Origin of the sequence: Epibacterium sp. MM17-32, assembly GCF_022348205.1 — a bacterium.
Taxonomy (GTDB): Bacteria; Pseudomonadota; Alphaproteobacteria; order Rhodobacterales; family Rhodobacteraceae; genus Epibacterium.
Genome location: NZ_JAKRFC010000005.1, coordinates 112054 through 168001 on the forward strand (window position 1 = coordinate 112054; position 55948 = coordinate 168001).

At 61.9% G+C, this 55948-nt stretch carries 56 protein-coding genes, 1 tRNA gene, 1 pseudogene and 1 riboswitch (2 of these 59 running past the window's edge); of the genes and pseudogenes, 21 read left to right on the plus strand and 37 right to left on the minus strand.

The window, feature by feature from the left end; genetic code table 11:
* Window positions 1–485: the 3' portion of a flagellar basal body-associated protein FliL gene (locus tag MHM88_RS10185; protein ID WP_239363991.1), read on the plus strand. Its footprint begins 40 nt before the window's first position; the window shows 485 of its 525 coding nt (coding positions 41–525); its start codon lies off the left edge, out of view; it ends in the stop codon at window positions 483–485.
* Window positions 486–555: 70 nt separating this feature from the next.
* On the opposite strand, the gene MHM88_RS10190 is transcribed toward MHM88_RS10185, so the two are convergent.
* The 9 genes from MHM88_RS10190 to fliL all read right to left on the minus strand — a co-directional run bounded on the left by MHM88_RS10190 (window position 556) and on the right by fliL (window position 10227).
* Complete coding sequence (locus MHM88_RS10190; RefSeq protein ID WP_239322170.1) at window positions 556–960, minus strand: hypothetical protein; 405 nt, start codon at window positions 958–960, stop codon at window positions 556–558.
* On the minus strand, window positions 957–2048 hold the full coding sequence (flhB, locus tag MHM88_RS10195; RefSeq protein WP_239322171.1) for a flagellar type III secretion system protein FlhB: 1092 nt from the start codon (window positions 2046–2048) through the stop codon (window positions 957–959). Before flhB ends, MHM88_RS10190 begins: the two co-directional genes overlap by 4 nt.
* Window positions 2045–2824, minus strand: coding sequence for a flagellar biosynthetic protein FliR (locus MHM88_RS10200; RefSeq protein ID WP_239322172.1), 780 nt, complete (start codon window positions 2822–2824; stop codon window positions 2045–2047). Before MHM88_RS10200 ends, flhB begins: the two co-directional genes overlap by 4 nt.
* Entirely contained in the window at window positions 2821–4860 is a 2040-nt protein-coding gene (gene flhA / locus MHM88_RS10205) for a flagellar biosynthesis protein FlhA (RefSeq protein ID WP_370687480.1), read from the minus strand. The genes MHM88_RS10200 and flhA overlap by 4 nt, the downstream gene beginning before the upstream one ends.
* 369 nt (window positions 4861–5229) lie before the next feature.
* Window positions 5230–7674: a hypothetical protein gene (locus MHM88_RS10210; protein ID WP_239363996.1), complete on the minus strand. Its 2445-nt coding sequence runs from the start codon at window positions 7672–7674 to the stop codon at window positions 5230–5232.
* Complete coding sequence (gene motA / locus MHM88_RS10215; RefSeq protein WP_239322175.1) at window positions 7671–8540, minus strand: flagellar motor stator protein MotA; 870 nt, start codon at window positions 8538–8540, stop codon at window positions 7671–7673. Before motA ends, MHM88_RS10210 begins: the two co-directional genes overlap by 4 nt.
* A 74-nt stretch (window positions 8541–8614) precedes the next feature.
* Window positions 8615–9226 carry a MotE family protein gene (locus MHM88_RS10220; RefSeq protein WP_239364000.1) on the minus strand — a complete coding sequence of 204 codons (612 nt, stop codon included), beginning with the start codon at window positions 9224–9226 and terminating at the stop codon, window positions 8615–8617.
* Entirely contained in the window at window positions 9226–9693 is a 468-nt protein-coding gene (locus MHM88_RS10225) for a hypothetical protein (protein WP_239364003.1), read from the minus strand. Before MHM88_RS10225 ends, MHM88_RS10220 begins: the two co-directional genes overlap by 1 nt.
* Before the next feature lie 9 nt (window positions 9694–9702).
* Window positions 9703–10227 carry a flagellar basal body-associated protein FliL gene (gene fliL / locus MHM88_RS10230; protein ID WP_239322178.1) on the minus strand — a complete coding sequence of 175 codons (525 nt, stop codon included), beginning with the start codon at window positions 10225–10227 and terminating at the stop codon, window positions 9703–9705.
* Window positions 10228–10346: 119 nt separating this feature from the next.
* Here fliL and fliF point away from each other — a divergent pair, with 119 nt between their 5' ends.
* Genes fliF through fliP form a run of 4 tightly spaced genes read left to right on the plus strand, consistent with a single transcriptional unit; the run spans window position 10347 to window position 13660 of the window.
* A complete protein-coding gene (gene fliF, locus MHM88_RS10235) occupies window positions 10347–12032 on the plus strand; it encodes a flagellar basal-body MS-ring/collar protein FliF (protein WP_239322179.1) in 1686 nt (561 codons plus the stop codon).
* Window positions 12032–12628, plus strand: a complete 597-nt coding sequence (locus MHM88_RS10240) for an ABC transporter ATP-binding protein (protein WP_239322180.1) — start codon at window positions 12032–12034, stop codon at window positions 12626–12628. The genes fliF and MHM88_RS10240 overlap by 1 nt, the downstream gene beginning before the upstream one ends.
* Window positions 12621–12917: a FliM/FliN family flagellar motor C-terminal domain-containing protein gene (locus MHM88_RS10245; protein ID WP_239322181.1), complete on the plus strand. Its 297-nt coding sequence runs from the start codon at window positions 12621–12623 to the stop codon at window positions 12915–12917. Before MHM88_RS10240 ends, MHM88_RS10245 begins: the two co-directional genes overlap by 8 nt.
* The gene (gene fliP, locus MHM88_RS10250; RefSeq protein WP_239364011.1) at window positions 12914–13660 is read left to right on the plus strand and encodes a flagellar type III secretion system pore protein FliP; all 747 of its coding nucleotides are present in this window, start codon (window positions 12914–12916) and stop codon (window positions 13658–13660) included. Before MHM88_RS10245 ends, fliP begins: the two co-directional genes overlap by 4 nt.
* A gap of 490 nt (window positions 13661–14150) precedes the next feature.
* Here fliP and MHM88_RS10255 read toward each other — a convergent pair whose 3' ends face one another.
* The 14 genes and pseudogenes from MHM88_RS10255 to MHM88_RS10320 form a co-directional block, all read right to left on the minus strand.
* Window positions 14151–15254: a flagellar basal body P-ring protein FlgI gene (locus MHM88_RS10255; protein ID WP_239322183.1), complete on the minus strand. Its 1104-nt coding sequence runs from the start codon at window positions 15252–15254 to the stop codon at window positions 14151–14153.
* Window positions 15254–16261 carry a flagellin gene (locus MHM88_RS10260; protein WP_239322184.1) on the minus strand — a complete coding sequence of 336 codons (1008 nt, stop codon included), beginning with the start codon at window positions 16259–16261 and terminating at the stop codon, window positions 15254–15256. Before MHM88_RS10260 ends, MHM88_RS10255 begins: the two co-directional genes overlap by 1 nt.
* Before the next feature lie 3 nt (window positions 16262–16264).
* Window positions 16265–17713 carry a flagellar hook-associated protein FlgK gene (gene flgK, locus MHM88_RS10265; protein WP_239364014.1) on the minus strand — a complete coding sequence of 483 codons (1449 nt, stop codon included), beginning with the start codon at window positions 17711–17713 and terminating at the stop codon, window positions 16265–16267.
* Between the two features lie 51 nt (window positions 17714–17764).
* On the minus strand, window positions 17765–19033 hold the full coding sequence (locus MHM88_RS10270; RefSeq protein WP_239322186.1) for a flagellar hook protein FlgE: 1269 nt from the start codon (window positions 19031–19033) through the stop codon (window positions 17765–17767).
* Between the two features lie 130 nt (window positions 19034–19163).
* A complete protein-coding gene (locus MHM88_RS10275; RefSeq protein WP_239322187.1) occupies window positions 19164–20003 on the minus strand; it encodes a flagellar motor protein MotB in 840 nt (279 codons plus the stop codon).
* A gap of 230 nt (window positions 20004–20233) precedes the next feature.
* Window positions 20234–21847, minus strand: coding sequence for a long-chain-fatty-acid--CoA ligase (locus tag MHM88_RS10280; RefSeq protein ID WP_239364017.1), 1614 nt, complete (start codon window positions 21845–21847; stop codon window positions 20234–20236).
* Window positions 21848–21862: 15 nt separating this feature from the next.
* Window positions 21863–23503 (minus strand): GMC family oxidoreductase, encoded by a 1641-nt coding sequence (locus MHM88_RS10285; RefSeq protein WP_239364026.1) that lies wholly within the window; start codon window positions 23501–23503, stop codon window positions 21863–21865.
* 147 nt (window positions 23504–23650) lie between these two features.
* The gene (locus tag MHM88_RS10290; protein WP_239364033.1) at window positions 23651–24403 is read right to left on the minus strand and encodes an ABC transporter ATP-binding protein; all 753 of its coding nucleotides are present in this window, start codon (window positions 24401–24403) and stop codon (window positions 23651–23653) included.
* Entirely contained in the window at window positions 24400–25344 is a 945-nt protein-coding gene (locus MHM88_RS10295) for an iron chelate uptake ABC transporter family permease subunit (protein ID WP_239364037.1), read from the minus strand. The genes MHM88_RS10290 and MHM88_RS10295 overlap by 4 nt, the downstream gene beginning before the upstream one ends.
* Complete coding sequence (locus MHM88_RS10300; protein WP_239364045.1) at window positions 25334–26284, minus strand: ABC transporter permease; 951 nt, start codon at window positions 26282–26284, stop codon at window positions 25334–25336. Before MHM88_RS10300 ends, MHM88_RS10295 begins: the two co-directional genes overlap by 11 nt.
* 6 nt (window positions 26285–26290) lie before the next feature.
* Window positions 26291–27187, minus strand: a complete 897-nt coding sequence (locus MHM88_RS10305) for a siderophore ABC transporter substrate-binding protein (RefSeq protein WP_239364048.1) — start codon at window positions 27185–27187, stop codon at window positions 26291–26293.
* Between the two features lie 125 nt (window positions 27188–27312).
* Window positions 27313–27594 (minus strand): DUF2218 domain-containing protein, encoded by a 282-nt coding sequence (locus MHM88_RS10310; RefSeq protein ID WP_239364536.1) that lies wholly within the window; start codon window positions 27592–27594, stop codon window positions 27313–27315.
* 57 nt (window positions 27595–27651) lie between these two features.
* Window positions 27652–27789: pseudogene (locus MHM88_RS10315) on the minus strand (IS3 family transposase); the annotation flags it as partial.
* Between the two features lie 338 nt (window positions 27790–28127).
* Window positions 28128–28203: transfer RNA gene (locus tag MHM88_RS10320), tRNA-Lys, on the minus strand.
* A gap of 248 nt (window positions 28204–28451) precedes the next feature.
* Here MHM88_RS10320 and dapF point away from each other — a divergent pair.
* From dapF to MHM88_RS10335, 3 genes are read left to right on the plus strand one after another with little or no spacing between them, the layout of a single operon-like run.
* Entirely contained in the window at window positions 28452–29282 is an 831-nt protein-coding gene (gene dapF, locus MHM88_RS10325) for a diaminopimelate epimerase (RefSeq protein WP_239364055.1), read from the plus strand.
* Window positions 29279–30544, plus strand: a complete 1266-nt coding sequence (mtaB, locus tag MHM88_RS10330) for a tRNA (N(6)-L-threonylcarbamoyladenosine(37)-C(2))-methylthiotransferase MtaB (protein WP_239364063.1) — start codon at window positions 29279–29281, stop codon at window positions 30542–30544. The genes dapF and mtaB overlap by 4 nt, the downstream gene beginning before the upstream one ends.
* Window positions 30545–30563: 19 nt before the next feature.
* Window positions 30564–31085 (plus strand): chloramphenicol phosphotransferase CPT family protein, encoded by a 522-nt coding sequence (locus MHM88_RS10335; protein WP_239364066.1) that lies wholly within the window; start codon window positions 30564–30566, stop codon window positions 31083–31085.
* 124 nt (window positions 31086–31209) lie between these two features.
* On the opposite strand, the gene MHM88_RS10340 is transcribed toward MHM88_RS10335, so the two are convergent.
* From MHM88_RS10340 to thiB, 7 genes are all read right to left on the minus strand, one after another.
* Entirely contained in the window at window positions 31210–32001 is a 792-nt protein-coding gene (locus tag MHM88_RS10340) for a cytochrome c1 (protein ID WP_239364069.1), read from the minus strand.
* Window positions 32002–32019: 18 nt separating this feature from the next.
* On the minus strand, window positions 32020–33348 hold the full coding sequence (petB, locus tag MHM88_RS10345; RefSeq protein WP_239322198.1) for a cytochrome b: 1329 nt from the start codon (window positions 33346–33348) through the stop codon (window positions 32020–32022).
* A gap of 12 nt (window positions 33349–33360) precedes the next feature.
* The gene (petA, locus tag MHM88_RS10350) at window positions 33361–33921 is read right to left on the minus strand and encodes a ubiquinol-cytochrome c reductase iron-sulfur subunit (RefSeq protein ID WP_239322199.1); all 561 of its coding nucleotides are present in this window, start codon (window positions 33919–33921) and stop codon (window positions 33361–33363) included.
* A gap of 237 nt (window positions 33922–34158) precedes the next feature.
* The gene (locus MHM88_RS10355; protein WP_239364071.1) at window positions 34159–34761 is read right to left on the minus strand and encodes a glutathione S-transferase; all 603 of its coding nucleotides are present in this window, start codon (window positions 34759–34761) and stop codon (window positions 34159–34161) included.
* Between the two features lie 87 nt (window positions 34762–34848).
* Window positions 34849–35547: an ATP-binding cassette domain-containing protein gene (locus tag MHM88_RS10360; protein WP_239364080.1), complete on the minus strand. Its 699-nt coding sequence runs from the start codon at window positions 35545–35547 to the stop codon at window positions 34849–34851.
* Window positions 35534–37105: a thiamine/thiamine pyrophosphate ABC transporter permease ThiP gene (locus MHM88_RS10365; RefSeq protein WP_239364081.1), complete on the minus strand. Its 1572-nt coding sequence runs from the start codon at window positions 37103–37105 to the stop codon at window positions 35534–35536. Before MHM88_RS10365 ends, MHM88_RS10360 begins: the two co-directional genes overlap by 14 nt.
* Complete coding sequence (gene thiB / locus MHM88_RS10370; protein ID WP_239364083.1) at window positions 37081–38058, minus strand: thiamine ABC transporter substrate binding subunit; 978 nt, start codon at window positions 38056–38058, stop codon at window positions 37081–37083. The genes MHM88_RS10365 and thiB overlap by 25 nt, the downstream gene beginning before the upstream one ends.
* A gap of 52 nt (window positions 38059–38110) precedes the next feature.
* A riboswitch (TPP riboswitch) is annotated at window positions 38111–38215 on the minus strand.
* A 226-nt stretch (window positions 38216–38441) separates the two neighbouring features.
* Here thiB and aroC point away from each other — a divergent pair.
* Window positions 38442–39545: a chorismate synthase gene (gene aroC / locus MHM88_RS10375; protein ID WP_239364096.1), complete on the plus strand. Its 1104-nt coding sequence runs from the start codon at window positions 38442–38444 to the stop codon at window positions 39543–39545.
* A gap of 9 nt (window positions 39546–39554) precedes the next feature.
* Window positions 39555–40499 carry an AEC family transporter gene (locus tag MHM88_RS10380; RefSeq protein WP_239322205.1) on the plus strand — a complete coding sequence of 315 codons (945 nt, stop codon included), beginning with the start codon at window positions 39555–39557 and terminating at the stop codon, window positions 40497–40499.
* A gap of 57 nt (window positions 40500–40556) precedes the next feature.
* Here the strand turns inward: MHM88_RS10380 and MHM88_RS10385 are convergent, their stop codons facing one another.
* Window positions 40557–40973: a helix-turn-helix domain-containing protein gene (locus MHM88_RS10385; protein WP_239364098.1), complete on the minus strand. Its 417-nt coding sequence runs from the start codon at window positions 40971–40973 to the stop codon at window positions 40557–40559.
* Between the two features lie 86 nt (window positions 40974–41059).
* Between MHM88_RS10385 and MHM88_RS10390 the strand changes: the two genes are divergently transcribed.
* Window positions 41060–41740: a cation transporter gene (locus MHM88_RS10390; RefSeq protein WP_239364102.1), complete on the plus strand. Its 681-nt coding sequence runs from the start codon at window positions 41060–41062 to the stop codon at window positions 41738–41740.
* Between the two features lie 87 nt (window positions 41741–41827).
* Entirely contained in the window at window positions 41828–42769 is a 942-nt protein-coding gene (locus tag MHM88_RS10395) for a DMT family transporter (protein ID WP_239364103.1), read from the plus strand.
* A 6-nt stretch (window positions 42770–42775) separates the two neighbouring features.
* Here MHM88_RS10395 and MHM88_RS10400 read toward each other — a convergent pair whose 3' ends face one another.
* Window positions 42776–43207, minus strand: coding sequence for a MarR family winged helix-turn-helix transcriptional regulator (locus tag MHM88_RS10400; protein WP_239364104.1), 432 nt, complete (start codon window positions 43205–43207; stop codon window positions 42776–42778).
* A 110-nt stretch (window positions 43208–43317) separates the two neighbouring features.
* On the opposite strand from MHM88_RS10400, the gene MHM88_RS10405 reads away from it, so the two are divergent.
* The gene (locus MHM88_RS10405; RefSeq protein ID WP_239364106.1) at window positions 43318–43746 is read left to right on the plus strand and encodes an organic hydroperoxide resistance protein; all 429 of its coding nucleotides are present in this window, start codon (window positions 43318–43320) and stop codon (window positions 43744–43746) included.
* Between the two features lie 179 nt (window positions 43747–43925).
* Here the strand turns inward: MHM88_RS10405 and MHM88_RS10410 are convergent, their stop codons facing one another.
* Entirely contained in the window at window positions 43926–44792 is an 867-nt protein-coding gene (locus MHM88_RS10410) for a branched-chain amino acid aminotransferase (RefSeq protein ID WP_239364107.1), read from the minus strand.
* A gap of 160 nt (window positions 44793–44952) precedes the next feature.
* Between MHM88_RS10410 and MHM88_RS10415 the strand changes: the two genes are divergently transcribed.
* The 7 genes from MHM88_RS10415 to dxs all read left to right on the plus strand — a co-directional run bounded on the left by MHM88_RS10415 (window position 44953) and on the right by dxs (window position 51187).
* Window positions 44953–45465, plus strand: coding sequence for a MarR family winged helix-turn-helix transcriptional regulator (locus MHM88_RS10415; RefSeq protein WP_239322212.1), 513 nt, complete (start codon window positions 44953–44955; stop codon window positions 45463–45465).
* Complete coding sequence (locus tag MHM88_RS10420) at window positions 45462–46163, plus strand: response regulator (protein WP_239322213.1); 702 nt, start codon at window positions 45462–45464, stop codon at window positions 46161–46163. Before MHM88_RS10415 ends, MHM88_RS10420 begins: the two co-directional genes overlap by 4 nt.
* A gap of 9 nt (window positions 46164–46172) precedes the next feature.
* Window positions 46173–47114 (plus strand): histone deacetylase family protein, encoded by a 942-nt coding sequence (locus MHM88_RS10425; protein ID WP_239364108.1) that lies wholly within the window; start codon window positions 46173–46175, stop codon window positions 47112–47114.
* Between the two features lie 77 nt (window positions 47115–47191).
* Complete coding sequence (locus MHM88_RS10430) at window positions 47192–48118, plus strand: histone deacetylase family protein (RefSeq protein ID WP_239364110.1); 927 nt, start codon at window positions 47192–47194, stop codon at window positions 48116–48118.
* Complete coding sequence (locus MHM88_RS10435) at window positions 48115–48360, plus strand: exodeoxyribonuclease VII small subunit (protein ID WP_239322216.1); 246 nt, start codon at window positions 48115–48117, stop codon at window positions 48358–48360. The genes MHM88_RS10430 and MHM88_RS10435 overlap by 4 nt, the downstream gene beginning before the upstream one ends.
* Before the next feature lie 6 nt (window positions 48361–48366).
* Window positions 48367–49230 (plus strand): polyprenyl synthetase family protein, encoded by an 864-nt coding sequence (locus tag MHM88_RS10440; protein WP_239364112.1) that lies wholly within the window; start codon window positions 48367–48369, stop codon window positions 49228–49230.
* A gap of 28 nt (window positions 49231–49258) precedes the next feature.
* Window positions 49259–51187: a 1-deoxy-D-xylulose-5-phosphate synthase gene (gene dxs, locus MHM88_RS10445; protein WP_239364114.1), complete on the plus strand. Its 1929-nt coding sequence runs from the start codon at window positions 49259–49261 to the stop codon at window positions 51185–51187.
* A gap of 49 nt (window positions 51188–51236) precedes the next feature.
* On the opposite strand, the gene MHM88_RS10450 is transcribed toward dxs, so the two are convergent.
* Entirely contained in the window at window positions 51237–52118 is an 882-nt protein-coding gene (locus MHM88_RS10450) for an SDR family oxidoreductase (RefSeq protein ID WP_239364116.1), read from the minus strand.
* Between the two features lie 83 nt (window positions 52119–52201).
* Here MHM88_RS10450 and MHM88_RS10455 point away from each other — a divergent pair, with 83 nt between their 5' ends.
* The gene (locus MHM88_RS10455; protein ID WP_239364118.1) at window positions 52202–52837 is read left to right on the plus strand and encodes a class I SAM-dependent methyltransferase; all 636 of its coding nucleotides are present in this window, start codon (window positions 52202–52204) and stop codon (window positions 52835–52837) included.
* 174 nt (window positions 52838–53011) lie between these two features.
* Here MHM88_RS10455 and MHM88_RS10460 read toward each other — a convergent pair whose 3' ends face one another.
* The 3 genes in view from MHM88_RS10460 to MHM88_RS10470 are tightly spaced (at most 6 nt apart) and all read right to left on the minus strand, a layout consistent with a single transcriptional unit that may run on beyond the window.
* Window positions 53012–53800, minus strand: coding sequence for a carnitinyl-CoA dehydratase (locus MHM88_RS10460; protein ID WP_239364120.1), 789 nt, complete (start codon window positions 53798–53800; stop codon window positions 53012–53014).
* Window positions 53797–55836 (minus strand): acetate--CoA ligase family protein, encoded by a 2040-nt coding sequence (locus tag MHM88_RS10465; RefSeq protein ID WP_239364123.1) that lies wholly within the window; start codon window positions 55834–55836, stop codon window positions 53797–53799. The genes MHM88_RS10460 and MHM88_RS10465 overlap by 4 nt, the downstream gene beginning before the upstream one ends.
* Before the next feature lie 6 nt (window positions 55837–55842).
* Window positions 55843–55948, minus strand: partial view of a SelT/SelW/SelH family protein gene (locus MHM88_RS10470; protein ID WP_239364126.1) — the 3' portion only. Its footprint extends 209 nt past the window's final position; the window shows 106 of its 315 coding nt (coding positions 210–315); the start codon falls outside the window, past its right edge; it ends in the stop codon at window positions 55843–55845.

Sequence of the window (55948 nt, forward strand, 5' to 3'; positions counted from 1 at the left end):
TTGGAGGGGGTATCGGCGCCGGCATCATGCTGGCGCCCGCGCCCGAAGAGCCCATCACACCAGCAAGCTCAGACGCCGAGGCTGACGAGTATGCCACCACGGAGGCTGGCACCGATACGGATGACACCGCGGACGATCACGACGCCGCCCGCGATGCACCTGCTAATGAGTTCATCAAGATCAACAACCAGTTTGTGATCCCCGTGGTCGAACGCGATCAGCTGGCGTCGATGGTGGTGGTGTCCTTGAGCCTAGAAACCAAGCCGGGCATGGCCTCCAAGGTCCATGCATTCGAACCGAAGCTGCGCGATGTGTTTCTCAGGGTGCTGTTTGACCATGCCAACATGGGCGGTTTTCGCGGTGCCTTCACCCGCTCCGAAGTGCTTGATCCGCTGCGTACATCCCTGCGGGAGGAGGCGCGCCGCTTCCTTGGCAAGGACCTCGTGGATGTGTTGATCCTCGAAATCACCCGCCAGGACGTCTGAACAAACACCGATACACATTAGAAAGCCGCCCTCGAAACGAGGGCGGCTTTTTTAGTGCTGGTTCTGGTGATCAATCCAGGTTCATCAGCCGGTCGAACAACATCTTGTTGCGATGCGCCTTTGCATCTGCCTTATGTTTGCTCTCCATGGTTTCGACCGCATGTTTGCGCCCGAAGGCCTGCCGGAGCTTGTCCATGGCGCGGAATTTCTGTGCCGTCACCTGCGCCAGCTCCTGATTGAGATCGCGGCGGGCGTTGGTATGCCATTGCTGCCATTGCAGATCGACGCCCAGCGTTTTCATCTCGTGGCTCTTGTCGATCAAAGCCTTTGAGTCCTCGACCTGCTGTTTCAACATCGACAGCTTGCCGCGCAGCTGCGCCTCACGATCCAGCAGCGGTTTCACCTTTGCATGTTCCCTCAGATAGACCGCGTTGGTCACGGCACGCATCTGACCCAACATCTTGTCCTGTTTCATAGTATGCTATCCTTGGCTTTCTTGCGCATCTCTTCGGCGAACCGGATTGCCGCGGCGACCGGCGCATAATGTTCTTCGGCAATTTCCTCACCCACCTCGACGGTGGCATAGAGTGCCCGCGCGGTGGGCGGATCGCTGTGCAGCGGTACGCCGTTTTCCTGAGCGATTTCCCGGATCACCGCCGCAACCTCGTCCACGCCCTTGGCGACGCATTCCGGCGCACTGCCCGAAGCCCGGCTCCATTTCAGTGCAACCGCGTAGTGGGTCGGGTTGACGATCACCACGTCCGCCTCGGGAATCGCGGCCGCGATCTGCTTGCTGACGATCTTGCGCCCTTTCTGCTGGCGCTGCCCCTTCATCTGCGGGTCCCCTTCGGAATTCTTCATCTCGTCCATAACGTCCTTGCGGGACATCATGTTCTTGCGAATGAATTCCGCCTGCTGGAAAGACGCATCCACCATGCCGATTCCAAGGGCGATCACCAGCGTCAGGATCAGGAACTCCAACGCGAGCTGCACCAGGAACGGCACCACTGTCGACGCGCTGGTGTCCACCGACGCCACCATCTCGGGCAAACGCCAACTGAGATAGATGCCCAATGCGATGGAATAGAGCATCAGTTTGAAGAAGTTTTTGCCAAACTCAAACAGGCCGGAGCGCCCGAATTTGTTCTTTGCGTTCTTGATGACCGACAGGCGCGACAGCTTTGGTTCAATGCGTTTGGGCGCAAACACCATCGCCTTTTGCGCAAAGACCGCAAGCACAACCAGCGCAGCCGGAACGATAAACCAAGGCAACACTGCGGCAACCGACGATCGCATGAATTCCCCGGCCACCGGTGCTGCGAGCCCATCGCTCAGGAACACTGGCGCCAACCGATCCGGCTGATCGATAAAGGCCATCAGCACCGTGCCCAGCTTCTCGACCGAGGCGCTGCCTGCGGAATACAATGCAATCAGCAGCCCCAGATAGGAGGCCGCTTGCAACAGATCGTTGGACTTTGGAACATCACCGTCCTGACGCGCCTTGCGCAGCTTTTCCGGCGTTGGTTCGAATGACTTATCAGAGTCGTCGCTGTCGTCGCTCATGGCATACCTGCGCCGGGATTGGCAAAGAAGCTCAGCAAGTTACGCCCCCAGACATCGAGGATCATCGGTGCGCTGACCATCAGCAGGAACAACGCACCCAGGGTAATCACCGGCGCCCCGATAAAGACCACCATCAACTGCGGCATGGCCCGGTTGATGATGCCGAGGGTGAGATTGTAGATCACCGCAGTGATGATAAAGGGGGCTGCCAGGGTGAACGCGCCAGAAAAGGCCTGCGAAACCCGGAACACGCCCCATTCCGACAGTCCCGATGCCTCGGGGAACTGCCCAACGGGAAACAACTGGTAGGATCCGATCATCAGTTCGACGGCGCGGATATGCAGGTCGAGCAAGATCGCCAATGCGATCCCCGCGATCCACAGGACCGCGCCGACCGCTGGCATTGGATCGACCCCGGCCCCGCCGAGCACCTGGCTCAGAGAGGTACACTGGGCCGCGATAGACCCCGCAGTCTGCAACATATGCATGAACATGCGCAGCGCCATACCAAGCGCCAGACCCACCACAACCTCGGTTGCAATCAGCCCCGCGTACTGCATGATCGTCTCCGGCATCGGCATTTGTGGCAACGCCGGCGCAACGACGGCCGTGAACACAAGCCCGACTGCAAGCCGCATCTGGGTCGGAAACATCTGCTCGCCAAACGCCGGCATGATCGACACCATGGCACCGATCCGCAGGAACACGATGGCCGCCTGCCAAAAGCCAATGCCAAGCAGTGCCATCAGTTCCGGAGTGATGCCTTCGAATCTCATGCAGGGACCATGCCAACCAGAGCCGGGCGTGCCTCGAGGCCGATCTCCTCGAACGACAGCACCGGGTTTTGAATGCCGCGCGACCTCAGAATTGTGCGCAGGTAGCGCCGGCGGCGAGTCGAGGTGACAATCGCAGCAAACACCCCCTGTTCCGTGACCTGATTGATCTTGTCGCTCATCGCCTCCACCAGTTTGTTGAACGTGTCGGGCGGCAAGGCGATATCGAGGCCGGACTGGGTTTCCACCTGATAGGTGTTGAAGGCATCTTCCCATTCAGGCGCCAGTTGCACCAACGGGATGGTACCATCCTCGCGTTTCATTTCCGCGACCAACTGGAACCCCAGGCGTTGACGGACATGCTCGGTGATCAGTTCCGGCGACGTGGTCCGCATGCGAGCTTCGGCAATGGACTCCAGAATAAGTGGCATGTTGCGGATCGATACGCGCTCTTCCAGCAGCAGCCGCAGCACCGCGTGCAGCGTGTCGATCGGCACCTTGTCGGGGATCAGCTCATCCAGCAGTTTCTTGTTGGCATTGGCCCGGAACTCGTCCGACAGTTCGGTCATTTCGCGCAGCAGGCGGCGCAACGCCTTGAGTGTCAGAAGGCGCGGGAAGCTCTGCTTGACCACTTCCAAAAGATGGGTGGCCAGGATTTCCGGCGGCGATACAACGGTGGCCCCCATAAGGGCGGCATCTTCCTGGTGTTTCGTGGAAATCCAGCGCGCGGGCGCGCCGTAGACCGGTTCGGTAACATCAGTGCCCTTGGGCAGCGCAGCATGATTGTCCGGCATCAATGCCAGCACCATATCGGCATGAAGCGTGCCCCGTGCCTGCTCAACACCCTGGATACGAATGACATAGGTCCCGTTTTCCAGTTCCGCCTCATCGGTCAAACGGATTTCCGGCAGGATGAGACCAAACGTGGTCGCAACATGCGTGCGCATGTTGGCAATCCTCGCGTCGAGGCCCGTTCCTGGGTCCAGAACCATCGACACCAGGTCTTGCGAGAACTCCAGATGCAGATCATCAAGATCGAGAATATCGCCAAGCGCTTTCGATTTCTCCGGCGACTGCACTTCCTCGACCTTGGCATCTATTTCCTTCTGCGCCTCCTCGGCGTTCTTCTTCTGCATGCGGTAGGCGAAGAAACCCAGCACTGCGCCGCCGGTAATGAAGGGGACAAAAGGCAGACCCGGAACCAGGGCAAAGAGCACCATCAAGACAGCAACAGCCGCCAGCGCTCCGGGGTATTTGCTCATCTGCGAGAAAATCGCCGCGTCGGTCGCACCGGTAGCGCCACCGCGGGCCAGCAGCAACGCCGCCGCGATGGAGATGATGACCGAAGGGATTTGGGAAACGAGGCCATCGCCGACGGTCAGGATCGCATAGGTCTCAAACGCGGTTCCTAGGGGCATGCCATGGATCAGAACCCCCATGATCAAGCCGACGATCAGGTTCAGCAGAGTGATCAACAGGCCCGCAATGGCATCGCCCTTGACGAATTTTGATGCGCCGTCCAGCGAACCAAAGAAGGTGGTCTCTTTCTGCTCTGTCTCGCGACGTTCCTTAGCGGTCGCGTGATCGATCGCACCCGCCGACATATCGCTGTCGATTGCCAGCTGTTTGCCTGGCATGCCATCAAGAGCAAAACGCGCGCCCACTTCGGCCATTCGGGCCGCGCCCTTTGTGATCACCATGAAGTTCACGATGAGCAGCACGCCGAACACAACAAGGCCAAGGAAGACGCTGCCCCCCATGACGAAATTGGCAAACCCTTCGATCACGTTACCGGCCGCATCGGTCCCGGAGTGACCTTGCCCAATGATCAGCTTGGTCGACGACACATTGAGCGACAGGCGCAACATCAACGACCCGAGCAGGATGGTCGGGAACGACGAGAAATCCAGCGGCCTTTCGATGAAAAGCGTGATCGTGAATATGAGGATGGCGAGCGCAAAGGATGTGGCAAGGCCAACATCCAGCACCCAGGCTGGCATTGGCAGGATCATCATGACGATAATCGCCATGAGCGCCATAGCGAGCAGGATTGTCGGGCTGAAAAGCTCTTTGACTGACAGATTCGGCACGGTTTTTCTCTTATGTGAAAGCGATCAGAAACAGGCCGGCAGCACCGGTCGGGACAGGGCGAGATCTGTCGGACCACAGGTGTTTCAGAAGACCAAACGCCAAAAGCCGTGACGGCAATGCAGAGCAATGCGGCACGGCCACGGACAACCGGCCTTGCGGCGCGGTAAATTTCATCGCGTTCACTGGCATTCTGCCTGTTCCAATTCAGGATTCTTCCCTGGATTTCAGGTTAGGCGCCCAGGATTTACAAAGTGTTATCACCGCGAAAGGAAATGGCCGCCCCGAAGGACGGCCATGTCACCAGAAGAGTTATCGCGTTACGGTTCGTCTGGGGCTGTGTCGCGTTCAACCTGCCGCAACAGCTCTTCGATCGAACTGCGTGCGCCCATACTGCTTTCGACCAGCGCGCGCGCTTCGGCCAGTGGTGGCAGTCCCTGCGGTTCGCGCACCGCCGCATCAATCTGATCCGTCAGATCGGAAACGGCACGGAAAGGCGCCCGGTCCTGATCCAGTGTTTCCACGGCCTGACGATCTTCCGAGTGCCAGAAACCACGGGCAGCCTCGTTCAGTTCCTGTGCGGACAGCATGTACTCGCTGGCGCGATTGTATTCCTTGTTCAACCACAGGGCCTTGGCGCGCATGCGATCCGCCTGCTCACCTTCAAGTCCCATCAACTCCACCAATGCACGCTGCGGTTGCTCCATAGCCAGATGTGCTTCAGCACTCATCATGCGTCGGTTTTGATTGCCCGGCTCCAGGCTCATCTTGCGCAGAAGGTTCTCTGCCTGCTCGGGAAAGCCCAGATCAAGAAGGCGTCGCGCGACCATCTCTCCGACCTGTGCTGCACGTGTTGCGCCACTGTCCTCGGCAAAAATGAGGCCATATTTGAGGAAAGTGACATCATCCGCGTTTTCCGTCAGCAAGGTCATGAACGGAAGGTTTGCCCGGTTGCGCGCCGCGACCCCGTCGCGGGCCGTGAGCCTGTTGAACCGCGCAGATGCCTCGTCAAAGCGGCCAACCAGCGCCAGCGCGGTGACCTCAGCCACACGCAGATCCGCACCAAGTTCCGTATCGCGGTTTTCCAACTCGTAAGATGCCGCCAACTCTGGCACATCCGGAGACAAAGCCCGCCGTTCTTGAAAGCTCAATTCGATCAGGTCGATCAGAGCACGCGGCGTATTTTCACTCTGCGCAGCGACTTCTTCCGTCAGGTTGCGGGCAACCGCGTCACTGTCTCCCTCAAGTGCGGCGATGGCCGCTTCTGCCAGATTGCGATCAGGAATGTTCTCGACGCCGGTGCGCTCCACGGCGCGCATCGCAACTTTGGCGACATGGGGATCACCCGCTTCGGCGAAAAAGGTGCTGACCCTTGGCCCCAGCTGAACCCGAAGGTGAGGCGGCATCTTCGCAAAGGCCTGCTGGATGGCATCGGTGTTGGCGCTTTTTTTCACCACACCGTCCGACATCGCCGCCCAGAAGGCCGCATCTCCGCCGCAGGTTTGCTGACCGGAGAAAACGGTGTTCACGGGCAAATCCGCAGAATCGAGGATTCGAGCCATGGTCGTCATGATCTCGCGGGACCGCGTTGGCAGATCGTCTTCCGGGATCAGGTTCAAGGTCGCTGCCGCCTCGGCACCAAAACCAAAATACAGATAGGTGCGTGCCAGTCGAAGGGTCGCCTCGCGATTCACCTGGTCAAATTCACCAAGGATCTTGTTGCGCAGCGCACTGATCTGCTCGGAAAACGGCTGATCATCACCCCAATCATGAATCGCCAGTTCGCGATCCGCAATGCAATGCGTATCCTGAGAGTCGCCTCCGGCTCCGACGGCCAGCAAGCCGGTTTCACGGTCGATGGCCGATGTCACCGAAATATTGTCCAGCGGATTGAGCGGCCGGTTCTCGTTGCCAAGCGGATCCAGCTGGTTGGTCGCGGCGTCCTGATCTGTCGGTTGCAGCAACCCCTGATCGCTGGCGCGTCCGATCTGTTGCAGGATTCGCGCTTCGGTATCATTGACCATTGCCGCCCGCCGGTTCTCGTCGAGATCCATCAACAGGCTGGCATCCGACTCCAGCGAGGCAGGCTCTGATTTACCATCTTCGGTTTTTTCGTTCGCAGCGACCTCGGGTGTATCCTCGGCCAATTGCGTACCAGCGGCATCTGTTCCCTCTAGCGGGGCGCCATCCGGGCCGGCTGCATTCAATGGCAATTGGACGGGACCAGTATGCCGCGGGCTTTGCTGAGCCGTGCCAAAGGTCTGGGCCACAGCATCCGCCAGGTCCATTGCAACCCGCGCACTGGCCAAATCCTGTTGACCAAGTTGAAAGCCGCCCCCGATCGCCGCAGACGGAAATGTAAGGGGCAGGCTGGTTGTGTCCGCTGGCGCATCCAGTTTCAACGACCTGCCTTCCCGAACGTCCACGACAAGATAGCCATCGGCCTGCTGATAATAGTCCACGGCGCACTCGCACCCCAGTTCGATCCGGAGCGGTTGACCCGGGCCGGTCTGGCTCACAGAGCGGACCCGGGTGCGGGGGATCAGATCAAACACGTTGCGCGTATTGAACACCGCGGTCGGCGATCCGACGTTGATTGTCGCAATACGGTCGCTCTGCGTCAGAGACCATTCCACACCATCCGGAATTCGCATTACCAGACGTGTAAAATCCTCGTGTTCTCCGGACCTGGCGACAATGGTCTGCGCGCTTGCGTATCCGGCTATCACCATTGCGGTGGCATATGCGATTGCTCGCGAGATCATGCTGCGTCCTGTTTCACTTCATTCAAAGCTTCCTCCAGCTCGGAGAACCCGGGCCGGATATGGGATGGCGTGTTCTGACGCCCCACTTCGATACAGATGGCTGCGGCGTGGTTGTGAAGATTCGCGACGAGAACTTCACGTATCAACTGATAGAAATGCGCGTCTTCCTCGACCACGGATTTCACCTTGCCCGCAAAGGGCGCGACCAGGCCGTAGGAGAGGAACACCCCGAGGAACGTCCCCACAAGCGCGCCGCCGATCATCTTACCCAGCACTTCTGGCGGCTGGTCGATCGAGGCCATGGTCTTGATGACCCCCAGAACCGCCGCAACAATCCCAAGGGCCGGCAGACCGTCAGCCATGGTCTGCAGCGCATGGCTTGAATGCAGCGCGTGGTGCAGGTTCGCCTCGATCCGCTTCTCCAGAACCTCCTCCACCTGATGCGGGTCATCATAGTTCATGGATGCAGAACGCATGGTGTCGCTGATCAGGTTGACGGCCTCCTTGTCCGCAAGGATTTTTGGGTATTTGCCAAAGACAGTAGAGTTTTCAGGGTCTTCGATATGCTGTTCGACCTCGACCGGGTTGGCCCGAGCGATACGAATCAGGGCGAACAGCAGACAGAGGAGATCCTTGTAGTCATCAGGTTTCCACTTCGGTCCCTTGAAGACCTTTCCCATGTCCTTGAGCGTGTGCTTGACGCCGCCCATGTCATTGCTGATCAGGAACGCCCCGATCGCCGCACCGCCAATCATCATCATCTCGAAAGGAAGAGACTTGAGGATGATGCCCAGTTTACCCCCTGCAAGAAGGTAACCACCAAACACCATGGCAAAGATCACGATGATCCCTACAATCCCGATCATAGGTAAGCTCCAAATTCCGTCACTACTTTGAAGGTAGGCGAGTCTTGTTAAGAAAGGCTGAGTGCGCGCCCAAGTTACTCCTTGGGCACCTCACCATTTCGTCCGGCCAGCACAACGCTGATCGTATAGGCGGCTTCGGGGCTCAGACCGGCCATGATGCCAGCGGCCGCATCCGGGCGCATCCGCGCCAGAAAACCGGCGGCAAAACTCGGATCCATTTCCTCAAACAGCGCCGCTGCGTCCTTGGGCTTCATCTGCTCATAGACAGAGGTCAGCGTGGTGACATCCGCTTCGGCCGCACCGTCCGCCAGGGCCAGTGTTGCCAGCAGTTTCTGTTCCGCCTGCTGAAGATCCGTCAGCTTCTTCTCGATCGCCTCATCCGCGATCTCGAGCGCCTTCATGCGGTCTTCGATCTCGGCTTCGCGCTCATCAAGCATGGCTTCGCGCTTCTTGAAGGCTGCCAGCATCGCCTGCATTTCCGCCGAATCGGGAACCGCCTGTCGCGTCATTGGCCCGGCCTGTTCGTTCGGCGCGTCGGATTGAAGCTCCGCCACTTCGCGCGCGATCGCCGGACCAGCCTCCAGCGCGATGCGGACAGCTGCAGAGCCCATCAGGAACACGGCCAGCAACATCAATGTGCCACGCTTGGCCTTTTCCATCTTCTTGGATTTGTCTGCCTTCGCCATCACGCCACCCGGTTCTGATTCCGGTTGTGACGCACAAACATCAGCCCCGCAGGTTTCGACTCCTCCTGCGGCTCGGGTTGAACCGGCTCGGCCGGCTCCTCCACTTGCGCATCCGCTTCATACGCTTCGGCCAAGGCGTCGTTTTCCTCGGTTGCCTGGGCGGCCGGCTGAGCGTCCTGCTGCGGTGCGATGTCGTGCATCGACGCCATCATCAGCTCCAGCTTGTGCGCCACCGATTCGGCGCGTCCGGTCAGCTGCTCCAGGGCCCGGCTGGATCCGTCAGACATCTGACGGGCTGCCACCAGCGATTTGTTCAAGTCATCTACTTGCGATGAGAGCACCGCCACCGCGCCTCCGACCCCTTTTTCGAGATCATTGAAGCGTTTCAGACGGCGCGACAGCACCAGGCAATAAAACCCGGCACCCAGTGCTCCGGCCGCAAGCAGGATATCAGCAATAAGTTCCATCCTGTCCTCCTAGTTGAGTACGAAATCCATGATCAGCAGATCGCGCACGCGCCCTTGACCGGTCGCGATATTGATCCGCCGTAGCATCTGTGCCCGCAGTTTCGGCAAGGCCATCGGATCGGTCATATCCTCAAGCTCCAGCGCCCGCAGATAACTGTTCAGAACATCGACAACCCTGGGGAGGACTTTTTCAACCTCGGCCTGATCGGCCTGGTTGACCTCGAGTTGCGCACGGAACCGAAGCTGTTGAACACCGCTGGCTTTGTTCAGCGTGATCACGATCGGTTCCATTTCGATAAAGGCGAGGCTGGCGATCTCTTCCGCCGACTCACCCTTGCTCACACCTTCTGGTGCCTCTTTGGTCGCATGCGCATCTTCCGGCGCCTGAGTGCTCCCAAAGGGAAGAAGGCCTGACTGAACGGCGTAAAACCCGCCCCCTGCACCGGCAATGGCAAGTACGAGCCCAATGATAAGGGGCATCTTACTCTTCTTCGCCGATCCTTCTGTTTCTACATCAGCTACAGCGTCTGTCATGGCTTTTCCTAAAACGTCGTGCACCCCGTTCATAACCCGACAGGAACTAACCGAATGTTAAGGCCAATCGGAGAAAAGGGTTGCAGGCCGGAGAGAACGCCGGTGCGACGGAGGTTAATGTGCAGCAGATCAAGAATGTCTGGGCAGGTTTGGACACGCGGAAGCGGATGATGGGAATCGGGGCGACACTCGCCGTGATCTTCACCTTCTTCCTGATGTCCATGGTGGCCAACAAGCCAACCATGCAACTACTATATGCCGGGCTCGAAAGCAGCTCGGCCGGAGATGTGGTCAGCGCTCTGGAACAGAGTGCTGTCGACTATGAAGTGCGCGGTGGATCCATCTATGTCCCCGCAAACAAACGCGATGAATTGAGAATGACGCTGGCCAGCCAGGGTCTGCCCGCCAATGGTGGCAAAGGGTATGAACTGCTCGATTCGCTCAGCGGTTTTGGAACGACATCGCAAATGTTTGACGCCGCCTATTGGCGTGCAAAAGAGGGGGAGCTGGCCCGCACCATTGTCGCCAACCCCCATGTCACCCAGGCGCGTGTTCATATCGCCAACACCAGCAACAACCCGTTTCAGAGAACCATCGAACCCACGGCCTCGGTCTCGGTAACCCCAATGGGCACCCCGATCACCCCGTCGCAGGCCAACGCGATTCGCTTCCTGGTTGCTTCAGCCGTGGCCGGTCTCGCAGTGGATAATGTTGCGGTGATTGATGCCAATGGCGCGTTGATCGGGTCTCCAGAGGCCGCGGCGGCCGCGGGCGCGGGCACGGACGATCGCTCTCAAACGCTGCGTGAACGGGTCTTGCGCCTGGTCGAAGCGCGCGTAGGACAAGGCAACGCGGTCGTTGAAATCAGTGTTGAAACCGTAACCGATACGGAATCCATTCGCGAAAAGCGGGTTGATCCCGACAGCCGCGTTGCCATCAGCACCGATGTCGAAGAACGCACCGACAGCTCGCAGAATCAGGCGGGGGAGGTCACTGTGGCCTCGAATATCCCGGATGGTGATGCCGGCACCGGTGAAGGCTCCCGCGCCAATACCAACGCAACGCGCGAGCGTGTGAACTACGAGATCTCGGAAACCGAAAAAGAAATCATCCGTGGACCCGGTGCGATCAAGCGCCTCACGGTTGCGGTGCTGATCAATGGTATCACCACAGAGAGCGGCGAAGAGGGTCAGACCGTCTTCGAGCCGCGCCCCCAGGATGAACTCGACGCCCTGCGCGAGTTGATTTCCGCCGCCGTCGGTTTCGACGCGGAACGCGGTGATGTCATCACCCTGAAATCCATGGATCTGCCGAATGTGGAACCGCAAGGCACCACAGCCGAGGCGTCATTCTTCGACAACCTCTACTTTGATGTCATGTCGATTATCCAGATGGCTGCCCTGGCAGTGGTCGCGCTGATCCTCGGGCTCTTCGTGGTGCGTCCGATCCTCGCCGGCAACGGTGCATCGGTGAAAGCGCTGCCGGGTCCCGATGGCCCTGCCCCCGCCGGCGGCCTGCCGGAGTTGCCTGCCATGGGCGGTGATTCGGGGTTCATGACCAACCCCAATCTCGGTGCTGGCATCGCGCTCGACGGCGAGATCGACAATGGCGAGGACGATCAGTTCGACCCGATGGGCGGCATGGGCGGCCTGCCGGGCATGGGCGATGGGCTCAACAGCTTTGGCGGTGGCGGCATGAGCGACGATCCGGTGGACCGTCTGCGCTCGATGATCGGCGAGCGTCAGGAAGAGACCGTGCAGATCCTGCGCGGGTGGCTTGAAGAAAACAACGAGGAGCGTGCCTGATGACCATTGCACATCTTCTTGAAGATTTCGGCGTGAAGACTCCGGTCGAACCCGTGAGCAACTTCTCCGAGGAAATCGTGGAAGAAGCCAAGCTTGTATCCTTTGAAAAGGGCTACACCGCAGGCTGGGACGATGCGATCGACGCCAAGGACAAGGAGACGACACGGATCTCCGCAACCCTTGCCGGATCGCTCGAAGACCTCACCTTCACCTATCACGAAGCGCAGACGCAGTTGATGGAATCGCTTGATCCCATGTTTAAGGTCCTGACCTCCGTCATCCTGCCTGACACCATGGCCGCGACCTTTGGCCATCATGTCATCGATCACCTGAGCGAGATGGCAAAGGGTCAGATCAACGAGCCGATGGAGGTCGTTGTCGCTGCCGGTGAGGGGAATGCGGTACGCGCGCTGCTGGGCGAGGAGCCCACATCCGACGTCCGTGTGCGCGAGGATGCGGGTCTGTCTCCCGGTCAGGCGCAGCTGCGCGTTGGCAAATGCGAACGCGAACTGAACTCCGAGGCCCTGATCGAATCGATCCGCGATTCAATTGATGCCTTCTCCTACCAATTCAAAGAGGAAAGCCACTATGGATGAGTCCGGTGAACTGAACCCCAAATCGGCCGATGCCGCGAACCCCTTTGTATCGGTGCCGGTGGAAGTCATTGTCTCCGTGGGCAAGGCGCGCCCCTTGATCCGGGATCTCGTCAATCTGGGCGAGAACGCCATCCTGACCCTGGACAAGAAAGTCGAGGATCCAGTCGATCTCTACGTCGGCGACCGCCTGGTTGCGCGCGGGCAACTGGAAGAGATGGAGGGCGACCAGGCAGGACAACTGGCCGTCCGGCTGACTGAAATTGCCGATTTGCAAAGCGGGCTGGGATGACACGTAACCTCTTCGCTCTGGGGGCATTGGCAGCCATTGCACTGCTGATGCTGCCCCAGGTAGCGCTGGCTCAAGAACTGAGCCTTGACCTCGCAGACGGACAATCGATTTCGGCTCGGACCATTCAGTTGATCCTGCTGATCACGGTGCTCAGCATTGCGCCGGGTCTGTTGATCATGATCACCTGTTTTCCGTTTCTGGTCACTGTGCTGTCCATTCTGCGGCAGGCCATCGGCCTGCAGCAGGCGCCTCCGAACATGCTGATGATCAGCCTGGCGCTGTTTTTGACGTATTTCGTCATGGAGCCGGTCTTCACCGAAGCATGGAACGTGGGCATCGCGCCGCTACTGGACGAGCAGCTCGAAGTGGTGCCGGCGCTAGAACGCGCCGTCGTCCCCTTCCGCGGGTTCATGGCGAACCGGCTGGACCCGGATACGTTCTATGCGATCGCGGATCTGCGTCCCGGAACCGAAGGCATAGACCCGACCCCCGAAGCACCGCTCTCCGTCCTGATCCCAAGCTTCATGCTGTCAGAGATCACGCGTGCCTTTGAAATCGGGTTTCTCGTGTTTCTGCCGTTTCTGGTGATCGACCTGGTGACAGCCACCGTGTTGATGTCCATGGGGATGATGATGGTCCCACCGGCGCTGGTTTCCCTGCCGTTCAAGCTGGCCTTCTTCGTGGTCGCGGACGGCTGGAGCCTGATCGCCACCGCATTGGTCCGCAGCTACTATCCAAGCTGACTCACGCCTCAGCACACCACCACAGCCCTCGCTCCGTCACCCGGAGCGGGGGCTTTTTGTATCTGCGGATGTGGGTTTGGACACCGCTACAAACCGGTGCAGAGAGGGCGTTTCCATGCCTCCCACCCAGCAAACGTGACCGGACGCGCAACCCGCCTGCGCCCCTACCAGGATGCACAAGCCAGCGACCGAGGAGACGGACATCCTCCATCGCGACGGCTTCATCCCGCATGTCAGGGCCATAGAGTGAACAGTCAGATCATTTCGCAACACCTGCAAGGACATCGCCCTGGGATCTCGCGCATCCAAGCCGCAGAACCCCATATTGCCTCCCCTGTCCCCCAGGTCCGCCTGTCGGGAAGGGGGCAAACCTCTCATGCGCCATCTGCGGTGCGCACCATCCGCGGAGCCATTTGGCGCCCGCGCACAAAGAGAAACACCCCGGGCGGGTCTCCCGGGGTGTTCCATCAGGGGGCTGAGGTCAGGCGGGTCAACGCACGACGAACTCCGCATGTAGCGCCCCTGCAGCCTTGAGACTCTTCAGGATGTCGATCATGTCGCGCGGCGAGACCCCAAGGGCATTGAGACCCGCTACAACTTCGGACAGGGATGTGGTCTCGCGCACTTCGGCCAGCTGCACGCCTTCCTCTTCGTCGATCGCAGCGCCGGTGCGTGGAACAACCACCGTTTCGCCATCCGCAAAGGGGTTGGGTTGCGAGACCAGCGGAGCTTCTTCGACCCGCAGCGTCAGGTTCCCCTGTGCAACAGCAACGTGAGAGATGCGCACATCGCTGCCCATCACGATGGTGCCGGAGCGTTGGTCGACAACGACACGCGCCTTGCGCTGCGGTTCGACCAGGACGTTTTCCATGCGACCAACCGCATGCGCGGTGGAGCGGGCATTGGTGCGCTGGATGTTGACCTCGACAGTACCGGAGTCACGCATCACTGCGACATTGCGGCCAAACTCACTGTTGATCGCCTGTTCGATCCGACCGGCCGTGGTGAAATCGGGCTCCCGCAATGCCAGGCGCATCGAATTGAGCGAGGACAGATCGAATTCGATCTCGCGCTCCACCCGAGCCCCTGAGGGGATCACGCCAGAGGTCGGCACACCTTGCGTTACCGTAGCGGCTTCCCCCTCTGCAACGGCGCCCCCTGCAAGAATGGTGCCCTGCGCGACCGCATAGATCTGGCCGTCTGCCGCGTTGAGCGGGGTCATGATCAATGTGCCGCCCAGCAGGCTGCTGGAGTCGCCGATCGCCGACACCGTGGCATCGATGGTGCCACCCACGCGTGCGAATGGCGGCAGCGTCGCTGTCACAAACACGGCCGCGACATTCTTGGGGCGGAACTGTTCGCCGGTCACATTGACCCCGAGGCGTTCCAGAATGTTGGTCATGATCTCTTCGGTGAAGGGCGAGTTGCGCAACCCGTCCCCGGTGCCGTCCAGGCCAACCACGAGACCGTAGCCGACCAGATCGTTGCCCCGGACACCGTCGAATTCGACGAGGTCCTTGAGACGAATTGCATTGGCCTGCACCAGCGTTGGCATCAGCAGGCATGTCATCAGGATATACAGAACCTTACGCATTACATGTAGTTCAGCAGGTTAAGTTGCGAGGACCGCACCGTGATCGAATAGAGAGCTTCCAATTGGAACTCCACCTCCTCGATGCGGCTGGCGGTTTCGGCCGGGTCGGCCAGGATCAGGTCGTTGAGCGTGGTGCCCATTGACGTCAGCGCTGCGGCGTTGCGCGTTTGAGTTTCGGAAATGCGCGCCTCGATGAAGCCGATGTCGGACTGGACATCTGTCAGTTCCGATTGCGCATTCATCAGTTCGGTGCCGGCCCGTTCAACAAGAGCGGAGCTTTCGACCGTGGACAGATGGCCCAGATAATCCTCGCTGGCCAAAGCGCCGAGCGCAAAGCTCTTCATCGCCTGTTTGAAGCGGTCATCGTCTGCCCGAAGGGCAAAGTTCACCTCTTCATTCGCGCCGATACGCACCGCGCTCATGTCATCGGTGGAACCATTGTACATGATCGCGTCAAACCCGGCGGGATCATCGAACCAGTCCTGTACCGCTTGCGTGATGTCATCCACATCGGTCAACGCACCCACTTCCGCGACGAGCGCCGTCATCATGGTGTCCGCGCTTTCCAGCGGGGTTGCGCCGGTGTCGGTTCCCGCAAACAGGCTGCGACCGGACAGTTGACCGTTCAGGTTGGAGATGGTCTCGCGCAGGAAGGTCATCGACTGGGCGGCGAGTTCTTGCGCCGTGGTGTCATTCGAGGTGCTGGACAGAGACAGGATGTCCGCACCGAGGTTCAGTGCGTTGTCGTTGATCCGCTCGAGGTAGTCCTGCGCGGTGGAGGACAGAAGCGCAGCCTCCTGCGCGGCGACCTGGTAGCTGTCCATCTTGGAAATCGAGCGTTCAAGATCTGCCACAAACCCCAGGTCGCCACCGAGGCGCTCTGGCAGGTTGGAGGCGATACCGGTGCTCATTTCCTGGGTCAACGTATCCAGGGTTTTGTTGAGTTCGACTGACCGACCGCGCAGAAACAGATACTGCGCCATGTCACCAAAGGATTGCACATTCATAGCTTAGAGCCTCATCAGTTCCTGCATCATTTCATCGATCGCCTGGATCATCCGGGCGTTCGCGGCATAGATTGTCTCGATCATCATCAGCGTCTGGAGTTCGGAGTCGGTGTCGACGCCCTGCTCCAGCTCGCGGGCCTGGATGTCGGAGAAGATTGCAGAGGAAAACGCCAGTTCCTGTTCCGCCCAGGTGTTTTCCTGAGTGAAATTCGTCATCAGGTTGGAGGCGATTTCATAGGCGCTGTAATCGCCGGTCCCAAGACCCGCAGAGGAAATCGTGTTGCTGGCCTCCAGTGCGGCGCCGTAGTTGTTCAGGATGGTGGTGTCACCCTTGTTGCCGATGCCGGTGGCATTGAGGCCGTCCCGCAAGCGCCAGGTTTCCGCATCGCCGCTCATCGCGATGGTGCTGTTGATCTCGATGCGGTTGGCGATGCCCAACTCGTTGGTGTTGTCGTAGAACCCACCACCGTCGGTAAAGATCCCGGGATCTGTCGCACCAAGTGTCGTATCGACCGTGGGATCCTGAAACCGTTCGATCAGATCGCCGGCCATGGTATCCAGATCTTCCTGCGCCTGCACCGACGCCACATCCCGAACATGGAATTGCGCGGCAAGGCTGCCACCGCCGATCCTGCCGTTGATCGAGGTATCGATGGATTTTCCGTCGATTTCCAATCCCGACAGCTGACCATTGTCGATGGTCATATAGGGGGTCACGAGCGGGGTTTCGTCGAAGGAAAACTCCGCTACGGAACCGCCGTCGATCAGCTTGATACCGGATGTCGTGTAAAGCGCGGTCTGATTGTTGTCGCGCTGGTAGATCTGAACCGGGATGACCTCATTGATGGAATCGATCAGGTTGTCGCGCTGATCTTCCAGGCCCGAGGTGTCCTGACCGCGAATTTCAGCGGCCAGGATCTTCTTGTTCATATCATTGAGGTTTTTCAGGTCTGTTTCCAGCCCGTCGACCAAGGAGACGATGGAATCTTCGGCCTTGTTCCGCAGGGTTGCAACGCCTTCGGCCGCATCCTGAATCGACATCGCCAGCTCTTCGGCCTGCATCGAGAGGTCGTTCAGTCGGGCATCGGAGTCGGGCAGGGACGTGGCTTCGATCAGCGCGGATTCCAGGTCGGTGAGCCGCTGGGCGACGGAATATCCATCGTTCACGGTGCCGACCTGTTCAGAAATCCGCGCATAGAAATCGGAGGTCACCGAGGTGGCGGCAAAGTTCGCTTCCGCCGCCCGGACACTTTTCTGGATCGCGGGATCGATCATGCGCTGCACCGAACCGATGCTCACGCCACCCGCGGCCCCATTGGAGCTGAGATCCAGAGTGCGCCTGTAGTACCCTTCCGTGAGGGCGTTCGCGAGGTTGTCGGACACCACCGACGTCGACCTGCCGGCCGCCGTGATGCCAGACATCGCGCTATTGAGGGCAGTCGAAAGAGACATCCCAAATCACCTTCTGTGACTATGTTTCATCAAGTGGAAGCGCCGATTTTATCAGCGCTTGATGTTGGTGGTTTCCTGCAACATTTCATCCACGGTCTGGATGACCTTTGCGTTGGACGAATAGGCACGCTGGGTCTGGATCATCGAGGTCAGCTCAGTCGCCACATCGGTTGCGGATTCTTCCTGGCGATAGCTGGCCACGGTGCCGGTCGGGCCCGCTCCGGCATCCCACAGGTAGTAGGCACCGCTGCCCGGCGAGGGCATGAAGGTCTGGCTGTCCAGCGACTTCATGCCGTTGGCATTGGGCATGTCCGCAAGCGGGATCTGATACACGATGCGGCTGCTGCCGTTTTCATACAGCGCGTGTACAAAACCGCCCTCGTCCACCTCGACGCCAGCAAAGCTGGCAGCCTCATAGCCATCTTTCTCGATCGTTGCCGCCGAGAAGGCGCTGGAGAGCTGTGTCATCACACCGATTTCGATCTCGATCGGACCGCTGTCGGTGGTCACGATGATGGTGCCGGTGGTGGAGTCATAGGCGCCGCCCGTTGTGGTCGTGACCGTGTCCAGCGTGCCCTTACCCGTGGCAGAGTCATCAAACGTCAGGGTATAGTCCCCGACAACCGTGCCGGTCGCGCCATCGGTCAGCGTCATGGTCCATTCGTTGTCGTTGAGACCAGTCGGCGTGTATTCGATGTCCAGATCCTGCTGACCACCGAGGTTGTCGAAATACTGGATCGTGTTCTGTTCGGTATCACCCGCAGCGCCGGTCACGGCACTTTCCGCTGGCAGGTTCACGCCGAGGCTGACTTCGGTGGTGGGCGCCGCGCTCAGCTGCGAGGTATCAAACTTGATCGCCTCCAGCGGATCATCGGTATCACGGGCCACGGTGGGGAAGCTCTCATCCGCATCCGCCGGCCAGCCGAGCAGCACCAGACCGGACGAGGTGGTCAGATACCCCTCTTCGTTGGTGCGGAACGACCCGGATGTCGTCAGCAGCATGGTGGCGTCTTCGCCGGCCTCGACTTCCGCCAGGCTTGCAACGGGCAGGAACCCTTTGCCGTCGACGGCAAGGTCGGTGGAATTGCTGGTGGTGATCAGAGAGCTGCGCTCGTCAATCATGCGCGCGTTGTTGACCGATACGCCACCTGCGGCATAGGCGCCGCCGGATTGCGAGATGACCATGGATTCAAATGAGGTCACGACGCGTTTATAACCGGCGGTCGAAGAATTTGCGATATTGTCTGAAATCGCCGCCAAACGGCTGGAGTTCGCGGCAAGCCCGGCTACGCCAGCATTCAGCGAAGAAGAAATGGTCATGAGATACGCCTTTCTGCTGCATCTTGAGATCTACTCGCAGAAACACTTACCGCGCTTGTACTTAACGTGCGGCTAACAGATAAAATCCAATCTATCTGTTAGCCGCTTTTGCCTTGCTTTTATGGGGCTGTCACTTCCGCAGGAGCGTGATTTCGACGCGGTTGTTTCGCGGTGACATCGGATTTCCGGAGGCAAGGTCACGATCAGCATGACCGGTCACCCGCGAGATTCGCTTGGCCTTCATGCCGCCCGCCTGCAGGTGTTCCCGCGTTGCGTCCGCCCGGGCATGAGAGAGCGACCAGACCGGGTTGTTGGCGATCACCACCGGGGTCGAGGCCACGTGTCCGCTGATGGCGACGTCGTTCTCTACCGAGGCGGTCACCCGCGCCACCATCCGCATCAGATCCCGCATCAGGGCCGTGGGGCGTTCGCTTCCCGCTTCAAACAGCTTGGCATCATCGGTTTCGAACAACTCGATAATGAGACCTTCGTCCGTGACGCGGGTCACGATGTGGCGCGCCATATCAATGCTGACCATGCTCTCGCCGCCGCGCCCCATCAGCGCCTCTTCGATCTTGCGGAAGCTGGCCTCTTCGGCGGCGTCGTTCTTCTGATTGTCGGCGACACCGGAATCACCCTGCGCGCGGGAGGCATCGGTCGGATTTTCCCGGGTCGCGCCAATCCCGTTCTGCGGCTTCACATCCTCGGTGAACATGGTGTCGCCCTGGAAGGCGCCGTTGCCGCCACCGGAAACCCGCGCAAGCGGAATCGAGGGCGAAAAATAGTCTGCCAGACCCTTGCGCTGTTTCTCCGTGGTTGCATTCAAGAGCCACATCAGAAGGAAGAATGCCATCATCGCGGTCACGAAGTCGGCATAGGCCACCTTCCATGCACCGCCATGGTGTCCACCACCGCTGACTTTCTTCACCTTCTTGATAATTACCGGAGCTTCATTGCTCTGAGCAGTCATGTTCCCACCACCTTTTCTGTTCACCCAAAACCGGGATACAGAGGCGTTCCTTAACCAGGTCTTAACAGATAAAATTGGCCCCAGTAACACACCTAAACGTATGGTTTCTAAGGCAAAATCGAGGCCATCCTGGCTTTTCGGGGGTGAACCTGAGGCAGGCTCCTGGCGACAATGTGGCCGCTTTGTGGCGGCGGTCGAGGCGGGTCAAATTCCCGCCCCCTTTGACGCTGTCACAACAGCAGGTCACCATATGATTCGCGGAGCTTGTTCTTCTGAACCTTGCCGGTTCCACCGAGCGGCAAGGCATCCACGAACACAACCGCATCCGGGACCTGCCACGAGGCGACCCTGCCATCATAGTGTTTAAGAAGCTCTACCTCCGTAAGCGCCGGGTCGGATTTCACCGCAATCAGTACCGGCCGTTCATCCCATTTGGGGTGGCGCGCCGCGATCGCCGCGGCCTGAGCAACCCCAGGATGCGACATGGCGATGTCCTCCAGCTCGACCGTGGAGATCCACTCGCCGCCCGATTTGATGATGTCCTTGGTCCGGTCCCGAATGATCATGTACCCGTCGGGATCTATGGTCGCCACGTCGCCCGTGTCGAACCATCCATCATCATTCAGCGCGGACTGTTCCTGGCCAAAATAGGTGTCGATGATCCAATGCCCCCGGATCTGAAGCGCGCCTTGGGTTTGCCCGTCCTCGGGCAGGGCGACCCCGGCCTCATCGACGATACGCAGCTCCACCCCAAAAGGCGGGCGCCCCTGTCCCGTGCGGATCGCGCCTTTGTCGGCGTCGCTCAGATCGGCGTGTTTCTGCAGGAGCTGATTGAGCGTGCCAAGCGGGCTGGTCTCGGTCATCCCCCAGGCGTGGATCAGCTCCACCCCGTAGGTATCGCGGAATGTGGGGATCATCACCGACGGCAAGGCAGACCCGCCCACCACGGTACGCTCCAGACTGGGGATTTTGCTTCCGGTTGTCTCCAGGGCCTGCAACAGACCCATCCAGATCGTCGGCACGCCCAGCGCAATGGTGACCTGTTCTGAATCGATCAGCCTCACCAGACTTTCGCCATCAAGATGCGGCCCCGGCAGCACCAGCTTGGCGCCAACCGCGGCAGTGATATAGGGAACGCCCCAGGCATTCACGTGGAACATCGGCACCACCGCCATGACACTGTCGCGGGCTGCAAGCGCCAACCCGTCGGGCTGGTTGCCGCCCAGAGAGTGCAGCACCGTGGAGCGGTGGGTATAGAGCACGCCCTTGGGATTGCCGGTGGTGCCCGAGGTGTAGCACAGGCTGGAGGCGGTGTTCTCGTCCAGATCGGGCCAGGTATAAGCATCGCTCTCTGCGGCGAGCAGCGTGTCATAGAACAGCAGCCCGTCGATCTGGGCGGCGGCCTCGGCATCTTCCGGCCCCATCAGAACCACATGGCGCAGCTTCGGCAGGTGCGGTCGCAACTGGGCCACGGCCGACACAAAGGTCGAGTCGATGAACAGCACCTCATCCTCGGCGTGGTTGATGATGTAAATCAGCTGCTCGGGCTTCAGGCGCGGATTCAGCGTGTGGCAGACATAACCCGCCCCGGCGACGCCAAAGTAGATTTCCAGATGGCGACGGTTGTTCCAGGCGATCGTGCCGCAGCGGGTGCCGGGTGCCAGCCCAAGCCGATCCAACGCCGCGGCAAGCCTGCGCGCGTTACCCGCAACCTGCCCCCAGGTCGTGTGTTCAACGCCACCGGTGGTTTCGACCGACGCCACGGTGGTGCCGGCATGGTACTTGCCTGCGTGCTCGATCAGCGAACTGATGGTCAGCGGTTGCGTCATCATCTTGCCAAGCATTGGATGTCCTTCCTGTTATCTGTGGTGTTCCGGCCCGCCCGGAGCCGGTCCTGGTCGCCCCAGGATCATGTCTGCCGCCTTTTCGGCGATCATGATCGTGGGCGCGTTGGTATTGCCGCCAATGAGACGCGGCATGATCGACGCGTCAATCACCCGCAATCCGTCCAGCCCGTGCACCCGCAGCTCCGGATCGACGACCGCGTCGGGGTCTCGGCCCATCCGGCAGGTGCCCACCGGGTGATAGATGGTATCGGCGCGGTCCCTGATATGCGCTGCGAGCGTGGCATCATCCGGCTCGGCGTCAATGAACAGCTCTTTGGTCAGGCAATCGACAATGGGTTGCTGCGCCATGAGCCGCCGGGTCAGCCGCACGCCACGCAACAGCCCGTCCAGATCGTCGTTCTCCGCCAGAAACTGGGGGTCAATCAACGGCGGCTCCAGCGGATCGGCAGAGGCGAGGGATACGGTGCCCCGCGATTTTGGGCGCAGCAAGCAGACATGGCAGCTGACCCCGTGCCCAAGGTGCAGCTTGCGCGCGTGATCGTCGACAATGGCAATCACGAAATGCAACTGCACATCCGGACGGTCAAACGCGGCATCCGTTTTCAAAAAGGCCGCGCCTTCGGCAAAAGGGGTGGCAATCATGCTTCGCCCGCTTCGGCGCCATGTCAGGATTTCCCGCAGAAGCTTTCCTCCGGCGGCAAGCGAAATCCCGAAATTGTCCGTGTCCCGCGTCTTGTAGGCGAGGGTAAAATCGAGATGATCCTGCAAGTTCTGCCCCACACCGGGCAATGCGTGCCGCACCGCGATCCCGTGTGGCTGTAGATCCTGTGGTCGCCCGACACCGGACAGCTGCAACAGCTGGGGCGAGTTGAAGGCCCCGCCGCACAAGAGGACCTCCCGTCGTGCCAGCACTTGCCGTTGTTTGCGCCGGTGCCGGTAGGCAACCCCGCTCGCCCGCTTGCCCTCAAACAGGATCCGCGTGGCATGGGCGCCGGTCAGCACGGTCAGGTTCGGGCGCGCCATCACCGGGTGCAGATAGGCAGCCGCTGCCGAACAACGCAGCCCGTTGCGCGCGGCATCGTGAAACTGCGTCACCTGATAGTAGCCGATCCCTTCGTTGTCGCCGCGATTGAAGTCCTCGCTCCGGCGGATCTGCATGGCCTGCCCTGCCTGCACAAATGCCTCCGTCACCGGGCGCGGCGCTTTCTGGTCGCTGACGTGAAGCGGACCATCGGCGCCATGCATCGGGTCACAGCCGGTCTGATTGTTCTCCGCCCGGCGGAAATAGGGCAGCACGTCCTGCCACCCCCATCCGGGACAGCCAAGCGCGGCCCATTCATCATAGTCGCGCGCATGGCCGCGCACATAAAGCATGGCGTTGATCGCGCTTGACCCGCCCAGTGCCCTGCCCCGGGGCTGATACCCTCTGCGCCCGTTGAGCCCTGCCTGCGGAACCGTTTCATAGGCCCAGTTGTTGATCTTTGGCCGCCCCGGCAGCATCGCGACGACCGCCGCCGGGGTGCGGACCAGAAGCCCGTCGCCGCGGCCCCCGGCCTCGAGCAGGCACACGGTGACGGCCGGGTTCTCCGACAGCCGCGCCGCCAGAACGGAACCGGCCGAGCCCCCGCCCACTATGACATAGTCGTATTCCATGCTGCTCCTCCTGGCGCTGATCAGCGCGCAGAAGACCTCCGCTGTCTACTTTAACGGTACGTCAGGCGCGCATTCCGGCCTGACGGCAGCCGCGTCCCGTCCCCTGCGCGCCTGCGGCAGGGACCGACGCGCTGTCGGTGGGCGGGATCACACCATCACAATCGGGCGCCCTTCCACCATGCGGAGCGGCGCATCGGTTTCAAAGACGCCTCTGATCAGGTCTGCGGTCACCACATCCCTCGGCGCGCCATCTGCACACAGGCATCCGTTTTTCATCACCAGCACACGGTCGGCATAGGCGGTGGCAAAGTTGATGTCATGCAGCACGATGATAATGGTGCGCCCCTTGTTGTCCGCCAAATCCCGCAGGCGGGCCATCAAAGCACGCGACGCGGCCAGATCAAGATTGTTGAGCGGTTCATCCAGCAACAGGTAATCAGTGTCCTGCACATAGGTCATCGCCACAAACGCCCGCTGCCGCTGCCCGCCAGACAACGTATCAAGCGGCCGATCCGCCAGCGTCAACAGATCAAACAGGCCCAGGCCCTCTTCGACTTTGGCGCGATCCTCTGACGTCGGACGCCCGCGGTGATAGGGGTAGCGGCCAAAGCCCACCAGATCACGCACCGTCAGGCGGCTTGCGGCGTGGACCGCCTGCGGCAGGATCGCGAGCCGCCTGGCCAGTTCCTTGTCATCGCTTTCGCCTACGACCAGCTCATCGACGGTGATGCGCCCCTGCTGCTGCGGTATCAGCCGCGCCATCAGCGACAGCAGCGTCGATTTTCCCGCGCCATTGGGACCGACAAGCGCTACCACACCGCCCTTGGGCACGGTGACGGAAATCTCGCTCAGGATCGGAGCACCGTGGATATGATGGGACAGGTTCTGGACCTCGATCATCGTTTCAGCCCTTTCATCAGCAACAGCAGGAACACCAACCCGCCAAGGAATTCGACCACGACACTGAGCGGCGTGGTAAAGGCAAAGACCCGCTCCAGCGCCCATTGGCCGCCGACGAGGATCACGCCGGATATCAGCGCGCTCCCCGGCAGCAGAATCGCATGGCGGTAGGTTGGCAGCACCAGATAGGTCAGCGCAGAGACCAAAAGCCCGAAGAAGGCCACCGGCCCCACCAGCGCGGTGGAAACCGCAACAAGGACCGAAATCAGCAAGAGCGCCCAGCGCTGCCCTCTGAGTGGGGGCTCCCCCAGCGAGGTTGATGCCACCGGTCCGAGCGCCAGCACATCCAGCCGATGCCGCATGCGCCAGGCACATCCCAGTGCCACACAGCACAGGATGGCCGAGACGCCGAGCAGATCAGTTTCGGCCCGAGAGAACCGCGCAAAGGACGCCGCCTGCACCACGGCGTATTCACTTGGGTCGATTACACGCTGCAACAGGCCAGTGACCGAGCGCAGCATCACCGCCAGCACCACCCCGGTCAGAAGCATGCGCATCAAATCGCCCTGCCCTTTGCGCAACAACAGTCCAAACAGCATCACCGCTGCCGCTGACATCAGGGTTGCGTTGGTCAGCATCAAAAGCCCCGGATCAAGTTGCTGGTAGGCAGGCGCCCCCAATGCAACCACCGCAGAGGTCAGGATCAGAACATACAGCGCATCAAACCCCATGATCGACGGCGTCAGGATGCGATTGCCGGAAATGGTCTGAAACATCACCGCCGCCACCGCCTGTGCTGCGCCGATCAACACCAATGCCGCGAGCTTTTTGCCGCGAAACATCAGCGCAAACTCAAGACTGCCCTTCACGCCCGTGAACAGATAGGCAAGCGCGCAGGCCACCAGAACCAGCGCCAGAAACAGCAGGCGATTACGATACATGCTGGCCCCTGCCGTAGAGCATCCACAGAAAGACGGCCGCGCCGATGATGCCGATAACGGTCGCCACCGGCACCTCGAACGGATGCACCACAAGGCGCGCAAAGATATCCGACGCCAGGACCAAACCCGCGCCCACCATCGCCGTCAGCGGTAGGCTCCGGCGCAGATTGTCGCCGACGAGACGGCTGACAAGGTTTGGCACGACCAGTCCGACAAAGGGGATCGCACCCACCGTCACCACGGTGAGGCCCGTCACCACGGAAATCACCACCAGACCGCTCAGGACGACCTGACGGTAGTTCAGGCCGAGGTTCAGGCTCACGGTTTCCCCGAGGCCGAGGATGGAAAACTGATCCGCCACCAGATAGCTCAGCACCGCGGCCAGACCCGCGATCCACAGCAGCTCATATCGGCCACGCATGGTGCCGGAGAACTCGCCGGTCAGCCAGATGTCGATATATTGCAGCATATCGAGTTGAAACCCGATGTAGACGGCGGCCGACCCAATCACGCCCCCGTAGACGATGCCTACAAGCGGCACCAGCAGTGGCTCCTCTGGCGGCAGGCGGCGCGTGAGCGCAAAGAACCCCATGCTGCCCACGAGGGCGGCACAGGCCGCTAGGGTCATCTTCACCCCGATGGCCGCGGTCGGCAGCAGAACAGAAACCAGCAACAGGCCCAGCATCGCGCTTTGGCCGGTGCCTGCTGTCATCGGCTCCACGAACCTGTTGCGCGCGATAAACTGCATGATCTGACCGGCAATCGCCAGCGACGCCCCGGTCAGCACCACCGCACATGCGCGCGGCAGGCGGCTGTCCCGGATCAACACCCAGGCCTCCGTCGTCATGATTTCCGTCAGCGCCAGAGGGGTCGCCCCCACAAAGAGCGACCCGACAAACAAGAGGCTGAGGAGCAGCACCCCCGGGACAGTGTGCGACATCAGGGATCAGTTTCCGCTGAAGCCGGCCTCGATATCCGAAAGCGTCCGCATCATCGACTGGATCCCGCCGCCGGAGATGTAGATATCGGACGCATTGAGATACACGACCTGATCGTTCTTCCAGGCTGTGGTCTCATGCACCAAGGTATTGTCGAGGGTGGTCTTTGCATCCTCGCCCGGCTGACCAATCGCGGCAAGGCGGTCGATCACGATCAGCCAATCCGGGTTCACGGTCTGGATGAACTCGAACGAGATGCTCTCGCCATGCGTCGAGTCGCTGATCTCCGCCGCGGCTTCCGGCAGGTCGAGCGTGGAATGCAGCCAGCCGAACCGGCCCGCCTTGCCATAGGCAGAGATTTTCGGTCCATTGGTCAGGAGGATCAGCGCGGTTCCCTGACCGGCCACCGCAGCGCGGGTGTCGGCCAGCTGGGTATCGAAGGCGGCACGCAGTTCGGCGGCTTTGTCCTCTAGGTCAAAAATCCTGCCATAGGCCTCAAGCCGATCAAGCCCCTGACCAACTACATCTTCCCAGATGGTCATGTCGATCGCCGGAGCCAGTTCTGACATCGGTTCAACCTGATCCGAGCTGCGCCCGCCGACGATAATCAAGTCGGGCTGCAAGGCATGTACCGCTTCGATGTCGGGTTCAAACAGGGTGCCCAGATCTTCGGCTTTCTCGGCAATGCTGTCGAGGTAATCCACGTAGAGGTTCTGCGGTGCACCCGTGATGTCGACCCCCAGCGCCGACAAGGTGTCTACGGCAGCAATGTCAAAGACCGCGATTTTCTCCGGGGCCTCCGGGACCTCCACAGTGCCGCGATAAGTGTCAATGGATACGGTATCTGCGGCAAACGCAGGCAGAGCCAGAAGCAGCGCAGCGCCGCAAGCAAGCGATCGAAACATCGGACAAGTCCCCATGTCATTTCAAGGAAGGGAAAGATCTGCTTCGCTGGCTGTGCGTGCACACTTGCTGGCGGGCAGAACCTGCCACAGCCTTCAGGAAATGGCCATGTCCATTTTGGAATATCTCAGTCCCAGTTCAGGCGTTCGACGTTTTCGCGAAAGGCAAAGCGGAGCAGATGGCTCTCGATAATGCCCTTGGTTTGTTCAAGCCCGTCCTGATCTTCTGCCGTGACCGTAATCACCAGGACGTCATCTTCGGCGATCAGAACCGCCGTGCCACGCGCAAAATCCACGGAGCCCTCGCGATCATCGAAACGGGCCTCGACCTTATGTGCAAAATGCTTGCAGAGCTGTTGTAGGTACTGGCTGGCTTTGGAGGTTTCGAAACGGCATTTGGTGTTCAGCATACGTAAATCCTCTGATTGTGGGCGACGTGCTCCCTGCAGAGCCCGCGTTTCTGGGCGCGCTGTGTTCAGGGGTTGGCCCTCTACTGACCGTTGGTGATACTCCCACGAGGTGCGCCCGTCGAGGCTCGGGTGTGGGCACTGGCGATGATAATTGCTCCGCCAGGCAGCGATCAGATCCCGTGCGTGGCGCAGGTTTACATGGAACAAAAAACCAGTTCTTGATACGGCTTACGCGCGGGGTCTCGGCGAGACACCTGCCAGCCGTGTCGGGTTGAAAAACGGATGGCGTGAAGCGCGCGCCGAAAAGGGCATCGATCTCAAGCGTCATCGCTTTTTGCAGCATCCTGTGACCTGAACGAATTCCGTTCCATCAGAGCGCATCCCCGCATAGATCGGGCGCACCTGGAGCCGTATTGTCGAAACCGCGCATTGGCGGCTTGTGTCACCCGAGCTAGCCACGAACAGGCTCGCTGAGCGACCAAAAGCATGACCCGAAGGATCAACCATCATCAGTCGTTACATATTGTGAAAAGTGGTGAGCCGTGCAGGATTCGAACCTGCGACCCACTGATTAAAAGTCAGTTGCTCTACCAACTGAGCTAACGGCCCACTCTCTGTCTGGAAGCTTGGTCCGGCCTCCGCGGATCGCCCTTAGAGCTGATTAATCCCTGAGGATCAAGCGCTTATTTCGGGCTGAAACGTCTTGGCCAAGCTGGCCGCGCCGTTCCGATAGGGGGGGCTTCTACGGTCACGGCGGCAAAGGGTCAACCCCCTTTTCAAAGTTTTCTGCGCTATCTCTGGATTCATTTTCTCATGAGGTCTATATGCGGGTCATGGCCTCCCCAGGATCCGATCATATGTTGCCGTTCATGAAGATGCACGGGCTTGGAAACGACTTTGTCGTCATCGATGCCCGCACCGAAAACTCTCACATCACCCCCGCTCTGGTGAAGGGAATCGCCCATCGTCAATTCGGCCTGGGCTTCGACCAGCTGGCGGTAATCCTGCCCCCAGAGCCCGATGACGGTGCCACGGATGCGCATCTGGTGTTTTACAATGCCGACGGGTCGACTTCGGCCGCCTGTGGTAACGCCACCCGCTGTATTGCCCGCTACCTGATGGATCAGAGCGACGCGACGAAGCTTACCCTGACCACGGACCGGGGTACGTTGTTTGCACGTGATGCCGGCGACGGGCTGACCTCGGTCAACATGGGGATGCCACAACTCTCCTGGGATGAAATCCCCCTGAGTGAGGACATGGATACGCTGGAGCTGCCCATCGAGGGCGGCCCCACGGCGACCGGCATGGGCAATCCGCATTGCACCTTCTTTGTTGAGGACGCCGATCTGATCCCGCTGGAGGACTTTGGCCCCCGCTACGAACACCACCCGCTCTATCCGCAACGCACCAACGTGCAGGTGGCGCATGTTGTCGGTCCCGATCACCTGCGCATGCGTGTCTGGGAACGTGGCGTGGGGGTGACCCTTGCCTCTGGGTCTTCCTCCTGTGCGACAGCGGTTGCCGCGGCACGCAAGGGGCTCACGGGGCGCAAGGTGCAGATCGACCTGGATGGCGGCACGCTGTGGATCGACTGGCGCGAGGATGGCGTCTGGATGACAGGCCCGACCATGCATGTGGCCGATGGGCATTTCACCCGTCAGTTCCTCGAAAGCCTCACCCCGTGAGCGCTGCGCCGAAGTTCACCACCCTTGGCTGTCGGCTCAATGCCTATGAGACCGAAGCCATGAAGGAGCTGAGCCGCCAGGCGGGCCTCGAGAACGCCGTGGTGGTCAATACCTGTGCGGTGACGGCAGAGGCCGTGCGCAAGGCCCGTCAGGAAATCCGCAAACTGCGCCGGGACAACCCCGATGCGCCGATCATTGTGACCGGCTGTGCAGCGCAGACCGAGCCGGAGACCTTTGCCGCCATGAGCGAAGTCACGCAGGTCATCGGCAATACCGAGAAGATGCAGCCCGAGACCTGGCAGCGTATGGCCAAGGGGCCGGATTTCATCGGCACCACCGAGAAGGTTCTGGTGGATGACATCATGTCGGTGACCGAAACCGCAAGCCACCTGATTGATGGGTTTGGCAGCCGGTCGCGGGCCTATGTGCAGGTGCAGAACGGCTGCGACCACCGCTGTACCTTTTGCATCATTCCCTACGGGCGCGGCAACTCGCGCTCGGTTCCAGCCGGTGTGGTGGTGGACCAGATCAAGCGGCTGGTCGACAAGGGGTACAACGAGGTTGTGCTGACCGGCGTCGATCTCACCAGTTGGGGCGCGGACCTGCCCGCAACGCCGAAGCTGGGTGATCTGGTGATGCGAATCCTGAAGCTGGTGCCGGATCTGCCACGCCTGCGCATTTCCTCCATCGACTCGATCGAGGTTGACGAGAACCTGATGCAGGCGATTGCCACCGAACCGCGCCTGATGCCGCATCTGCATCTCAGCCTGCAACATGGCGACGACATGATCCTGAAACGGATGAAGCGCCGCCACCTGCGTGACGATGCGATCCGGTTTGCGGAGGAATCGCGCAAGCTGCGTCCCGACATGACATTTGGGGCCGATATCATTGCCGGCTTCCCGACCGAAACCGAAGCGCATTTTGAAAACTCGCTCAAGCTGGTGACCGACTGCGACCTCACCTGGCTGCATGTTTTCCCCTACTCCAAGAGAGAAGGCACCCCGGCGGCGAAGATCCCATCGCAGGTCAACGGCAACATCATCAAGGATCGGGCTGCCCGCCTGCGTGCCAAAGGCGATGCACAGGTGGAAAAACACCTCTCCCGGCAACTGGGGCGTCAGCATAGCGTGTTGATGGAAAACCCGCATATGGGGCGCACAGAGCAATTCACCGAGGTGCGCTTTGCCACCCCGCAGATCGAAGGCGCGCTGATCCAGACCCGTATTACCGGTATCCAGGGGACACAGCTGACCGCCTGACCGCATCAAGGACGCACGCATGGCCCTGATCCTGTTCCTGCACGGCCCATCCAGCAGCGGCAAGTCCACACTGGCCACGGCGATACGCAACGCGTCTGAGCGACCGTTCCTGCACCTTTCCATCGATCACTTGCGTGACAGCGGCGCATGGACCCCTGCGGCCTATCCGGACTGGAGCGCTGCCCGGCCGCAGTTCTTCTCGGGCTTTCACCGTGCCATTGCCGGTTTTGCCGATTCCGGCAACGATCTGATCGTGGAACATATCCTCGACACCCCGGGCTGGCATCACGAGCTGCAACAGCGATTGACCGGTCATGAGGTTCTGTTCGTCGGTCTGATGCCCCCTCTGGCAGTGCTTGAGGCCCGCGAGGTGGCACGCGCAGACCGCCCCGCAGGCAGCGCCGCGCGGGACTTCGGCCATGTCCATGATGGTCTCGCCTACGACGTCACATTTGATGGCCGCACAGGGGCACAGGAGGGCGCGCAGCAGATCCTTGCACGCATCGCAGCCCCACGCGCCCGCTCTCACTTCTTTGACTGATATCACGCGCCACCACGGCCCGGTACGCGCAGCAGACAGACGATCTTCCGCCTGCCCTCAAAACAGCAAAAACCCCCGCATCAACCGATACGGGGGTTTCTTCAAATCTTGCAGGTGCAGGCCCTTAAGAGGTTTTCTTGCCCTTATGCGGTGCCCACAGACGCTTGTTGGTCAGATAGAGCAGCACCGACAGCACGGCGAGGAACAGCACACCGACAAAACCGGCCTGTTTGCGGGCCATCATCTTGGGTTCCGCTGTCCACATCAGGAAGGCAGAGACATCCTCGGCCAGGTGGTGCAGATCGTTGGCGTGGCCATCGATGAATTCCACCTGCTCATCCGCAAGCGGCGGCGCCATGGAGATCCAGCCACCCGGGAAGGCGGTGTTCTCGTAGAACAGCGTGCCGGCCTCTTCCTTGGTCTCACCGGTGTAGCCGGTCAGAAGCGAGGCGATATATTCCGCACCGCCCATACCCTTGAACAGCTGGTTCAGACCCAGACCGTAGGGACCGTGGAAACCGGCGCGGGACTTTGCCATCAGGCTGAGGTCCGGCGCGCCCAGTGCGGTATTCTCCGGGAAGTGGTCCACCGGCGTCGCGGGACGGAAATCATCCAGCGCGGCGTCGAACACTTCGAAGTTGTCGGCGGCATAGGCCCGCACCTGATCCTCGGGCAGACCGGGGCCGCCTTCGTCAGACAGGGTGCGGATCGGAACCTGCTTCAGCCCGTGACATGCGGCGCAGACCTCGGTGAAGATCTGGAGACCACGCTGCAACTGGTTCTGGTCATAGGTGCCGAAGGGACCTTCGAAGGAGAAGGCGAAGTCTTCGATATGCCCCTCACCCCCAGCCGCAAAGGACGCGGCCGGGACGAGTGCCAGAGCGAAGGCAGCACCGGTTACAAATTTCTTGAACATAGGTAGCTGTCCTTCTTCTTATTCAGCAGGAGTAGCTTCGGATTTCTTGCCGTAGTGGGCGTCGAAATCTTCTTCGATGGTGGCGGGGATCGGTTCCGGTTTCTCGATCACACCAAGCAGCGGCAGGATCACCAGGAAGTAGCCGAACCAATAGGCGGATGCGATCAGCGAGAAGGACGCATAGGGTTCTTCCGCAGGCATCGCGCCCAGCCACATCAGGGCAAAGAAGTCGATGACCAGCAGCAGGAACCACCACTTGAACTGCGGACGGTATTTGCCCGAGCGCACGCGAGAGGTATCCAGCCACGGCGCCAGTGCCATCACGGCAATCGCACCAAACATCGCCAGAACACCGAAGAACTTCGCATCGATGATGCCGCCGGTCACGAAGGACGCGATCTGCACGATCCAGACCTCGGAGGTAAAGGCCCGCAGGATCGCGTAGAAGGGCAGGAAGTACCATTCCGGCACGATGTGCGCAGGGGTCTGAAGCGGGTTGGCTTCGATGTAGTTGTCCGGGTGGCCGAGGTAGTTCGGCATGAAGCCAACGATGGCCCAGAACACCAGCAGCACCACGGCCAGACCGAGGAAATCCTTGATCACGAAGTAGGGCCAGAACGGCAGCGTGTCTTTCTTGGCTTCTTCCTTGGAACCGCGACGCACCTCGACACCGGTGGGGTTGTTGTTGCCCGTGGTGTGGAAGGCCCAGATGTGAACGATCACGAGGGCCGCGATCACGAAGGGCAGCAGATAGTGCAACGAGAAGAAGCGGTTCAGCGTCGCGTTGTCCACCGCGGGTCCGCCCAGAAGCCAGGTCTGGATCGGCTCACCGATGAACGGAATCGCGCCAAACAGGCCGGTAATCACGGTTGCACCCCAGAAGGACATCTGACCCCAGGGCAGAACGTAGCCCATGAAGGCGGTGCCCATCATGCAGAGGTAGATCAGCATGCCCACGATCCAGGTGATTTCGCGCGGGGCCTTGTAGGAGCCGTAGAACAGACCGCGGAAGATGTGGATGTAGACGGCAACAAAGAACAACGACGCGCCGTTCGCATGCAGGTAGCGGATCATGTAGCCGCCATTCACGTTGCGCATGATGTGCTCAACGGAGGCAAAGGCGAGATCCACATGCGGCGTGTAGTGCATCACCAGAACAATGCCGGTGACGATCTGCAGCACGAGGCAGAAGGCGAGGACGATGCCCCAGATCCACCACCAGTTCAGGTTCTTGGGGGTGGGAATCATGATGGTGTCGTAGATGAGGCCGACGATGGGCAGGCGGCTGTTGAGCCACTTTTCTGCGCCTGTCTTCGGCTCGTAATGGTCGTGTGGAATACCAGCCATTCGCGCGTCTCCTTATCCCAGCTTGATGGTGGTTTCGTCGGTGAACTCGGCCACCGGGATATGCAGGTTCTCGGGCGCGGGACCTTTGCGGATACGGCCCGCGGTGTCGTAGTGCGACCCGTGACAGGGGCAGAACCAGCCATTGAATTCCCCGGCCCCATCGCCCAGCGGCACGCAGCCGAGGTGGGTGCAGACACCCATCATCACCAGCCATTCGCCATTTTCGTCGAGGGTGCGGTTTTCATCGGCGGCGTCGGTGCCCGGTTTGTTCGGGTTTTCCGAGGACGAGTCGATCAGCTCTTGCATCTCGACTGCGCGCGCTTCGTCGATTTCTTCCTGGGTGCGGCGGCGGATGAACACCGGCTTGCCAAGGAACATCACAGAGATCTGCGTACCAACATCCACGCCGGAAATGTCCACAAGGATGGAGGACAGGGCCTGAACGTCAGCGGAGGGATTCATCTGGTTGACCAGTGGCCAAACGGCGGCACCCGCGGTGACAGCCCCTGCGCCAGCGGTGGCGTAGTAGAGGAAATCTCTCCGGGTTCCTTCGTGGTCTTCTGCGTGGGACACGAGGTTTTCTCCAATTTCAGCGCCCGTTTAGGGCAAACATGCGCTTACACCGCAACTGGACGCGGTGACTCAGCCGCGTGTCTAGCGATGCAAACCGGGTTCGTCTAGCGGTCAAAGCAGCGCAGGTCTGCCGAAGACGGGGTTTCTTTCACAGAACCGTTGCAATGCTGCGCCGCTTCCGCCCCTATCTGCCGCTTCTCCTTTAAAACCGGGTGAAAACCCGGCCCCAGACGGCGTTCAGGCGGCATCCGGTCGCGTCGCCTGCATCGATGGGCGCGATTCGAAGGCCCGCAGCCACTCGGCAAGCTGCGGGTTGCCCTCGCGCCAACCGGCGTCCGGGTGACGAAAATCCACATAGGCCAGCGCCGCCGCCATGGCCAGTTGGCCGATGTTCACCGGCCCGTTCAATGCCGGCATCCACCGCGCCTCAACCGCTGCACAGGCGCCGAGGATCTTGTGACGCTGCCCGTCCAGCCAGCCGTCCCATTGTTTGTCCGCGGGGCGCAGGCGTTTTTCATAGGCCATGGAGACACCGGCATCCATGATGCCATCCGCCGTGGCCTCCAGCACCTTCATGTCCCAGCCGCCCTTGTAGAGGGCACCCCCCGCACGGGCATCGAGGAATTCGCAGATCACCCGGCTGTCATAGAGTGTCGGACCACCCTCGCGGGTCAGCGCCGGGATCTTGGCCAGCGGGTTGCTGGCCGCAAGCGCCGCATCCGGGCCGGTGACGGATGTCGTGACCGGCAACAGCGCAACATCCTCCAGCTGGCCGGTTTCATGCAGCACCAGCACCACCTTGCGCACAAAGGGGGAAGAAGCCGAATAGAAGAGTTTCATGTCACTGGGTCTCCCTGGTTGGCGCAACTCTAGCGGGCGTTCCGCCGTTTTGGAAATGTAGGATCGCAAAAAATGCGGAAACCGCGGTCAATTGTCGCCCAGGTAGCTGCGCAGCGCCGCAGGCGGGTTGTCCAGCAGTTGCACTGTGGGTTCGGGCGGTCGTGCCGTACCCTCGGCCACCAGCACCACCTGATCCGCGATCCGGCGCGCGTCCTGCGGATCGTGGCTGACCATCAACATGGTAAGATCGCTTTCGGTGGTGATGTCCCGCACCAGATCCAGCATCTCCGCCTTGAGCGCCGGACCCAGCGCCGCAAAGGGTTCGTCCAGCAACAGCAGTTCCCGCCCCTGGACCAGCACCCGCGCCAGCGCTGCCCGGCTCTGCTGGCCACCGGACAGCTCGGCGGGTTTGCGATCTTCCAAGCCCTGCAACCCGACGCGGGCGATCGAAGCGTCGACCTGCGCGCGCTCCGCCGCAGTCAGACGGCGATTGGCATCGACCCCGAGGCCCACGTTTTGCCGCACCGAGAGATGCGGAAACAGGTTGCCGTCCTGAAACAGCATTGCCACCGGCCGCTTGCCGGGGCCCAGCGGAACCAGATCTCGCCCCTGCCACAGGATCCGCCCCGCCGCGAGGGGCTGAAACCCGGCAACCGCCTCCAGCAGGGTGGATTTGCCCGCACCGGACGGACCAATCACCGCCACCCGCGCACCACCGGCGATCTCGAGGTCAGCTTCGAGGCGGAACGTGCCCTTCCGGATGTCCGCGCCTTCAAGTTTCAGCATGGAATCGCCCTCCCCGGTCCAGTAGCCAGAATACCCCCATCGATAGGACAAACAGCAGCAGCGCCGCCCCCTGCGCGGCCTCCATGCGATAGGCCCCCATCAGCCGATAGACCTGCAACGGCAACGTCGCGACCTCGGGATCGGCAAACAGCGCGATGACACCAAGATCACCAAGCGACAGCGCGGCCGTCAGACCAGCGGCAAAGCCGATCTGAGCCCGACAGCGCGGCAGCAGCACCCGCTGCCAAACCGCTCGGCCACGCATGTCGAGCGCAACGGCCAGGCGTGCATTCTGTTGCAGCACCTGCCGTATGCGAGGCACCAGAATGCGCAGCGCAAAGGGGAGCGCCATCACCATGTTGACCACCGCCGTCACCGGCAACGCCAGCATAAAAGGGTCGACAAAGGGATAGACCATCACGAACAGCCCGGTCCCGATCACCAGCGGCGACGCCGCGAGCCCCAGGATGCCGGCGACTTCTCCCAGCCGTTTGCGCCCCATGGCAATGCTTGCCGACAGGGGCAGCGCCACCAGCAACAGCAGTGCGGTGCTCAGGCTGGCAATCTGGATCGACACCCAGGCCGCACTCCACACCGAACCGGGCAGGCTCGCCAGGCCAGGCACGCCCGCCACCAGCACCGCCAGCAGCGGCAGCATCAGGAACAGCGCGGCGAGTGCAATCCACAGACCGTCAGACAGCCATGCGCGCGCTCCCGCCCCGTCCCAACGGGCCACCGCCCGGTCGAGACCGGCGCCAAGACCATCACCGAGCGACACCCGCAACGCCAGAAGCGCCGCTGCCACCGTCAGGACAAGCTGCACGCTGGACAGCATCGCCGCCCGCCCAAGATCAAAGTCGAAGTGGAACGCCTGATAGATCGCCAACTCCAGCGTCGTTGCACGTGGCCCGCCACCGAGGGTCAGCGCCACCGCGAAACTCGACAGGCAGATGGCAAAGATAACCGCCGCGGCACCGGGTACCACCTGCCGCAGCATCGGCAGTTCCAGCAGTCGCCACATGGCCCCCGACCCAGCATCCAGCTGCGCCGCGAGCCGGAACCGCTCTGCCGGTATCTCCTGCCAGCCTTGCAGGATCAGCCGGGTTGCCAGCGGCAGGTTAAAGAACACATGCGCGATCACCACACCGTGCAGCCCGTAGATCTGGACCGGGGGCACGCCCACCAGCCCCAGCGCATCACTCACCCAGCCGGAGCGGCCAAAGACCGCCAGCAGCCCCAGGATCGCGACAATCACCGGCAGGATGAACGGCGCGCCCAGTAGCGTGATCAAGACACGACGACCGGGAAACCTGCGGCGGGCCAGGGCACGGGCGACCGGGATGGCCAGACCGACACTGATCAGGGCCGACAGCACCGCCTGCACCAGCGTGAACCGCAGGGCCGACTGATCGGCTGCGCCAAACCCGGCGCCGCCTTCCGCCCGCAGGGTCACCGCCGCCAGCGTGCCCAGAACCAGCAGCGCCACCCCAAGGGCGGCGCAGGTTCCGGGCCAGGTCGCGACCGGACGCAGGTTTACCGGCTGAGCGCTGTGCGCCATTCGTCCAGCGCCTTTGCCCGCAGGTCTGCGGCTACTTGCTCGGGCAGAAGCAGGGCTTTCTGGGGGTTCACCAGAGTCTCGAACCCGGCAGGCAGGCCGTTGGCGGGGGTGACCGCCGGATACATCCAGTTGGTGGTCGGAATGATCGACTGGAACCCATCCGACACCATGAATTGCAGGAACTGATCCGCGAGCTCCGGCTGATCGCTGGCCGCGAGTTTTCCGGCCACCTCAACCTGAATGTAGTGCCCTTCGTCAAAGACGGCGGCGGCCTTGCTGTCGTCCTCTTCGGCGATCAGGTGATAGGCGGGCGAGGTGGTGTAGGACAGCACCATATCCGCCTCACCTTCGAGGAAGAGACCATAGGCTTCCGACCAGCCCTTGGTAACGGTGACGATATTGTCGCTCAGACTCTCCCAGATCGCCGGCGCCTCGTCGCCATAGGCGGCCTTGACCCACATCAGGAGCCCGAGCCCGGGGGTGGAAGAGCGGGGGTCCTGGATGACGATCTTGGCATCGCTCTCGCCCAGCGCCTTGAAATTCGTGGGCGCATCCGCGGCGGCATTGTGCACGAAGGCGAAATAGCCCCAGTCGTAGGGCGCGAAGACCTCATCGTTCCACGCCACGGGGAGCGCATAGTCGGCCTCGACCGAGATCGGCGCAAACAGACCGGTGTCCTTTGCCGCGGCGGTCAGGTTGGTATCAAGGCCAAGCACCACATCCGCATCGGACCGCTCGCCTTCCAGCTTGATCCGCGCCAGCAGTGCCGCCCCGTCGCCGGCGCCGACGAATTTCAGGTCACAGCCACAGGTCGCCTCAAACGCCTGTTCCACCGCCGGGCCGGGGCCCCACTCGGACACAAAACTGTCGTAGGTGTAGACCACAAGCTCTGGCGTGTCCGCCGTCGCGGCGGTGGCGGCCAAAAGCGCGCTCGCAACAAAGAGGGGTTTCATATCGTCCTCCAATGCGGCGTCAGGCAAGGAGGAGATCGGGGCATCAGCGCACCGCAACATCCGGAACCTTCCCTCCGCCGGTATAATCCGGTTCAGGTTCAACGGGTTCGCCATCCGGCATCTCAGCGCGTCATTTCGCGCACCCCGAGGTGGGGCAAACCCTAGGGCGCGTTTGCCGGATTGGCAAGCGCAGCCTTGAGATGCCGAAGACGGATACCAGCGCTCGCTTGGGTCAGCGCGCCTGACCTGTCGTTTCATCCGCGAAACACGGGGACAATGAGAAGCAGGCGATGTTTCTGTCGTTTCTGCCCTGTTGATGCGCGGCTCTCTTTTCCCGGGCTCGCTTTGCCGTTAAAGGGTCAGGACAAAGGAGACCCGCGCGCATGTCCATGAACTCTTTCGGCCACCTCTTCCGTGTCACCACCTGGGGCGAAAGCCACGGGCCTGCTCTCGGGGCGACCGTCGATGGCTGTCCGCCGAATGTCCCGCTGAGCCCGTACATGCTGCAACAGTGGCTGGACAAGCGCCGCCCCGGCCAGAACAAGAACACCACCCAGCGCAACGAGCCGGACGCGGTAAAGATACTGTCGGGTGTGTTCGAGGGCCACTCCACCGGCACGCCGATCCAGCTGATGATCGAGAACACCGATCAGCGGTCAAAGGACTATGGCGAGATCGCGCAGACCTTCCGCCCCGGCCATGCGGACATCACGTATTTCCAGAAATACGGCAACCGTGACTATCGCGGCGGCGGGCGGTCCTCGGCCCGCGAAACCGCGGCGCGGGTGGCCGCGGGCGGTGTTGCACGCGAAGCGATCAACGCACTGGTGCCCGGCCTTCAGATCAAGGGCTACATGACCCGGATGGGCGAGATGGAGATCGACCGCAGCCGGTTCGACTGGGCAGCGATCGACCAAAATGATTTCTGGATTCCGGATGCGGGCGCTGTCCAGGACTGGGAAGACTACCTGCAAGCGCTGCGCAAGGATCACGACTCGGTCGGCGCCGTGGTCGAGGTGGTGGCACGCGGGGTGCCCGCCGGTATCGGTGCGCCGATCTATGGCAAGCTCGACACCGACCTCGCCGCCGCGATGATGTCGATCAATGCCGTGAAGGGCGTGGAGATCGGCGAGGGCATGCATGCCGCCCAGCTGAAAGGGTCGGAGAACGCCGACGAGATCTTTATGGGCAATGACGGCCAGCCGGTCTATTCCTCCAACCACGCCGGCGGCATCCTTGGCGGCATTTCCACCGGTCAGGACGTCGTGGTGCGGTTCGCGGTCAAACCGACCTCCTCGATCCTGACGCCGCGCCAGTCGATCCGCAAGGACGGCACCGCCACCGAAGTCATCACCAAGGGCCGCCACGACCCCTGCGTCGGCATTCGTGCCGTGCCCGTGGCCGAGGCAATGATGGCCTGCGTCATCCTGGATCACCTGTTGCTGCATCGCGGCCAGATCGGCGAGAATCAGGGCCGGATCGGATAACCCAGGCCCATGGTCGCCATTCTCGGGATTACCTTTCCGATCTACGCGGCCCTCGGGTTGGGGTACCTGTTTGTCTGGAAAGGCATCTTTTCCAGCCACGACATCAAGAGCCTCGGCGCCTATGTCTTCAACCTGGCGCTGCCGGGGCTGATCTTCACCACCATCGCCAGCCGCGACCCGGTCGAAGTGTTCCAGGCCGCCTATGTGCTGCCCTATCTGATTGGCGGCGTACTGAATATTGCGGTCGCCTATCTGCTGTTTTCGCTCCGCGGGTTTGATCCGATGCGGCGGGCGGTGGGCGTCATGGGCTCGACCTGTCCCAACAACGGATTTGTCGGCTATCCGGTGATGCTGCTGGCATTCCCTGACATTGCGGGCATCGTCCTAACACTGAACCTGGTGATCGAGACGCTGATCCTGATCCCGATCTGCCTGATGCTGATGGAGGCGGCCGACGCCGACCGTTCCGTCCCGCTTGGGCCGCGCCTGTGGCGGATCGTCTGGAACGTGGCGAAGATGCCGACGATGATGGCCCTTGTCGCGGGGCTTCTGGTGGCGCTCCTCCATGTGCCGATTCCGGCGCCGTTTTTTCGCTTTACCGATATGCTCGCGGCTTCTGCCGGGGCGGTGTCGCTGATCGTGATCGGCGGGTCGCTTGCCGGGCTGCCTCTGCGCGGCAACAAGAGCCTCGCAGCCCAGGCGACACTGGGCAAGCTGGTGATTCATCCCGCCATTGTCGCAGTGGTGGCGGCGATCTGCGTCGCGGCGGGCCTGCTGGAGATTTCACCCGAGATCCGCGCCGCGCTGATCCTGTCGGCGGCGATGCCGATGTTTGCCACCTATACGATCTTTGCTCAGGCCAAGGGGCATGAAGGCGCGGCGAGCCTCGCGTCGCTCGCCGCGACCGTTCTTGCCTATGTCACCTTGAACGGTCTGTTGTGGGTGCTGACCTGATCCCGGCGGGTATCCGCGCCTGCGATCCCGACCAAAGGCGCCAGACCCCAAAACGCCCTAGCCGTGCTCTCCAAGGCATTGGCTGTGATCGCCCAGCGCCGTCAGAACCTGACAGGTGCCACCCGATCCCCCTTCGCACAGCCGGGTGATCCGCTCCAGTTCCGCCTCCAGCTGTTGCAGTCGGGCAATGCGGGCGCGCACCTTTTCAAGCTGAGCCCGGGCGATGTCGTCCGCGGCATGACAATCGCGCCCCAGCTCGCCGTTGAGCCCCATCAACTCCTTGATTTCCTCCAGCCCGAACCCGAGATCGCGCGCGTGCTTGATAAAACCGAGCCGCTCCAGACCGGCCTGATCATAGCGTCGCTGGTTGCCCGCGTTGCGCGTGGCGGGGTCAATGAGGCCGATCTGCTCATAATAGCGAATGGTCGGAACCTTAACGCCGGTCGCCTTGGACAATGTGCCGATGGAATACATCGCAATCCCCTCTTGAACCTCTAGTGACTAGAGCACCTAGGTTGATCCCGAATCGAGATCAAGGACAAGAGCAAAGGACCTGACTGATGGCAGGATGCTGCAACCATGACGCCCAGTTCGACGGGGTATCCAAACAATACAAACGCCGCCTGTGGATGGTGATCGCCATCAATGCGGTGATGTTCGTTGTCGAGATGAGCGCCGGCGAAGCCGCCGGCAGCCAGGCGCTGAAAGCTGACGCGCTGGACTTTCTCGGCGACGCGCTGACCTACGGGATTTCGCTGGCGGTCATCGGTGCCAGCCTGCGCACCCGGTCTCTGGCAGCGATCGGCAAGGGTGTCAGCCTTTTGGTCATGGGGATCTGGGTGTTCGGCTCCACTCTGTGGCAGGTTTTTATCGCCGGCGTCCCCGAGGCACAGGTGATGGGGGCCATTGGCTTTCTCGCGCTTGCCGCAAATCTCCTGTCGGTGGCGTTGCTGGCCGCCTACAAGGATGGCGATGCCAACGTGCGGTCGGTCTGGCTGTGTTCGCGCAATGACGCCATCGGCAACGTGGCAGTGATGATCGCGGCCCTTGGGGTCTGGGGCACGGCCACCGGCTGGCCGGATCTGATCGTCGCCGGCATCATGGCGGGCCTCTTCCTCAGCTCCGCGTTCCAGATCCTGCGCCAGGCGCTGGCTGAATGGCAGCAGGGCAAGGCACCTCCCCCGCGGTCTACCTGTGGTCACAGCCACGACAGCACCAAAGCACACGAGCACGCCCACTGAGCGCTTCGCGGCTGTCGCGGTCTAAATAATGTACCAGTCTCCCCCTGCGCGCTTGCCATTCACCTGCGGAGCGCGCAGGGTCCGCGCATGGCAAAAAGCTTAACATCGCATCGACCTGTGCTGGCCATCACGCTGAAGGTGACCGCCATCGGCCTGTTTACGATCATGTCCGGCCTGATCAAGGAAATCACGCAGGTTGTGCCCACCGGGCAGGCGGTGTTCTTTCGCTCGTTCTTCGTGTTGCCGGTGATCCTGGTCTGGCTTGCTCTGCGCGGTGATCTGCCGCGGGGGCTGCGCACCCAAAGCCCGATGCTGCATTTCTGGCGCGGCCTCGTGGGCACCTCGGCAATGGGATTGAACTTCGCCGCACTGGCGATTCTGCCCCTGCCGGAGGTCACCGCGCTCGGCTATGCCACGCCGATCTTCACGCTGATTCTCGCCGCACTCCTGCTTGGAGAACGCATTCGCATCATCCGGATCAGCGCTGTGGCGATCGGACTTGTCGGCGTGCTGATCATGCTATCGCCACGTCTGAATGGGTCCGAAGCCTTTCAGGACACGGCCTTTATCGGGGCAATGCTGGTGCTGACAGCAGCGGCGTTGCGGGGGTTTGTGCAGATCCACATCCGTAAAATGGTGCAGAGCGAGGACACCGCCGCGATTGTCTTCTACTTCTCCGTCACCGCATCCCTGCTGTCGCTGCTGACCTTGCCGTTTGGTTGGGTCATGCCCGATAGGCCCCTGTTGCTGCTGCTGGTCAGTACCGGTTTCATCGGAGCGATCGCGCAGCTGCTCATCACCTCGTCCTACCGGTTTGCCCCGGCGTCGCTACTGGCACCTTATGACTACGTGTCGATGCTATTTGCGCTGGTCATCGGCTATGTATGGTTTTCGGAATGGCCCTCACTGGTGATGCTGGCGGGGGCGGCGCTGGTGATTGTGGCGAATGGCATCGTGATCTGGCGCGAGAGCCGTCTGGGACTGGATCGTGGCAAGGCCAAGCCGCTGACCGACCCCAAGGGCGGTTAGGGCGCGCTAACCCCGTTCCAGCTTGTCGCGCAACAGATGCAGCCGGTCCCGCAACGCAGTCAGCTCTTCGATGTCCCCGCCCATTGCGTCCAGCACGCAGGCGGTCAGTTCACCCGCCTTTTGCTCCAAGGCGCGCCCCTTGTCGGTGAGCGCCACGATCAGGCTGCGCTCATCATCCGGATTGCGCTGCCGGGTCAGAAACTCTGCCGCCTCCATCCGTTTGAGGAGCGGGGTCAGCGTGTTGGTATCCAGCTGCAACTCACGCCCCAACTCGTTGACCCGGCGCCTGTCCCTGTTCCAGAGCGCGACCAGCACTAGATACTGAGGGTAAGTCAGCCCCAGAGGGGCCAGTAAGGGGCGATAGAGGCGCGAGATCGCATGGTTCACCGAATAGACGGAGAAGCACAAAAGCTCGTCGATTTTCAAAGGTCGATCCATCCAAAGACGTTAGATCTTGCACGATATGATCGCAAGCGGTTGACATCAGGCGCTGCACAACCAAGATATATCGCACACGACATAATCGCATACGATTAAAGGAGTCGCACATGTCCGTTTCCCCCGTTTACACCGCCCATGGGTCCGCCACCGGAGGTCGGGATGGTCAGGCCAAAGTGGCCGGCACCGACCTGGTTCTCGACCTTGCCCCGCCAACCGAAATGGGTGGCGATGGCAAAGGCTATAACCCGGAGCAACTCTTCGCCGCGGGCTATTCCGCCTGCTACATCGGCGCGATGAAATTCGCGACCACGCAAGATGATAGCCTGCCGAAGGTTCCCGACAGCGTCGAAGTCGAAACCGCGGTCGGAATCGGCCCGCGCGAGGCGGGGGGTTTTGGCCTCAAGGTGCACCTGAAAGTCACGCTCCCGGGCGTTGACAAGGACGCCGCCGAGCGCCTGACCGAAGCGGGGCACAAAATCTGCCCCTACTCCAATTCTGTCCGGGGCAACGTCGACGTCACCACAGAAATCGCGTGATCCAGCGGAGCGCCTGCGGCGCACAGGTTTGATCAGGGATGCGAGGCGCTGCCTCGCGCTCCGAGATATTTGAGAAAAGCTGAAGTGGCGACAGGCGCCAAACGGCACCGAAGGTGCTCATACAGAAAAAGCGCGGGGCGTATGTCCCGCGCTTTTGCATTTTAGTACCCAGAATTGCGTCAGCTGCGAACCAGGGCTTCGTAGTCCTCGGCAATCTCGCGGGTCATCTGGCCGACTTCGAATGTATAGGGGCCGATCTCGCCGACGGGCGTGACCTCGGCGGCGGTACCGGTCAGCCAGCACTGTTCAAACCCGTCCATCTCTTCCGGCATGATGTGGCGCTCATGCACGGTAATGCCCTTGTCCTTCAGCATCTCGATCACCGTTTGCCGGGTGATGCCGTTGAGGAAGCAATCCGGTTTCGGCGTATGTACCTCGCCATCCTTGACGAAGAAGATATTGGCGCCGGTCGCCTCCGCCACGTAGCCGCGGTAGTCCATGAACAGCGCATCAGAGCAGCCTTTAGCCTCCGCCTTGTGCTTGGAGATCGTACAGATCATGTAGAGGCCCGCCGCCTTGGCATGCACCGGGATGGTTTCCGGCGAGGGGCGCTTGAACTCCGCGATGTCGAGCTTTGCGCCCTGCATCTTGGCATCGCCGTAATAGGCACCCCAGCCCCAGACGGCGACCGCCATCCGCACCGGGTTCTTTGCCGAGGCAACGCCCATATCCTCGCCCGACCCACGCCAGACCACCGCGCGAACATAGGCGTCCTTCAGGCCGGAGGCTTTCAGGGTCTCTTCCTTGGCCGTCTCAATGTCATCCACCGAGTAGGGCATCGGCATGTCGAGCGCCTCGGCAGAGGCGATCAGGCGCTCGGAATGCGCGCGGCTCTTGAAGATCTTGCCGTTATAGGCACGTTCGCCTTCAAACACAGAAGAAGCGTAATGCATTGCATGCGTCAGGATGTGGACCTTGGCATCGCGCCAGTTCACCAGTTCGCCATCCATCCAGATCAGACCGTCGCGGTCATCATATCCAGCCATTCCGCATTCCTTTTCAGCGCCGTGTCATTTTCGGTTGTTGCGCAACATGACGTGAATTCATTCACATAATTGCGCCAAACCCGCAACTCGATACATCTCGGGTCTTGGAATGTCAATAATGCTGACATAAACTAGCGTTCAAAATAAAGGAGAGGCACATATGTCTGACGGGCGTTCCGGAGCGGGGTTTGGCGGCGAAAGCCTGCTGTTCCTGACCGATGAGCAGCTGCGCCAGGGGATCGAGGCGATGTTCTTCGCCTATCGCGGCTTTACGGCGGATCCGGATCGCATTCTTGCAGAACTGGCCTATGGGCGGGCGCATCACCGGGCCCTGCATTTCATCAATCGCTCTCCCGGCACGACGGTCAACAACCTGCTCAGTATCCTCGGGGTGACCAAGCAATCCTTGAACCGGGTGCTGCGGGCGCTGGTCGAGGACGGGCTGGTGGACAGCCGGGTGGGCACACTCGACAAGCGCGAGCGCAATCTCTTCCTCACGGAACGCGGTCGCGACCTGGAGCAGCGCCTGTCCGATGCCCAGCGCGTCCGCATGCGTGCGGCCTACAAACAGGCCGGCCCCGAAGCGGTGCAGGGTTTTAAAAAGGTGCTGGAGGCGATGATGGACCCGGACATGCGACGCGCCTATGTCGAGTTGCGCGAGGCGCCCCAATGAACTCACCCGATGCCCATCTGCTGATCGTCGACGATGATGAGCGTATCCGCGACCTGTTGAAGAAATTCCTGATGCGCGCGGGGTTCCTGGTGACCGCAGCGCGGGATGCCGCCCATGCCCGGCGGGTTCTGTCGGGGCTGGATTTCGACCTCATCGTGCTCGACGTGATGATGCCGGGTGAGGATGGGCTGTCCCTGACCGCTGCGCTGCGCGAAACCATGGTGACGCCGATCCTGCTGCTGACAGCCCGCGGTGAAACCGATGATCGCATCAAGGGGCTGGAAGCCGGCGCGGATGACTACCTGCCGAAACCCTTTGAACCCAAGGAGCTGTTGCTGCGGATCAACGCGATCCTGCGCCGCATGCCCGAGAACCAGCCCGAAGACGTCACGCCCAAGTATATGCAGCTCGGGGCGATCCGGTATGACATCGAGCGCGGCGAGATGTGGCAGGGCGAAGACCTGATCCGGCTGACCTCGACCGAGAGCCAGCTGATGAAGATCTTCTCTGCCCAGCCCGGAGAACCGGTCAGCCGTGCCAAGCTGGTCGAGGACCTGGGGCGCGACCGGGGACAGGCGCAGGAACGTGCCGTGGACGTGCAGATCACCCGCCTGCGCCGCAAGATCGAGCCCAACCCGAAACAGCCGCAATACCTGCAAACCGTGCGCGGTGCAGGCTACATGCTGGCCCCGGATTAAGACCCCGACATGAAGACTGCTCTCGTCACCCATCCCGAGGGGCTCCTGCATCAGACCCCTGCCAAGGTCCATGAGCAGGTCGGGCGGCTGGATTTCGTGCTCCGGGCAATCGAGGATCTGCCGCTCGCACGCCATTCGGCGCCGTTGGCCGCGCGAAATGTGATCGAAACGCTGCATGATCCCGCCTATGTCGATCATGTTCTCGGCAGCATTCCCGAACAGGGTTTCGCCTTTATAGACTCTGATACGGACGATGAAACCAGCCTGTCGCCCACCTCTTTGAATGCCGTGCTTCGGGCGGTGGGCGGTGCGGCCCGGGCTGTGGACCTCGTGCTGTCTGGTGAAGCCCCAAACGCCTTTGTCGCCAAGCGCCCGCCGGGGCACCACGCGCTGCGGGACCGGGCGATGGGGTTCTGCTTTTTTGGCAATGTCGCGCTTGCGGCGCGGCATGCGATGGAAGGGCACGGGCTGAAGCGTGTGGCAATCGTCGATTTCGACGTGCATCACGGCAACGGCACCCAGGCCCTGCTCTGGGACGAGCCGCGCGCATTGGTCGTGACCTCGCAACAGATGCCGCTGTGGCCCGGTACCGGCACGCCCGAGGAGCGTGGCGCGCATGACAATGTGGTCAATATCCCACTCCTGCCCGGAACCGGCGGTGCCAAGATGCGCGCGCTCTATGCCGAACAGGTCTTTCCGAGGCTGCGGGCCTTTGATCCCGAGCTGATCCTGATCTCAGCCGGTTTCGATTGCCACCGGGATGATCCGCTGGCCGAGCTGAACTGGCGCGAGGTGGACTACGACTGGCTGACCCGCAACCTCTGCGCCATTGCCAACAGCACCTGCGCGGGGCGTGTGGTCTCGGTGCTTGAGGGCGGCTATGACCTGCCGGCGCTGGCGTCATCGGCCCGGGTGCATGTAGAGGCCCTGATCCGGGCCCATGCGGACTGACGCTGATCTGACGGTCCCCCCTCTTGCAACATGCCCGGCAAAGAAGGATCGTGCCGCAAAACAGATCGGGGACCACTATGACCACTGCCTTGCTGACCCACGCGGATTGCCTGACGCATGAAACACCCGGAGGCCACCCGGAGCAGGTGGCCCGCCTCGAACATGTGCTGCACGCACTTGCGGGGCTTGACCTCAAGCGTGTCACCGCCCCGGTGGCCGCCGAAGATGACATTCTGCGGGTGCATCCCGCCCAGTATCTGACGGAGCTCCGCCGCGAATTGCCCGTGGAAGGGCGCAAGCAGCTGGATGCGGACACCTGGATGTCACCGGGATCGCTGGACGCAGCCTTCCGCGCGGCCGGGGCTGCGGTGCGCGCCGTCGACATGGTGCTGGGGGGCGAGGTCGGGAATGCGTTCTGCGCCACCCGTCCGCCCGGGCACCACGCCGAAACCGACACGCCGATGGGGTTCTGCCTGTTTGGCAATGCGGCGCTGGCCGCAAAACACGCGCTGGATCACCACGGGCTCAAACGCGTAGCGGTGGTGGATTTCGACGTGCATCACGGCAATGGCACCCAGGACCTGCTCTGGGACGAGAAACGCGCCCTGGTCATCACCTCTCAGCAAATGCCGCTGTGGCCTGGCACCGGCCACCCGGAGGAGGACGGGGCCCATGGCAACGTGATGAACCTGCCGCTGCCGCCCGAAAGCGACGGCGCCGCCATGCGGGAGCTTTACTCCGAGCAGGTGTTTCCGCGCCTGCGCGCCTTCAAGCCGGAGCTGCTGATCCTGTCGGCCGGGTTTGACGCCCACACCGACGATCCGCTAGCGCAATTGCACTGGCGGACGGAGGATTTCCGGTGGCTTACGGCAGAGCTGTGCCGCCTTGCGCAAGAGCTGTGTCAGGGTCGTATCGTCTCGACTTTGGAGGGCGGATATGATCTGAACGCCCTAGCCGACGCCGCCAAGGCGCATGTGGAAGAACTGATAAAGGCCGCGACATGACAACCGAGACCCCCGTCGAAGAGATGAGCTTTGAAACTGCGATGCAGGAGTTGGAACGCGTCGTCGATAAACTGGAGCGCGGGGACGTGGCACTGGATGCGTCCATCGCGCTTTACGAGCGGGGCGCTCAACTGAAAAAACGCTGCGAGGACGAGCTGAAGCGCGCCGAGGAAAAGGTCGCCGCGATCACGCTGGATGCCAACGGCCAGCCCGCCGGCACGCAACCGCTCGACGCGGGATAAGAGCCGATGACGGCAGGGTTTGCCGCCGCGCTCTCGCAGGCGCAGGCGAAGATCTCCACCCATATGGACATGCGCCTGACGGCGTCAGATGTGCTGCATCAGGCCATGGCCTACGCGTTGCGCGGTGGCAAGATGCTGCGCGGCTTCCTGGTTCTGGAGAGCGCGCGCCTACACGATGTGCCCGAACCGGCCGCGCTTGAGGCGGCGCTGGCGATCGAGTGCATCCACGCCTATTCGCTGGTCCATGACGACCTGCCCTGCATGGACGACGACGACCTGCGGCGTGGCCAGCCGACGCTGCACCGAAAATGGGACGAGGCCACGGCGGTGCTGGCGGGCGACAGCCTCCAGACCCTGGCGTTTGAACTGCTCGCCCGTGACGCGGTCGGCCCTCATGCCGTGACCCTGATCCGCACTCTGGCCGAGGCAGCCGGCAAGGACGGCATGGTCTCCGGTCAGATGCTGGACATCGCGGCAGAAACGGCAGAAACCCCGCTGACGCTCGACGACATCACCACGCTTCAGGCGCGCAAGACCGGCTGCCTGATCGAATGGTCCGCCTGCGCCGGTGCCCGGCTGGCAGGTGCCGATCCCGAACCGCTGCGACACTATGCGCAGGCCCTCGGACTGGCTTTTCAGATCGCCGACGACATCTTGGATATTGAGGGCGATGCTGCCACCGTGGGCAAGGCGGTGCGCAAGGATGCGGAGGCCGGTAAGGCCACGTTTGTGTCGCTGCTCGGGCTGGAGGGGGCAAAATCGCGCGCGCTGGACCTCGCCGACCAGGCCTGTGCAGCCCTTGCCCCCTATGGTGCGGCAGGCGATACCTTGAAGGACGCCGCCCGCTTCGTTATCTCGCGCGACAGCTAAATCGCGCCCCGAAGGAGCCACGACCCGCATGACCGACCGGCCACAGACCCCGCTCCTGGATCAGATCGCATCGCCTGCGGATCTGAAACGTCTCTCTGACGCGCAATTGGAGCAGGTCGCGCATGAGCTGCGGCAGGAAACCATCTCTGCCGTCTCTGTCACCGGCGGCCATCTCGGCGCAGGGCTCGGCGTGGTGGAGCTGACCGTAGCACTGCATGCAGTGTTCGACACGCCCAAGGACAAGGTGATCTGGGACGTCTCGCACCAGAGCTATCCCCACAAGATCCTGACCGGGCGGCGCGATCGCATTCGCACCCTGCGCATGAAGGACGGTCTCTCGGGGTTCACCAAACGGACCGAGAGCCCCTATGACCCCTTTGGGGCGGCGCATAGTTCCACGTCGATTTCCGCCGCGCTGGGTTTTTCCGTGGCGCGCGATCTGGGTGGCGTCACCGAAGAGGGTCTTGGCGACGCGATCGCTGTGATCGGCGATGGCGCCATGAGCGCCGGCATGGCGTTTGAGGCGATGAACAACGCAGGTCACCTCGGCAAGCGGCTGATCGTGATCCTCAACGACAACGAGATGTCGATCGCGCCGCCGGTTGGGGCGCTGTCGTCCTATCTCAGCCGGCTTTATACCGAGGCGCCGTTTCACGACCTCAAGGCCGCCGCCAAGGGCGCGGTCTCTTTGTTGCCGGAACCCTTCCGCGAGGGCGCCAAACGCGCCAAGGACATGCTGAAAGGCATGGCCATGGGCGGTACCTTGTTCGAATCCCTCGGCTTTTCCTACATCGGCCCCATCGATGGTCACGATATGGACCAGCTTCTGCCGGTGCTGCGCACGGTCAAGGCGCGCGCGACCGGGCCGATCCTGATCCATGCGGTCACCAAAAAGGGCAAGGGCTATCGCCCGGCCGAAGCGGCGCGCGACAAGGGCCATGCGACGGCGAAATTCGACATGGTGACGGGCGAGCAGAAAAAAGCGCCCTCCAACGCGCCCTCTTACACCTCGGTCTTTGGCAACACATTGGTGGAGCTGGCCGCACAGGATTCAAAGATCTGCGCGGTCACCGCCGCGATGCCCGACGGTACCGGCCTCAATCTGATGGCAGAGCGCTACCCCTCGCGCACCTTTGACGTGGGCATTGCCGAGCAGCACGGCGTGACCTTTGCCGCGGCACTGGCGGCGGGCGGGATGAAACCGTTCTGCGCGATGTATTCCACCTTCCTGCAACGCGGCTACGATCAGGTGGTGCACGATGTCGCCATCCAGCGCCTGCCCGTCCGCTTTGCCATTGACCGTGCCGGTCTGGTCGGCGCCGACGGGGCCACCCACGCGGGCTCGTTCGACATCGGCTATATGGCCAATCTGCCCGGCATGGTGGTGATGGCCGCCGCTGACGAGGCGGAGCTGAAGCATATGGTCGCCACCGCCGCCGCCTACAGCGATGGCCCCATCGCCTTCCGCTATCCGCGAGGCGAGGGCGAAGGCGTGGAAATGCCCGAACAGCCGCAGGTGCTGGAGATCGGCAAGGGCCGGATGATCCAGTCCGGCACGCGCGTGGCGCTCTTGTCCTTTGGCACCCGCCTGGGCGAGGTCCGCAAAGCGGCGGAGGCGCTTGCGGCCAAGGGCATCACGCCGACCATCGCCGATGCGCGCTTTGCCAAGCCGCTGGACCGCGACCTGATCCTGCAACTGGCGCACGATCACGAGGCGCTGATCACCATCGAGGAAGGCGCGGTCGGCGGCTTTGGCTCGCATGTGGCGCAGCTGTTGTCCGAGGAGGCTGTGTTTGACGACGGCCTGAAGTTCCGCTCCATGGTTCTGCCCGATACATTCATCGACCAGGCCAGCCCCCGCGACATGTACGACGTGGCCGCAATGAATGCCGAGCACATCGAGGCGAAGGTGCTCGACATTCTAGGGGTTGCAAGGATCGGGGAAAAGCGGGCCTGAGTATGCTCCCACTGCCCCAGCAGCTCAACCTGCGCTGGATTGGGCCTACTCAGACCCCCGGCGGATCCGCCGGAGGGACAAAACGTTCCATATCCTCGGCTGCAAACACCGCTTTCAAACCGCTGCGATAGTCCGGGTAGCGCAGGGTGACGCCGAGCTCGTCCTTGATGCGGGTGTTACGCACCCGCTTGTTCTCGCCATAGAAGCTGCGCGCCATCGGGCTCATCCCCGCTTCGTCAAAGGGCACTTCGGCAGGCACCGGAAGCCCCAGCAGCTCGGCGGCATAGCCCAGCACATCCTGCGGCGGTGCGGGTTCGTCATCGCAGACATTGTAGATCGCGCCCGGGTTGGGCCGCGCGATGGAGGCCGCCAGCACCTGCGCGATGTCATCGACATGGGTGCGCGAGAACACCTGCCCCGGCTTGACGATCCGGCGGGCGCGACCTGCCATCAGCTTGGCAAAGGGACCCCGGCCCGGCCCGTAGATCCCCGCCAGACGAAAGATGTGGAGCGGCAGGTTCGGGACGGCCTGCCACGCCGCCTCGGCACCTGCGCGCCAGTCGCCACGCTGGCTCGATGGCGTCACGGGCGTTTGCTCGTCCACCCAGGCACCATCGTGATCGCCATAGACCGCCGTGGTCGAGAGGTAGCCGACCCATTCCAGAGATGGCAGTGCCGCCACACGCGCACCGAGTTCATTCAGAACCGGGTCGCCCTGTTCGGATGGGCTGATCGACAAGAGGATATGGGTCACCTCCTCCAGCGGGACAGTGTCGCCGGGCCATGTCAGGAGTTCCACTCCGGCCATCGGCTCGGCTTCGGAGGGATCGCGGGTGGTGCCGAGGATACGCCAGCCCGGTCCCGCGAGGGTCCGCGCCAGAGCCCGCGCCGTGTAGCCAAATCCAAAGCAGAGAAGCGTCTTTTTCGTCATGTTTCGGACCATGCGATCCACGGCGGGCAGATGCAAGACGGCAAGGGCTTGATTCGAATCCCCGCCGCGCCTTTGATCTGTGCATGACCAGAAAAACACCCGATGTGAGCGACGCCTATGCGGCGGCGTCCCCCAGCGACTTGCGCCGGCTCTATGCAGACTGGGCGGACAGTTATGACGAAAGCTTTGCCAGGTCAGAGGCCTATCTGTTGCCCGGCCTGACCGCCCGGGCCTTCGCCCAGGCTGGCGGACAGGGGCCTGTGCTCGATGTGGGCGCAGGCACCGGTCTGTGTGGCGTCGCCTTGTCGGGGTTGCGGATCACCCCGGTCGACGCCGCCGACATCAGCCCGGATATGCTGGCACAGGCGTTGCGCAAGGATGTCTACCGTGACGTGATCGAGGCGGACCTGTACGAGGGAATCCCGGTCCCTCGGGCCAGTTACGCAGGCGTCGTCTCCTCCGGAACCTTCACCCATGGGCACCTCGGACCGGAGGTCCTGCCCGCCATTCTCAGGGTCGCACGTCCCGGAGCCTGGCTGGCGATGTCCATCAACGCGGCCCATTATCAAAAAGCCGGCTTTGCCGAAGCCTTTGACCGTTTGCTGCGTGGACAATGGATCAGCAACCTGTCCCTGCCCGAAGTCCGCATCTACGGGGGCGACGCACGCAGCGCCCATCACGAGGACACCGCGCTGATCGCCCTGTTTCAGAAGGTCTGATCGCGGATGCGCCGCGCCGTGCCGCCAGGCACGGCGCCCGGCCCAACTGTTTTGGTCGCCCGCGAGGGCGGCGGAAACAGGCGGGAGCGCCCCCTCCTCCGGGTTTGCCCTCACGCTCCAATCGGGGCGGTTGCGCCGGTCAGTGGCCCGCCACCGGTCGGATATGGGGCGGCCTCAGCGTCCTTTCCACACCGGGTCGCGCTTTTCGGCAAAGGCTCGTGCGCCTTCAAGGTTGTCGTCGGATCCGTAGAGCACATCCACCGTCCGCAGCTGCCGCCCGGTGACGCGGTTCATCGCGTCCTGAAACTTGGAATCCTCGGCATCACGCACGATCTCCTTGATCGCGGCATAGACCAGCGGCGGACCGGAGGCGAGAAGGCGCGCCAGCTCCCAGGCGCGGTCGATCAGCTGATCGCCGGGGATGATTTCATTCACCAGCCCCCAGCGATGGGCCTCTTCAGCATCGAACCAGCGGCCCGTCAGCAGGAGCTCCATGGCGATGTGATAGGGAATGCGCTTGGGCAGCTTGATCGACGCAGCATCCGCCACCGTGCCGGAGCGGATCTCCGGCAGGGCAAAGCTGGCGTGATCGGCCGCAAGGATCATGTCCGCCGACAGGGCCAGCTCCAGCCCGCCGCCACAGGCGATGCCGTTCACCGCCGCGATCACCGGCTTGTTGAGGTCGCGCAGCTCCTGCAAACCGCCAAAGCCACCGACGCCATAATCGCCATCCACCGCATCGCCGTCAGCGGCCGCCTTCAGGTCCCAGCCGGGGCAGAAGAATTTCTCGCCACCCCCCGTTATGATCGCAACCCGCAAGTCATCGTCATCGCGAAAGGCCTGAAACGCCTCGCCCATCAGGCGCGAGGTTAGCAGATCGATGGCATTGGCCTTGGGACGGTCCAGCGTGACCTCGAGGATGCCACCCTCGCGGCGGGTTTTGACGGGATTTTCTTCACTCATCGCAACATGTCCTTTCTGCGCATCAGCGCATCCGCTGCCACCGCATCCGTCGGGGTGCACAGCAACGGGTTGATTTCGATTTCTTCCAGACCTTCAGCCTCGGCGACCACATAGGCCTCGATGGATCGGATCGCGCGCAGGATCGCATTGCGATCCGCCGCCGGCGCGCCGCGATACCCTGTCAGCAAGGGCGTGATCTTCAACCCGTCGAGTGCCGCGTTCAAAGCAGCGTCAGAGGCGGGCAGCAGGACCGAGGCGCTGTCCTGCATGATCTCGGTCAGCGTCCCGCCTGCGGCAAGGGTCAGCACGAAACCATGTGCGGGGTCCTTCACCACGCCAACCAGCAACTCGGCCACCGCGCCGGTGACCATCTCCTCGACCAGGAACCGGTCGGTGGGCATGGCCACGGCGGCATCGCTGACCTCCTGTCCGGAACAGAGGTTCAGCTTCACCGCGCCTTCCTCGGTCTTATGCGCGATGCCTTCGCCCTTGAGCACCACCGGATAGCCGATATCCGCCGCCACCGCACGGGCGGCCACCACAGTACGGGCAGGTTTGGCACGTGGCACCCGGAGGCCAAAGCGCGCAAGCCAAGCCTTGGCTTCGCCCTCGGGCACCAGATCCGGCTCGTCATGGGTCTTGGTGGGCAACAACAGCGGATGCGCCAGTTCCGGCAAGGGCTGGCCGGCCGCCTCGATGGCAGTGATCGCCTCGGGCAGACCCAGCATAGGCACCACACCGGCAGCGATCAGCTGTTCGGCCACCTCTTCGGGCAGCAGTTCCGGCAGGGTTGCCAGCATGGCGATCGGCTGGTCGGTCTGCTGCCGCACCGCGATGGCGGACTGGATCGTGCAATCCCAGTCAGAGGCGTCACACCGGTCGGGGCGTGGGAAATCCACCACAAGGATCGTCAGCGCCAGTTGCGGGTCGACCATCGCAGAGAAGGCCCGCGTCATCGCTTCCGCGTCGCGCCAGATATAGGTGTGGTAATCGAGCGGGTTCGCCAGCGCCACCATCGGGCCCAGTGCCGCGCGCAGATCGCTGCGCTGGCGGTCGTTCAGCGGTGGGAAGCTTACCCCGCGCCCATAGGCGGTATCCGCAGACAGGCTCGCCTCGCCACCGGAACAGCTGATCGTTGCGATACGGGTCGAGGACAGACGCCCCACAACATGCATCAGCTTCAATGTCTCAAGGAACGAGGGCAGATCATACAAGCGCGGAATGCCAAGACGCGAAAGCAAGGCCCCGGCACCCGCGTCGCCCCCGGCCAGCGAGGCCGTGTGCGAGACTGTTGCGGCACGGGCTTGCGCAGAGCGTCCGACCTTCAGCGCGATGATCTGCTTGCCCAGCTGACGCGCCTTCAGCGCCAGCGCCTCAAACGCGCGCAGATCGCCAAATCCTTCGATATGCAATCCAAGCGCGGTGACACGGTCATCTTCCAGCAGCGCCTCGCCGATTGCCGCCAGTCCGGTCTGGGCTTGGTTGCCGCAGGTCACCACATAGGCCAGCGGCAGCGCCCGGGTCTGCATCGTCAGGTTGATCGCGATATTGGAGCTCTGGGTGACAATCGCCACGCCCTTTTCCACCCGCTTGCCGCCATGCTGGTCGGGCCACAACAGCGCCCCGTCGAGGTAGTTGATGAACCCGTAGCAGTTCGGCCCGAGGATCGGCATGTCCCCGGCCGCCGCCAGCAGACGCTGTTGCAGGTCAGCGCCCTCGGCGTCTTCCGCCTCCGCCTCCAGAAAACCGGAGGCAAAACAAACCGCCCCGCCGGCGCCGCGCGCGGCCAATGCCGTGACGATGTCGATGGTGACAAAGCGGTTCACCCCGATGAAGCTGGCATCCGGCGCCGCGGGCAGGGCAGCCACGTCCTTGAACGCAGGAAGGCCCGCGACCTCTTCGGCCTTGGGATGTACGGGCCAGATTTCGCCCTCAAACCCCATCTTGCGGCATTGCTCGATCACGGCAGCGCACCAGGCACCACCACCGATAACGGCAATGGTTTTGGGGCGAAAGAGCCTTTTTAGAGACTGCATTTGACGTTATTCACCCGAGGTTTCGCGGTCCAGATGCCCAAGGCTCTGATCCGGGTTGATATGATCGCGCACGCGGGTCTTCAGTTCTTTCACATCCGGAAAGCCGCCGTCC

Bases quoted from the DNA above. Each gene is read 5' to 3' on its own strand.
- MHM88_RS10190 (WP_239322170.1), bottom strand. From the start codon at position 960: ATGAAACAGGACAAGATGTTGGGTCAGATGCGTGCCGTGACCAACGCG.
- flhB (WP_239322171.1), bottom strand. From the start codon at position 2,048: ATGAGCGACGACAGCGACGACTCTGATAAGTCATTCGAACCAACGCCG.
- MHM88_RS10200 (WP_239322172.1), bottom strand. From the start codon at position 2,824: ATGAGATTCGAAGGCATCACTCCGGAACTGATGGCACTGCTTGGCATT.
- flhA (WP_370687480.1), bottom strand. From the start codon at position 4,860: ATGGCGCTCATGGCGATTATCGTCATGATGATCCTGCCAATGCCAGCC.
- MHM88_RS10210 (WP_239363996.1), bottom strand. From the start codon at position 7,674: ATGATCTCGCGAGCAATCGCATATGCCACCGCAATGGTGATAGCCGGA.
- motA (WP_239322175.1), bottom strand. From the start codon at position 8,540: ATGATCGGGATTGTAGGGATCATCGTGATCTTTGCCATGGTGTTTGGT.
- MHM88_RS10220 (WP_239364000.1), bottom strand. From the start codon at position 9,226: ATGGCGAAGGCAGACAAATCCAAGAAGATGGAAAAGGCCAAGCGTGGC.
- MHM88_RS10225 (WP_239364003.1), bottom strand. From the start codon at position 9,693: ATGGAACTTATTGCTGATATCCTGCTTGCGGCCGGAGCACTGGGTGCC.
- fliL (WP_239322178.1), bottom strand. From the start codon at position 10,227: ATGACAGACGCTGTAGCTGATGTAGAAACAGAAGGATCGGCGAAGAAG.
- MHM88_RS10240 (WP_239322180.1), top strand. From the start codon at position 12,032: ATGACCATTGCACATCTTCTTGAAGATTTCGGCGTGAAGACTCCGGTC.
- MHM88_RS10245 (WP_239322181.1), top strand. From the start codon at position 12,621: ATGGATGAGTCCGGTGAACTGAACCCCAAATCGGCCGATGCCGCGAAC.
- fliP (WP_239364011.1), top strand. From the start codon at position 12,914: ATGACACGTAACCTCTTCGCTCTGGGGGCATTGGCAGCCATTGCACTG.
- MHM88_RS10255 (WP_239322183.1), bottom strand. From the start codon at position 15,254: ATGCGTAAGGTTCTGTATATCCTGATGACATGCCTGCTGATGCCAACG.
- MHM88_RS10260 (WP_239322184.1), bottom strand. From the start codon at position 16,261: ATGAATGTGCAATCCTTTGGTGACATGGCGCAGTATCTGTTTCTGCGC.
- flgK (WP_239364014.1), bottom strand. From the start codon at position 17,713: ATGTCTCTTTCGACTGCCCTCAATAGCGCGATGTCTGGCATCACGGCG.
- MHM88_RS10270 (WP_239322186.1), bottom strand. From the start codon at position 19,033: ATGACCATTTCTTCTTCGCTGAATGCTGGCGTAGCCGGGCTTGCCGCG.
- MHM88_RS10275 (WP_239322187.1), bottom strand. From the start codon at position 20,003: ATGACTGCTCAGAGCAATGAAGCTCCGGTAATTATCAAGAAGGTGAAG.
- MHM88_RS10280 (WP_239364017.1), bottom strand. From the start codon at position 21,847: ATGCTTGGCAAGATGATGACGCAACCGCTGACCATCAGTTCGCTGATC.
- MHM88_RS10285 (WP_239364026.1), bottom strand. From the start codon at position 23,503: ATGGAATACGACTATGTCATAGTGGGCGGGGGCTCGGCCGGTTCCGTT.
- MHM88_RS10290 (WP_239364033.1), bottom strand. From the start codon at position 24,403: ATGATCGAGGTCCAGAACCTGTCCCATCATATCCACGGTGCTCCGATC.
- MHM88_RS10295 (WP_239364037.1), bottom strand. From the start codon at position 25,344: ATGTATCGTAATCGCCTGCTGTTTCTGGCGCTGGTTCTGGTGGCCTGC.
- MHM88_RS10300 (WP_239364045.1), bottom strand. From the start codon at position 26,284: ATGTCGCACACTGTCCCGGGGGTGCTGCTCCTCAGCCTCTTGTTTGTC.
- MHM88_RS10305 (WP_239364048.1), bottom strand. From the start codon at position 27,187: ATGTTTCGATCGCTTGCTTGCGGCGCTGCGCTGCTTCTGGCTCTGCCT.
- MHM88_RS10310 (WP_239364536.1), bottom strand. From the start codon at position 27,594: ATGCTGAACACCAAATGCCGTTTCGAAACCTCCAAAGCCAGCCAGTAC.
- dapF (WP_239364055.1), top strand. From the start codon at position 28,452: ATGTTGCCGTTCATGAAGATGCACGGGCTTGGAAACGACTTTGTCGTC.
- MHM88_RS10335 (WP_239364066.1), top strand. From the start codon at position 30,564: ATGGCCCTGATCCTGTTCCTGCACGGCCCATCCAGCAGCGGCAAGTCC.
- MHM88_RS10340 (WP_239364069.1), bottom strand. From the start codon at position 32,001: ATGTTCAAGAAATTTGTAACCGGTGCTGCCTTCGCTCTGGCACTCGTC.
- petB (WP_239322198.1), bottom strand. From the start codon at position 33,348: ATGGCTGGTATTCCACACGACCATTACGAGCCGAAGACAGGCGCAGAA.
- MHM88_RS10355 (WP_239364071.1), bottom strand. From the start codon at position 34,761: ATGAAACTCTTCTATTCGGCTTCTTCCCCCTTTGTGCGCAAGGTGGTG.
- MHM88_RS10360 (WP_239364080.1), bottom strand. From the start codon at position 35,547: ATGCTGAAACTTGAAGGCGCGGACATCCGGAAGGGCACGTTCCGCCTC.
- MHM88_RS10365 (WP_239364081.1), bottom strand. From the start codon at position 37,105: ATGGCGCACAGCGCTCAGCCGGTAAACCTGCGTCCGGTCGCGACCTGG.
- thiB (WP_239364083.1), bottom strand. From the start codon at position 38,058: ATGAAACCCCTCTTTGTTGCGAGCGCGCTTTTGGCCGCCACCGCCGCG.
- aroC (WP_239364096.1), top strand. From the start codon at position 38,442: ATGTCCATGAACTCTTTCGGCCACCTCTTCCGTGTCACCACCTGGGGC.
- MHM88_RS10380 (WP_239322205.1), top strand. From the start codon at position 39,555: ATGGTCGCCATTCTCGGGATTACCTTTCCGATCTACGCGGCCCTCGGG.
- MHM88_RS10385 (WP_239364098.1), bottom strand. From the start codon at position 40,973: ATGTATTCCATCGGCACATTGTCCAAGGCGACCGGCGTTAAGGTTCCG.
- MHM88_RS10390 (WP_239364102.1), top strand. From the start codon at position 41,060: ATGGCAGGATGCTGCAACCATGACGCCCAGTTCGACGGGGTATCCAAA.
- MHM88_RS10395 (WP_239364103.1), top strand. From the start codon at position 41,828: ATGGCAAAAAGCTTAACATCGCATCGACCTGTGCTGGCCATCACGCTG.
- MHM88_RS10400 (WP_239364104.1), bottom strand. From the start codon at position 43,207: ATGGATCGACCTTTGAAAATCGACGAGCTTTTGTGCTTCTCCGTCTAT.
- MHM88_RS10405 (WP_239364106.1), top strand. From the start codon at position 43,318: ATGTCCGTTTCCCCCGTTTACACCGCCCATGGGTCCGCCACCGGAGGT.
- MHM88_RS10410 (WP_239364107.1), bottom strand. From the start codon at position 44,792: ATGGCTGGATATGATGACCGCGACGGTCTGATCTGGATGGATGGCGAA.
- MHM88_RS10415 (WP_239322212.1), top strand. From the start codon at position 44,953: ATGTCTGACGGGCGTTCCGGAGCGGGGTTTGGCGGCGAAAGCCTGCTG.
- MHM88_RS10420 (WP_239322213.1), top strand. From the start codon at position 45,462: ATGAACTCACCCGATGCCCATCTGCTGATCGTCGACGATGATGAGCGT.
- MHM88_RS10425 (WP_239364108.1), top strand. From the start codon at position 46,173: ATGAAGACTGCTCTCGTCACCCATCCCGAGGGGCTCCTGCATCAGACC.
- MHM88_RS10430 (WP_239364110.1), top strand. From the start codon at position 47,192: ATGACCACTGCCTTGCTGACCCACGCGGATTGCCTGACGCATGAAACA.
- MHM88_RS10435 (WP_239322216.1), top strand. From the start codon at position 48,115: ATGACAACCGAGACCCCCGTCGAAGAGATGAGCTTTGAAACTGCGATG.
- MHM88_RS10440 (WP_239364112.1), top strand. From the start codon at position 48,367: ATGACGGCAGGGTTTGCCGCCGCGCTCTCGCAGGCGCAGGCGAAGATC.
- dxs (WP_239364114.1), top strand. From the start codon at position 49,259: ATGACCGACCGGCCACAGACCCCGCTCCTGGATCAGATCGCATCGCCT.
- MHM88_RS10450 (WP_239364116.1), bottom strand. From the start codon at position 52,118: ATGACGAAAAAGACGCTTCTCTGCTTTGGATTTGGCTACACGGCGCGG.
- MHM88_RS10455 (WP_239364118.1), top strand. From the start codon at position 52,202: ATGACCAGAAAAACACCCGATGTGAGCGACGCCTATGCGGCGGCGTCC.
- MHM88_RS10460 (WP_239364120.1), bottom strand. From the start codon at position 53,800: ATGAGTGAAGAAAATCCCGTCAAAACCCGCCGCGAGGGTGGCATCCTC.
- MHM88_RS10465 (WP_239364123.1), bottom strand. From the start codon at position 55,836: ATGCAGTCTCTAAAAAGGCTCTTTCGCCCCAAAACCATTGCCGTTATC.